Below are 57671 nucleotides of genomic sequence, written 5' to 3'. Positions count from 1 at the left end.
CATCAACGAACCGACCGCCGCGGCCCTGGCCTACGGCATGGACAAGGCCAAGGGCGACCACACCGTGATCGTCTATGACCTCGGTGGTGGTACCTTCGACGTCTCGGTCATCGAAATCGCCGAAGTCGACGGTGAGCACCAGTTCGAAGTACTGGCCACCAACGGCGACACCTTCCTGGGTGGCGAAGACTTCGACATGCGCCTGATCGACTACCTCGTCGACGAGTTCAAGAAAGAGTCCGGCATGGACCTGAAGAACGATCCACTGGCCCTGCAGCGTCTGAAAGAAGCTGCTGAAAAAGCCAAGATCGAGCTGTCCTCGGCCCAGTCGACCGACGTCAACCTGCCGTACATCACCGCTGATGCGACCGGTCCGAAGCACTTGAACGTCAAGATCTCCCGCGCCAAGCTGGAATCGCTGGTCGAAGACCTGGTCAAGCGTACCATCGAGCCTTGCCGCATCGCCCTGAAGGACGCCGGCATCGACGCCAGCAAGATCGACGACGTGATCCTGGTCGGTGGCCAGACCCGTATGCCGATGGTGCAGAAGGCCGTGGCCGACTTCTTCGGCAAGGAAGCGCGCAAGGACGTCAACCCCGACGAAGCCGTCGCCATGGGTGCTGCCATCCAGGGCGCCGTACTGGCCGGTGACGTGAAGGACGTGCTGCTGCTGGACGTCAGCCCGCTGACCCTGGGTATCGAAACCATGGGTGGCGTGATGACCGCGCTGATCGAGAAGAACACCACCATCCCGACCAAGAAGTCGCAGGTGTTCTCGACCGCCGACGACAACCAGAACGCCGTGACCATTCACGTGCTGCAGGGCGAGCGCAAGCAGGCGTCGCAGAACAAGTCCCTGGGCAAGTTCGACCTGGCCGACATCCCGCCAGCACCACGCGGCGTGCCACAGATCGAAGTGACCTTCGATATCGACGCCAACGGCATCCTGCACGTCGGTGCCAAGGACAAGGCCACCGGCAAGCAGCAGTCGATCGTCATCAAGGCCAACTCCGGTCTGTCGGACGACGAGATCGAGCGCATGGTGCGTGACGCCGAGGCCAACGCCGAGGAAGACCGCAAGTTCGAAGAGCTGGTCGCTGCCCGCAACCAGGGTGACGCGCTGGTCCACTCGACCCGCAAGATGGTCACCGACGCCGGCGACAAGGTGACGGCCGACGAGAAGTCCGCGATCGAAGCCGCCGTGGTTGCCCTGGAAGCCGCCCTGAAAGGCGACGACAAGGCTGCCATCGACGCCAAGGTCGAGGAGCTGTCCAAGGTCTCCGCGCCGGTCGCGCAGAAGATGTACGCCGAGCAAGGCGAGCAGGCGCAAGGCGGTGCCCAGCAGCAGGCTGAGCCCGAAGCGCGCAAGGACGACGTGGTCGACGCCGAGTTCGAAGAAGTGAAAGACAACAACAAGCAGTAATCCCTGCAAGTTGTCGGCCGGTTGATCGCCATGAGGCGATCAGCTGGTAGGATGTCGCCGCGCGGGGGCTTGCTCCCGCGTTGGCGTGTCTGGAACACGAGAATTTTTACGGCATCTGTCTGGGCGCTTCCGAGTGTGGCGGCAGGTGCTGTCGGCACGGCGCATGATGCGCAGAGGTTTGCCGAACGCCCTCAAGAGTGCAAATGACCTATGGCAAAGCGTGATTATTATGAGGTGCTGGGTGTCGAGCGCGGCGCCAGTGAAGCTGACCTCAAGAAGGCCTATCGCCGCCTGGCGATGAAGTACCACCCGGACCGTAACCCGGGTGACAAGGAGTCCGAGGACCAGTTCAAGGAGGCCAACGAGGCCTACGAGGTCCTGTCCGACGCCAGCAAACGTGCCGCTTACGACCAGTATGGCCACGCCGGCGTCGACCCGAGCATGGGTGGCGGCGGCGCCGGTTTCGGCGGCGCGAACTTCTCGGACATCTTCGGCGATGTCTTCAGCGACTTCTTCGGCGGTGGCCGGGGCGGCGGTCGCGGTGGCGCCCAGCGTGGCAGCGACCTGCGCTACACCCTCGAACTGAACCTGGAAGAAGCGGTGCGCGGCACCACGGTCAGCATCCGTGTGCCGACCCTGGTCAACTGCACCCCCTGCGATGGCACCGGGGCCAAGAAGGGCTCTTCGCCGATTTCCTGCCCGACCTGTGGCGGCATCGGTCAGGTGCGCATGCAGCAGGGGTTCTTCTCGGTGCAGCAGACCTGCCCGCGTTGCCACGGCCAGGGCAAGATCATCAGCGATCCGTGCACGGCCTGCCAGGGCGAAGGGCGCGTCGAAGAGTACAAGACGCTGTCGGTGAAAGTGCCGCCAGGGGTCGACACGGGCGATCGCATCCGTCTGTCCGGAGAAGGCGAAGCCGGTGCCCAGGGTGGCCCGACGGGCGACCTGTACGTGGTCATCAGCGTGCGTGAGCACTCGATCTTCCAGCGTGACGGCAAGCACCTGTACTGCGAAGTGCCGATCAGCTTCATCGAAGCGGCCCTGGGCGGTGAGCTTGAAGTGCCGACGCTCGATGGCCGGGTCAAGTTGAAGATCCCGGAAGGCACCCAGACCGGCAAGCAATTCCGTCTGCGCGGCAAGGGCGTGGCCCCCGTGCGTGGCGGTGCGCCGGGCGACCTGTTGTGCCGTGTGGCCGTGGAGACCCCGGTCAACCTCAGCCGTCGCCAGCGCGAGCTGCTCGAAGAGCTGCGCGATTCGCTGCAGGTCGACAGTTCTCACTCGCCCAAGGCCAGTGGCTGGTTCGACGGCGTGAAGCGCTTCTTCGGCGATCTCTGACAAGGAACACGACATGCGACGTATTGCGGTGATGGGCGCGGCAGGGCGGATGGGCAAGACGCTCATCGAGGCCGTGCAGCAGCAGGCGCCAAGCGCGGGTCTGACGGCAGCGGTCGACAAGCCCGACAGCTCGCTGGTCGGTGCCGATGCCGGCGAGCTCGCAGCACTGGGCCGGATCGGTGTGCCCCTGTGCGGTGACCTGGCCAAGGTGGCGGACGAATTCGATGTGCTCATCGACTTCACGCACCCGTCGGTGACCCTGAAGAACCTGGCGTTCTGCCGCAAGGCAGGCAAGGCCATGGTGATCGGCACCACGGGCTTCACCACCGACGAGAAGGCCTTGCTGGCCGAGGCGGGCAAGGAGATTCCGATCGTCTTCGCCGCCAACTTCAGCATCGGCGTCAACCTCTGCCTCAAGCTGCTGGACACGGCCGCGCGCGTGCTGGGTGACGAGGTGGACATCGAGATCCTCGAGGCGCACCACCGGCACAAGGTCGATGCGCCGTCCGGCACTGCGTTGCGCATGGGTGAAGTCGTGGCCCAGGCGCTGGGCCGTGACCTGGACGAAGTGGCCGTGTACGGTCGCGAAGGCCAGACCGGCGCGCGCGATCGCAAGACCATCGGCTTTGCCACCGTGCGTGCGGGCGATGTGGTCGGCGATCACACCGTGCTGTTCGCCGCCGAGGGCGAGCGCGTGGAGATCACCCACAAGGCCTCCAGCCGCATGACCTTCGCCAAGGGTGCGGTCCGTGCTGCGCTGTGGCTGGATGGGCGCGCGCCTGGGTTGTATGACATGCAGGACGTGCTGGACCTGCGTTGACCGAGGGCGGCAGGTGCCTGGGCCGAGAGGGGTGGGTGCTTGCTGTGTTTTTCGGCAGGGCGGTGCGTGTGTGGGCCATATCGGCGACGGTGTGGCGGGTTTACGGGTCCTGCGGACCCGATCGCGGCGCAGGGGCCGCTCCTACAGAGAGCTGCGATAGCCTGCCTCACCGCGGCGTGGCTACGGGTGTGGGAGCGGCCCCCGCCGGGGCGCCGGACCGGCCGCGATCGGGTCCGCAGGACCCGCAAAAGCCCGCAACTCTTCTCCAGGCCTGCCACACAAACAAGCCCCACGCCCCACCCATGTCGCCATCCCGTGTTTTTCAGGCACATATCCGGTAGACCCAAAACACTCATTCCTGTAAGCTACAGCTTTAGTGTGTCCACTAAAAGCGCGCAGATAATCAGCATATTAAAGCGGAGTGACGTGTCCATACGTCATTCCGCTTTTTTGCAACCTGCGATCGCCCTTTCAGGCTTGATTTACGGGAGGTCTTCTTGACTAAGCCAGCCATACTCGCCCTTGCCGATGGCAGCATTTTTCGCGGTGAAGCCATTGGAGCCGACGGGCAGACCGTTGGTGAGGTGGTGTTCAACACCGCAATGACCGGCTACCAGGAAATTCTCACGGACCCTTCCTACGCCCAGCAGATCGTCACCCTGACCTACCCTCACATCGGCAACACCGGCACCACGGCCGAAGACGCCGAGTCCGACCGCGTCTGGTCCGCCGGCCTGGTCATCCGTGACCTGCCGCTGCTGGCCAGCAACTGGCGCAACACCCAGTCGCTGTCCGATTACCTCAAGGCCAACAACGTCGTCGCCATCGCCGGCATCGACACCCGTCGCCTGACCCGCATCCTGCGTGAGAAGGGCGCCCAGAACGGTTGCATCCTGGCCGGTGACGACATCACCGAGGAAGCGGCGATCGCTGCGGCACGCGGTTTCCCGGGCCTGAAAGGCATGGACCTGGCCAAGGTCGTCAGCACCAAGGAGCGCTACGAGTGGCGCTCCGGTGTCTGGGACCTCAAGACCGACAGCCACCCGACCGTCGATGCCGCCGAACTGCCGCACCACGTCGTCGCCTTCGACTACGGCGTCAAGGTCAACATCCTGCGCATGATGGTCGACCGCGGTTGCCGCCTGACCGTCGTGCCGGCACAGACCCCGGCCAGCGAAGTGCTGGCGCTGAACCCCGACGGCGTGTTCCTCTCCAACGGCCCTGGCGATCCCGAGCCGTGCGATTACGCGATCCAGGCGATCAAGGACATCCTCGAAACCGACATCCCGGTCTTCGGCATCTGCCTGGGTCACCAGCTGCTGGCCCTGGCCTCCGGTGCCAAGACGGTGAAGATGGGCCACGGTCACCACGGCGCCAACCACCCGGTGCAGGACATCGACTCCGGCGTGGTGATGATCACCAGCCAGAACCACGGCTTCGCCGTCGACGAAGCGACCCTGCCGGGCAACGTGCGCGCCATCCACAAGTCGCTGTTCGACGGCACCCTGCAAGGCATCGAGCGTACCGACAAGAGCGCGTTCAGCTTCCAGGGCCACCCTGAGGCGAGCCCAGGGCCGACCGACGTCGCGCCGCTGTTCGACCGCTTCATCGATGCCATGGCCAAGCGCCGCTAAGCATCCTGCTCCAGGGCTCCCGGACCGGCACGCGCCGCGTCCGGACGCGCCCGACCAAGATCGTTCAAGACGGCTTGCCGACTGACCCGCGGATTTGAGTGACAACCATGCCAAAACGTACAGACATCAAAAGCATCCTGATTCTCGGCGCTGGCCCGATCGTGATCGGCCAGGCCTGCGAATTCGACTACTCCGGCGCCCAGGCCTGCAAGGCCCTGCGCGAGGAAGGGTTCCGCGTCATCCTGGTGAACTCCAACCCGGCCACCATCATGACCGACCCGTCGATGGCCGACGCCACCTACATCGAGCCGATCAAGTGGCAGTCGGTGGCCAAGATCATCGAGAAGGAGCGTCCTGACGCGCTGCTGCCGACCATGGGTGGCCAGACCGCCCTCAACTGCGCCCTGGACCTGGAGCGCCACGGCGTGCTCGAGCAGTTCGGCGTGGAAATGATCGGCGCCAACGCCGACACCATCGACAAGGCCGAAGACCGTTCACGCTTCGACAAGGCGATGAAGGACATCGGCCTGGAGTGCCCGCGTTCCGGCATCGCCCACAGCATGGACGAAGCCAACGCGGTGCTCGAGCGCCTGGGCTTCCCGTGCATCATCCGTCCGTCCTTCACCATGGGCGGCACCGGTGGTGGCATCGCCTACAACCGTGAAGAGTTCGAAGAGATCTGCGCCCGTGGTCTGGACCTGTCGCCGACCAAGGAACTGCTGATCGACGAATCGCTGATCGGCTGGAAGGAATACGAGATGGAGGTGGTCCGCGACAAGAAGGACAACTGCATCATCGTCTGCTCGATCGAGAACTTCGACCCGATGGGCGTGCACACCGGTGACTCCATCACCGTCGCCCCGGCCCAGACCTTGACCGACAAGGAATACCAGATCATGCGCAACGCCTCGCTGGCGGTGCTGCGTGAGATCGGTGTCGAGACCGGCGGCTCCAACGTGCAGTTCGGCATCTGCCCGGACACCGGCCGCATGGTCGTCATCGAGATGAACCCGCGCGTGTCGCGTTCGTCGGCGCTGGCCTCCAAGGCCACCGGCTTCCCGATCGCCAAGATCGCCGCCAAGCTGGCCGTCGGCTACACCCTCGACGAGCTGCAGAACGACATCACCGGCGGCCGCACTCCGGCCTCGTTCGAGCCGTCGATCGACTACGTCGTCACCAAGCTGCCACGCTTCGCCTTCGAGAAATTCCCCAAGGCCGACGCCCGCCTGACCACCCAGATGAAGTCCGTGGGTGAAGTCATGGCCATCGGCCGGACCTTCCAGGAGTCCCTGCAGAAAGCACTGCGCGGCCTGGAAGTCGGTGCCTGCGGCCTCGACCCGAAAGTCGACCTGGCCAGCCCGGAAGCTGCCAGCACCCTCAAGCGCGAGCTGACCGTGCCGGGCGCCGAGCGCATCTGGTACGTGGCCGACGCCTTCCGTGCCGGCATGACCCGCGACGAAATCTTCGCCCTGACCAGCATCGATCACTGGTTCCTGGTGCAGATCGAAGACCTGATCAAGGACGAGGACAAGGTCAAGACCCTGGGTCTGGCCGACATCGACGCCCACCTGATGCGTCGCCTCAAGCGCAAGGGCTTCTCCGACCAGCGCCTGGCGAAACTGCTCGGGATCACCGAGAAGAACCTGCGTCGCCATCGTCACAAGCTGGACGTCCTGCCGGTCTACAAGCGCGTCGACACCTGCGCCGCCGAGTTCGCCACCGACACCGCGTACCTGTACTCCACCTACGAGGAAGAGTGCGAGGCCAACCCGTCGACGCGCGACAAGATCATGATCCTCGGCGGTGGCCCCAACCGCATCGGCCAGGGCATCGAGTTCGACTACTGCTGCGTCCACGCGGCCCTGGCGTTGCGTGACGATGGTTACGAAACCATCATGGTCAACTGCAACCCGGAAACCGTGTCGACCGACTACGACACCTCCGACCGCCTGTACTTCGAGCCGTTGACCCTGGAAGACGTGCTGGAAGTCTGCCGCGTCGAAAAACCCAAGGGCGTCATCGTCCACTACGGTGGCCAGACCCCACTGAAACTGGCACGCGCCCTGGAAGAGGCCGGTGTACCGATCATCGGCACCAGCCCGGACGCCATCGACCGCGCCGAAGACCGCGAGCGCTTCCAGCAGATGGTGCAGCGCCTGAACCTGCTGCAGCCGCCGAACGCCACCGTGCGCAGCGAGGACGAAGCCATTCGTGCCGCCGGCGACATCGGCTACCCGCTGGTGGTGCGTCCTTCGTACGTGCTGGGCGGTCGCGCCATGGAGATCGTCTACGAGCTGGACGAGCTCAAGCGCTACCTGCGCGAAGCGGTGCAGGTTTCCAACGACAGCCCGGTCCTGCTCGACCACTTCCTCAACTGCGCCATCGAGATGGACGTGGACGCGGTCTGTGACGGCACCGACGTGGTGATCGGCGCGATCATGCAGCACATCGAACAGGCCGGCGTTCACTCCGGTGACTCGGCCTGCTCGCTGCCACCGTACTCGCTGAGCCAGGAGGTCCAGGACGAAGTCCGCGAGCAGGTGCGCAAGATGGCCCTGGAGCTGGGCGTGGTCGGCCTGATGAACGTGCAGCTGGCCCTGCAGGGCGACAAGATCTACGTGATCGAAGTCAACCCGCGCGCCTCGCGTACCGTGCCGTTCGTCTCCAAGTGCATCGGCACTTCGCTGGCGATGATCGCCGCGCGGGTCATGGCCGGCAAGACGCTCAAGGAGCTGGGCTTCACCGAAGAGATCATCCCGAACTTCTACAGCGTCAAGGAAGCCGTCTTCCCGTTCGCCAAGTTCCCGGGCGTGGACCCGATCCTCGGCCCAGAGATGAAATCCACCGGTGAAGTGATGGGCGTCGGCGACAGCTTCGGCGAAGCCTTCGCCAAGGCCCAGATGGGCGCCAGCGAAGTGCTGCCGACCGGTGGCACCGCCTTCATCAGCGTGCGTGACGACGACAAGCCGCAAGTCGCCGGCGTGGCCCGTGACCTGATCGGCCTGGGCTTCGAGATCGTGGCCACCGCCGGCACCGCCAAGGTGATCGAGCAGGCCGGTCTGAAGGTGCGCCGTGTCAACAAAGTGACCGAGGGTCGCCCGCACGTGGTCGACATGATCAAGAACGACGAAGTATCGTTGATCATCAACACTACCGAAGGCCGTCAGTCGATCGCTGACTCCTACTCGATCCGCCGCAACGCGCTGCAGCACAAGATCTACTGCACCACGACCATTGCCGCGGGTGAAGCCATCTGCGAAGCGTTGAAGTTCGGTCCGGAAAAGACCGTGCGTCGCTTGCAGGATCTGCACGCAGGACTCAAACCATGAGCATGACCAAGTACCCCATGACCGTTCAGGGCGCCCGCGCCCTGGAAGAGGAGCTGACCTTCCTGAGCAAGACCGAGCGCCCGCGCTTGAGTCAGGCGATCGGCGAAGCGCGCGAGCTGGGCGACCTGAAAGAAAACGCCGAATACCACGCCGCGCGTGAAGAGCAGGGCATGGTCGAGGCGCGTATCCGTGACATCGAAGGCCGCCTGCAGAACGCGGTGGTGATCGATGTCACCACCATCGCCCACACCGGCAAGGTCATCTTCGGCACCACCGTGGTGCTCGAGAACACCGAGACCGGCGATCAGGTGACCTACCAGATCGTCGGCGAGGACGAGGCCGACGTGAAGAAGGGCAAACTGTCCAGCAGCGCACCGATCGCCCGCGCCATCATTGGCAAGAGCGAAGGGGACGCAGCCGTCGTCAAGACGCCCAACGGCACGGTCGAGTACGAGATTGTCGAAGTCAAGCACATCTGACCGACGCCTGCGGGCGCCGTCCCTCGAGGGCATCCTCTGGCAGCTGGCCCAGGTTTTCTGGGTCGGCGGCCTGTGGGTGTTCCACGTCGGGCTGGTGCCGGCGCTGAAGGTCAGCGGCCTGGCGCCGTTGCTGGTGCAGGACGTCGCCGCGCAGATCGACCGCTGGCTGGTCGGCGTGGCGTGGCTCGGGCTGATGATCCAGCTGGCGGTGCTGGCGCGGGTCGACGGACTGCCGGCCTGGTGGCGTCAGTTCCGGGGGCAGATGCTGTTGCTGGGCTTCACTGCCTGCGTGGCGTACTACACGCTGCGCTACGGCATTGCCGTCGGTGAACGGTGGCAGATGATCTGCTTCCTGGCGCTGGGCTTTGCCGGCATCGTGCTGGTGGCCCAGCCCGTCCCCGTCAGGACGCGTACGCCGCGTCGCTGACGGGTGCCGCCGCTTACTTGTAGCGGTGGACGTTCGACAGCTGCTTGTTCGGCTGCGGGTTCTTGCGGTAGATCAGGGCTTTCTTGCCGATGGTCTGCACCAGCTCGGCGCGGCCGACCTTGCACAGTTCGGCGATGGCTGCGGCACGCTCTTCACGATCTTCCGAGCGGATCTCCACCTTGATCAGCTCGTGATCGGCCAGGGCGCGCTCCAATTCGGCCGCCACACCTTCGTTCACCCCATTGCCGGCGACGATCAGGACAGGCTTGAGGTCATGACCAATGGACTTGTACTGCTTCTTCTGCTCGTTATTGAGCGGCATAATCTGACCCTTTTCGTCTGATTCTGTAAAATTGACGGGCATTTTACCCGAGGGCCCGTGGCTCCGCCCAGTCAATCACGACGCATATCATCGAGGTGCCCCGTGGCGCAACGTTCCAAAAGCAGCCATAACTGGCTGAGAGAGCATTTCAACGACCCCTTCGTCAAACAGGCGCAGAAGGACGGCTACCGTTCGCGCGCCAGCTACAAGCTGCTGGAGATCCAGGAAAAGGACCGGCTAATCCGCCCTGGCATGAGCGTGATCGACCTGGGCGCCGCCCCGGGCGGGTGGTCGCAAGTGACCAGTCGTCTGATCGGTGGGCAGGGGCGTCTGATCGCGTCCGACATCCTCGAGATGGACAGCATCCCCGACGTGACCTTCATCCAGGGCGACTTCACCCAGGACGAGGTGCTCGAACGCATCCTGCAGGCGGTCGGCGATTCCCACGTGGACCTTGTGATTTCCGACATGGCCCCCAATATGAGTGGTACCCCCGAGGTCGACATGCCACGGGCGATGTTCCTGTGCGAGCTGGCGCTGGACCTGGCCAGCCGCGTGTTGAAACCTGGCGGCGATTTCCTGATCAAGATATTCCAGGGAGAGGGCTTCGATCAGTACCTCAAGGACGTGCGTGGCAGGTTCGACAAGGTGCAGATGCGCAAGCCGTCCTCGTCGCGGGACCGTTCCCGCGAGCAGTACCTGCTCGCCAGAGGTTGGAAGGGGTAGGGCGTGCCGCAGGGCAGGCGCTGCCAGGTCAAGTGATAGTTAATTCCAATCGGCGTTTTCTGACGGGCTTGTCGGATCTTCGTGTAGGCTAAGTTTCACAAAGGGTTACAGACGGCGCCTGCGGATGCGTAGGTAATGTAGTAAGTTACGCCGATGAATATCATGCGAGGCACGGCCGCGTCGTGCGCCGGACCTCAGAGGGTAGCTAATTGAACGACATGGCAAAGAACCTGATCCTGTGGTTGATCATCGCGGCGGTCCTCGTGACGGTGATGAACAACTTCTCCAGCCCGAACGAGCCGCAGACCCTCAACTACTCCGACTTCATCCAGCAAGTGAAGGAAGGCAAGGTCGAGCGCGTGACCGTCGACGGCGCCGTCATCACGGGCAAGCGCACCGATGGCGACAACTTCAAGACCGTTCGCCCGGCCATCGCCGACAACGGCCTGATCGGCGACCTGGTCGACAACCGTGTGGTGGTCGAAGGCAAGCAGCCCGAGCAGCAGAGCATCTGGACCCAGTTGCTGGTGGCCAGCTTCCCGATCCTGGTGATCATCGCGGTCTTCATGTTCTTCATGCGCCAGATGCAGGGCGGCGCTGGCGGCAAGGGTGGCCCGATGAGCTTCGGCAAGAGCAAGGCGCGCCTGCTCTCCGAAGATCAGGTCAAGACCACGTTGGCTGACGTCGCCGGTTGCGACGAGGCCAAGGAAGAAGTGGGCGAGCTGGTGGAGTTCCTGCGCGACCCGGGCAAGTTCCAGCGTCTGGGCGGTCGCATCCCCCGCGGTGTGCTGATGGTCGGCCCGCCCGGTACCGGCAAGACCTTGCTGGCCAAGGCCATCGCCGGTGAGGCGAAAGTGCCGTTCTTCACCATTTCCGGTTCCGACTTCGTCGAGATGTTCGTCGGTGTCGGCGCCAGCCGCGTGCGCGACATGTTCGAGCAGGCCAAGAAGCACGCACCGTGCATCATCTTCATCGACGAGATCGACGCTGTCGGCCGCCACCGTGGCGCCGGCATGGGTGGCGGTCACGACGAGCGCGAGCAGACCCTCAACCAGTTGCTGGTGGAGATGGACGGCTTTGAGATGAACGACGGCATCATCGTCATCGCCGCGACCAACCGCCCCGACGTGCTGGACCCTGCACTGCTGCGTCCCGGTCGCTTCGACCGTCAGGTCGTGGTCGGGCTGCCGGACATCCGTGGCCGCGAGCAGATCCTCAAGGTCCACATGCGCAAGGCGCCGATCGGCGACAACGTCAATGCGGCGGTCATCGCCCGTGGCACCCCCGGCTTCTCCGGTGCCGACCTTGCCAACCTGGTCAACGAGGCCGCCCTGTTCGCTGCCCGTTCCGGCAAGCGCACGATCGAGATGAAGGAATTCGAGCTGGCCAAGGACAAGATCATGATGGGCGCCGAGCGCAAGACCATGGTCATGTCCGAGAAGGAAAAGCAGAACACCGCCTACCACGAAGCCGGCCATGCCATCGTCGGCCGTGTGGTGCCCGAGCACGACCCGGTCTACAAGGTCTCCATCATTCCCCGTGGCCGTGCCCTGGGCGTGACCATGTTCCTGCCCGAGGAAGACCGCTACAGCCTGTCCAAGCGTGCCCTGATCAGCCAGATCTGCTCGCTGTACGGCGGCCGGATCGCCGAGGAAATGACCCTGGGCTTCGACGGTGTCACCACCGGCGCCTCCAACGACATCATGCGGGCCAGCCAGATCGCCCGGAACATGGTCACCAAGTGGGGTCTGTCCGAGAAGCTGGGCCCGCTGATGTACGCCGAGGAAGAAGGCGAAGTGTTCCTGGGTCGTGGTTCGTCGGGTCAGAACACCAGCGTCTCGGGTGAGACCGCCAAGCTGATCGACTCGGAAGTGCGCAGTATCATCGATCACTGCTACGACACAGCTCGCCAGATCCTCACGGAAAACCGCGACAAGCTCGATGCCATGGCCGAAGCGCTGATGAAGTACGAAACCATCGATGCCGACCAGATCGATGACATCATGGCCGGCCGTACCCCGCGCGAGCCGCGTGACTGGGACAACAACGGTGCCGGGCCGTCCGGTACGCCGGCCGCGCCGCAAGGCGACCGTCCCGAGTCCCCGATCGGTGGCCCCGCCGCTCAACACTAAGGGCGCCTATGAGCTCTCAGCAGTACCCCACCCGGTTGCCTTGCGGCAACCGGGTTCTTGATCTGTCCCAGACCCATGTCATGGGCATCCTCAACGTCACCCCTGATTCCTTTTCCGACGGTGGTCAGTTCGCGCGCCGCGACGCTGCGTTGCGCCATGCCGAAGCCATGGTGGCAGCCGGTGCGACGCTGATCGACGTGGGGGGCGAATCCACCCGGCCGGGTGCGCGTGCCGTGTCGGTGACCGAAGAGCTCGAGCGCGTGGCGCCGATGGTCGAAGCCATCGCGGCCCACCTGGACGTGATCGTCTCGGTCGATACCTCCACGCCTGCGGTCATGCGCGAAGCGGCACGCCTGGGCGCCGGCCTGATCAACGACGTGCGTGCGCTCGAGCGCGACGGCGCGCTGGATGCCGCCGCCGCCACCGGGCTGCCCGTGTGCCTGATGCACATGCGCGGCGAGCCCGGCACCATGCAGGACGACCCGCACTACGATGATGTGACCCAGGACGTGGCACGCTACCTTGAGTCGCGCATGGCCGCCTGTGCGGTGGCCGGTATCGACGCCAGCCGCATCGTGCTCGACCCGGGGTTCGGCTTCGCCAAGACCCTGGCCCACAACCTGAGCCTGTTCAAGCACCTCGAGGCGTTGCATCGCCTGGGGCGTCCGCTGCTGGTCGGCGTCTCGCGCAAGAGCATGATCGGCCTGACCCTGGAACGATCGGTCGATGAACGACTCTATGGCAGCCTGGCGTTGGCTGCCTTGGCGATGGCCAAGGGCGCGCGTATCCTTCGTGTCCATGATGTGCACGAGACCGTCGATGTGGTGCGCATGATCGCTGCAGTGCAGAACGCCGAATAAGAGAACCCTGGAGCCTCGTCATGAGCAGAAAATACTTTGGTACCGACGGCATCCGTGGCCGTGTCGGTGAATACCCGATCACCCCCGACTTCATGCTCAAGCTCGGCTGGGCGGCAGGCATGGCCTTCCGCAAGCAGGGCAACTGCCGCGTGCTGGTCGGCAAGGACACGCGCATCTCCGGCTACATGTTCGAGTCGGCCCTCGAGGCCGGGCTTTCCGCGGCCGGCGCGGACGTGATGCTGCTGGGGCCGATGCCCACGCCGGCCATCGCCTACCTGACGCGCACCTTCCACGCCGAAGCCGGCATCGTCATCAGTGCCTCGCACAACCCGCACGACGACAATGGCATCAAGTTCTTCTCGGGCCAGGGCGTCAAGCTGCCCGACGACATCGAGCTGATGATCGAGGAGTTGCTCGACCAGCCGATGACCGTGGTCGAGTCGAGCAAGCTGGGCAAGGTCTCGCGGATCAACGACGCGGCCGGCCGCTACATCGAGTTCTGCAAGAGCAGCGTGCCGAGCAGCACCGATTTCGCCGGGCTCAAGCTGGTGGTCGACTGCGCCCATGGCGCGACCTACAAGGTGGCACCGAGCGTGTTCCGCGAGCTGGGTGCCGATGTCACCGTGCTGCATGCCCAGCCCGATGGGCTGAACATCAACGAAGGCTGTGGCTCGACGCACATCGAATCGCTGCAGGCCGCCGTGCTGGTCGGGCATGCCGACCTGGGCATCGCGTTCGACGGTGACGGCGACCGCGTGCTGATGGTCGACCACACCGGTGCGATCGTCGATGGCGACGAACTGCTGTTCATCATCGCCCGCGACCTGCAGGAGCGCGGCAAGCTGCAAGGCGGCGTGGTCGGGACCTTGATGAGCAACCTCGGGCTGGAGCTGGCCCTGGGCGAGCTGGGCATTCCCTTCGCACGGGCCAAGGTCGGCGACCGTTACGTGATGGCCGAGCTGCAAGAGCGCGACTGGCAGCTCGGCGGCGAGAACTCCGGGCACGTGGTGTGCTGCAACCACACCACCACGGGGGATGCGATCATCGCCGCCCTGCAGGTGCTGATGGCGCTCAAGCGCCGCGGCGAAACGCTGGCCCAGGCCCGCCAGGCACTGCGCAAGTGCCCGCAGGTGCTGATCAACGTGCGCTTCTCCGGCAGCGACGTCGATCCCCTGGAGCACCCGGAGGTCAAGCAGGCCAGCGCCCAGGCGACCGAGGCCATGGCCGGCCGTGGTCGCGTGCTGCTGCGCAAGTCGGGTACCGAGCCGCTGGTGCGGGTGATGGTCGAGGGCGACGACGAAGGTCAGGTCCGCAAGCACGCCGAATCGTTGGCCAGACTGGTCACCGAGGTATGTGCGTGAAAGAGGCATGAAAGAGGCTTGCCAGCGCGGATTCGTTTGGATAAGATCTGCGCCCACTTTGATCGACGAGGTAAAGCATGCGTCGCCCCATGGTAGCTGGTAACTGGAAAATGCACGGTACCCGCGCCAGCGTCGCTGAGCTTGTCTCCGGCCTAAGCAGGCTGGTCCTTCCGGGCAACATCGAAGTGGCGGTATTCCCCCCTGAGCTGTTCATCCATCGCGTTGTCGAAGGTATGAAGGATACGGGGATACGCGTAGGGTCACAGAATTCTGCGGTACAACCTGGGCAAGGCGCGTTGACGGGTGAAATATCACCGGCTCAACTGGTCGATGCAGGTTGCACGCTTGTCCTGATCGGGCATTCCGAGCGACGCCAGTTGATAGGCGAAGATGACGAAGTGCTCAATCGCAAGTTTGCAGCCGCCCAGGAAAGTGGTTTGAAGCCAGTGCTGTGTATTGGGGAAACCCTTGAGGAGCGCGAGGCAGGCCAGACGCTGGAAGTGGTCGGGCGTCAGTTGAGCAGCATCATCGATGCATTGGGTGTGACGGCCTTTGCCAATGCGGTCATTGCCTACGAGCCTGTTTGGGCCATCGGTACAGGGCTGACGGCGACGCCTCAGCAGGCCCAGGATGTGCACGCCGCGATCCGAAGCCAGCTGGCGGCAAAGGATGCCGAGGTAGCCGCCAACGTACAGATCCTGTACGGCGGCAGCGTCAAGGCAGCCAATGCGGTTGAGTTGTTCGGCATGCCGGATATCGATGGGGGGCTCATTGGTGGAGCGTCCCTGAACGCAGACGAATTCGGTGCAATTTGTCGCGCCGCAGGAAACTGAACAAATGCTGGAAACAGTCGTAGTCGTTTTTCATCTGTTGGGTGCCATCGGGGTTATTGCGCTGGTGTTGCTGCAACAGGGTAAAGGTGCGGAAGCCGGTGCCTCGTTTGGTGCAGGTGCTTCGAATACCGTCTTCGGTAGTCAGGGCTCCGCAACGTTCCTGAGTAAGATCACTGCTATACTTGCTGCCTCTTTCTTTTTGACGGCACTTGGGTTAGGATACTTCGCAAAGCAGAAAGCACATGAGCTTTCTCAAGCCGGTCTCCCAGATCCAGCGGTCATGGAAGTCCAGCAGCAACAAAAACCGGTATTGAATGATGATGTACCGGTGCTCCAAGAACAGAAGAGCGCAACAACCCCTCAAGCGGGTGATGTACCTCCTCCGGCTGAAGAGCAGAAGTAACAGGTTTCATGTAGTATTGCCGAGGTGGTGGAATTGGTAGACACGCAACCTTGAGGTGGTTGTGCCCATAGGGTGTAGGGGTTCGAGTCCCCTTCTCGGTACCAATTGAAGCATGAGAGCCCGCTGTTGCGGGCTTTCTTGCAGGTGGAGGTCAGATTGACCCCTTCGCGGGTTCGGTCTTATACTTTCGCTCCAGCGTTGACGCGGGGTGGAGCAGTCTGGTAGCTCGTCGGGCTCATAACCCGAAGGTCGTTGGTTCAAATCCAGCCCCCGCAACCAATGTCAGCGGAGCCCCTTCACAGGGGCTTTTTGTTAGCTGAACAGTCTTAGCGCCGTTGTCCGACGGCGTATCAGGGATGGGCGCTTCGCCCATTTTTTATTTGCACAGCATGCACGAGGGGGTTCAGGTGTCGAGCAAGCTAGAACAGTTGCAGGCCTTGTTGGCCCCGGTTGTCGAGGGTCTGGGCTACCAATGCTGGGGGATCGAATTCATCTCCCAAGGCAAGCATTCGGTCCTGCGTATCTACATCGACAAAGAGGGCGGCATCCTGGTGGACGACTGCGAAGCGGTCAGCCGTCAGGCCAGTGGCGTACTGGATGTAGAAGATCCAATCAGCTCCGAATATACCCTCGAAGTGTCTTCTCCCGGCATGGATCGACCATTGTTCACGCTTGAACAGTTCGCACTGCATGCCGGCGAACAAGTGAAGATCAAACTGCGTACGCCGTTCGAAGGGCGGCGTAACTTCCAAGGCCTTCTCCGCGGTGTGGAGGAGCAGGACGTGGTGGTTCAGGTAGACACCCACGAGTTCCTGTTGCCGATCGATTCGATCGACAAGGCCAATATCATTCCCAGTTTTGACTGAGACGTGCCTGGCCCGGCGGAGATTCCGGGTCTGAAGGCTTGCGCAAGGCGAGGCGTACGATGAGCAAAGAAGTACTGCTGGTTGTTGAATCGGTATCCAACGAAAAGGGCGTTCCGCCCGGCGTCATTTTCGAGGCGCTGGAAGTGGCCCTGGCCACCGCGACCAAGAAGCGTTTTGAAGACGAAGTCGACCTGCGTGTGGAAATCAACCGCCACACCGGTAGCTACGAAACCTTCCGTCGCTGGACCGTGGTCGAGGAAGACGACCTGGACGATCCGGCCATTGAAGTCTGGCCGAGCAAGATTCAGGAGAGTCATCCCGAAGCCAAGGTCGGTGACGTGATCGAAGAAAAGATCGAGTCCATCGAGTTCGGTCGCATCGCCGCCCAGACCGCCAAGCAGGTCATCGTACAGAAGGTCCGTGAGGCCGAGCGTGCGCAGATCGTCGACGCCTACCGCGAGCGCGTCGGTGAAATCATCTCGGGTACGGTCAAGAAAGTCACCCGCGACAACGTCATCGTCGACCTGGGCAACAATGCCGAGGCGCTGCTGGCGCGCGAAGACATCATCGCTCGCGAAACCTTCCGGGTCGGCGTGCGCCTGCGTGCGCTGCTCAAGGAAATCCGTACCGAAAACCGTGGTCCGCAGCTGATCCTGTCGCGTACCGCCCCACAGATGCTGATCGAGCTGTTCCGGATCGAAGTCCCGGAAATCGCCGAGGGTCTGATCGAAGTGATGGCTGCGTCCCGTGATCCGGGTTCGCGCGCCAAGATCGCAGTGCGCTCGAAGGATAAGCGCATCGACCCGCAAGGTGCCTGCATCGGCATGCGTGGCTCGCGCGTCCAGGCCGTTTCCGGCGAACTGGGTGGCGAGCGCGTGGATATCGTCCTCTGGGACGAGAACCCGGCACAATTCGTCATCAACGCCATGTCGCCCGCTGAAGTCGCAGCCATCATCGTCGACGAGGATGCCCATGCCATGGACATCGCCGTGGCCGAGGACAACCTCGCTCAGGCGATCGGTCGTGGCGGTCAGAACGTTCGCCTGGCCAGCCAGCTGAGCGGCTGGACCTTGAACGTGATGACCGAGAAGGACATCCAGGCCAAGCAGCAAGCCGAGACCGGCGACATCCTGCGCAACTTCATCGAAGAGCTGGAAGTCGATGAAGAGTTGGCGCAGGTGTTGGTCGACGAAGGCTTCACCAGCCTGGAAGAAATTGCCTACGTACCGTTGGAAGAAATGCTCAACATCGACGGCTTTGACGAAGACATCGTCAACGAGCTTCGCGCTCGTGCCAAGGATCGTTTGTTGACCAAGGCCATCGCTACCGAGGAAAAACTGGCAGACGCTCACCCGGCCGAAGACTTGCTCTCCCTCGAGGGCATGGACGACGACCTGGCAGCGGAACTGGCGGTGCGCGGCGTGGTTAACCGCGAAGACCTGGCCGAGCAGTCGATTGACGACCTGCTCGACATCGACGGCATCGACCAAGAGCGTGCCGGCAAGTTGATCATGGCCGCCCGAGCCCACTGGTTCGAGTAATTAGGCGCGGCCTGAGGAGAGAAGTGCATGACGCAAGTCACGGTGAAAGAACTGGCCCGAGAGGTCGAAGCACCGGTAGAGCGCCTGCTGCAGCAGATGCGTGAGGCAGGTCTGCCGCACACCGACGCCGGTCAGGTAGTGACCGACAATGAAAAGCAGGTTCTGCTGAACCACCTGAAAAGTGGCCACAAGGCCAAGGCGGAAGAGCCGCGCAAGATCACCTTGCAGCGCAAGACCACCAGCACCCTGCGTGTCGCCGGTAGCAAGAGCATCAGCGTAGAAGTACGCAAGAAGAAAGTATTCGTCCAGCGCAGCCAGGAAGAGATCCAGGCGGAGCAGAAGCGCGAGCTCGAAGAGCGTCGTGCCGCCGAAGAAGCCGCGCGCACCAAGGCCAACGCCGATTCCCGTCAGCGCATCGAGGAGCAATCCCGTCGCGACCCGGCTGCAGCGCCCAAGGCTGCGCCAGCGGCTGCACCGGCACCGGCTCCGGCCGCTGCTGCTGCCCCCGTGGCGAACGCGCCGACGTCCGAAGACGCCGCTGCGCGCGCTGCCGAGCGCAAGAAGGACGACGCCCGTCGTGGCGAGCGTGCCCGTGAGGACGATCGTCGTGGCGAGCGCCGCAACGAAGCGCCGCGCGTGTCGGTGAAGGTCAAGGTCAAAGAGAAAGAGAAGGCTCCGACGCCGCGCGCTGCGCCGCGCACCACCGAAGAAGAGAGCGATGGTTTCCGTCGCGGTCGCGGTGGCAAGGGCAAGCTCAAGAAGCGCAACCAGCACGGCTTCCAGAGCCCGACCGGTCCGATCGTCCGCGACGTCACCCTCGGCGAGACCATCACCGTCTCCGAGCTGGCACAGCAGATGGCGGTCAAGGGCGCTGAAGTCGTCAAGTTCATGTTCAAACTGGGCACGCCCGTCACCATCAACCAGGTGCTGGACCGTGAAACCGCGCAGCTGGTCGCCGAAGAGCTGGGCCACAAGGTCAAGCTGGTCAGCGACACCGCGCTGGAAGACTCCCTGGCCGAATCGCTGAAGTTCGAAGGCGAGACCGAATCGCGTGCACCGGTGGTGACCGTGATGGGTCACGTCGACCACGGCAAGACCTCGCTGCTCGACTACATCCGTCGTGCCAAGGTTGCCGCAGGCGAGGCCGGTGGCATCACCCAGCACATCGGTGCCTACCACGTGGAAACCGACCGCGGCATGGTCACCTTCCTCGATACCCCAGGCCACGCCGCGTTCACCGCGATGCGTGCCCGGGGTGCCAAGGCCACCGACATCGTCATCCTGGTGGTGGCAGCGGACGACGGCGTCATGCCGCAGACCCGCGAAGCCGTCCAGCATGCCAAGGCAGCGGGCGTCCCGCTGGTCGTGGCGGTGAACAAGATCGACAAGCCAGGTGCGGACCTCGACCGTATCCGCAACGAGCTGTCCGTCGAAGGCGTGACGTCCGAGGACTGGGGTGGTGACACGCCGTTCGTGAAGGTCTCGGCGAAGATGGGTACCGGTGTCGACGAACTGCTCGAAGCCGTCCTGCTGCAGGCCGAGATTCTCGAGCTGAGCGCCACGCCGACTGCGCCAGGTCGTGGCGTCGTGGTCGAATCGCGCCTCGACAAGGGCCGCGGTCCGGTGGCGACCATCCTGGTCCAGGACGGTACGCTGCGTCAGGGCGACATGGTCCTGTGCGGCTCCAACTACGGCCGCGTTCGCGCCATGCTCGACGAGAACGGCAAGCCTGTGAAGGAAGCCGGCCCGTCGATCCCGGTCGAGATCCTCGGCCTGGACGGCACGCCGGAAGCCGGTGACGAGCTGTCCGTGGTCGCCGACGAGAAGAAAGCCCGTGAAGTGGCGATGTTCCGTCAAGGCAAGTACCGCGAGGTCAAGCTGGCCCGTGCTCACGCCGGCAAGCTGGAAAACATCTTCGAGACCATGGGTCAGGAAGAGAAGAAGACCCTCAACATCGTGCTCAAGACCGATGTGCGCGGCTCTCTGGAAGCGCTGCAAGGCTCGCTCGGCGGGTTGGGCAACGACGAAGTCCAGGTGCGTGTGGTCGGTGGCGGTGTCGGTGGTATCACCGAGAGCGACGCCAACCTGGCGCTGGCGTCCAACGCGGTGCTGTTCGGCTTCAACGTGCGTGCCGATGCCGGTGCGCGCAAGATCGTCGAGCAGGAAGGTCTGGATATGCGTTACTACAACGTGATCTACGACATCATCGAAGACGTCAAGAAGGCCCTGACCGGCATGCTCGGCAGCGATGTTCGCGAGAACATCCTGGGTGTCGCCGAAGTGCGTGACGTGTTCCGTTCGCCGAAGTTCGGCGCCATCGCTGGCTGCATGGTCATCGAAGGCACCGTCTACCGCAACCGTCCGATCCGCGTACTGCGCGAGGACGTGGTGATCTTCGAAGGCGAGCTGGAATCGCTGCGTCGCTTCAAGGACGACGCTGCCGAAGTCCGTTCGGGCATGGAGTGCGGCATCGGCGTCAAGAGCTACAACGACGTCAAGGTCGGCGACAAGATCGAAGTCTTCGAGAAGGTCCAGGTGGCACGTACGCTCTAAGCGAAGTGCCAGGGAATGCGAGCGGTCATCCTGCGGGGTGGTCCGATCGCGTTCTGAAACAGCGCCCGGTCAGGCATTTGCCTGGTCGGGCGTTTGCCGCTTTAGTGACAGGTAACAACGATGGCAAAAGAATACAGCCGTACCCAACGTATCGGCGATCAGATGCAGCGCGAACTGGCTGACCTGATTCGTCGCGAGGTCAAGGATCCCCGTGTCGGCCTGGTGACCATCACCGCCGTCGACGTCAGCCGTGACCTGGGCCATGCCAAGGTGTTCATCACCGTCATGGGTGCCGACGGTTCCGATACCGTGGCACAGACCCTCAAGGCGCTCAACAGCGCCGCCAGCTTCCTGCGCCTGCACCTGGGCCGCGCGATGAACCTGCGCAGTGTCCCGCAGTTGCACTTCCACTTCGACGAGAGCATCGGCCGGGGTGCCCACCTGTCGGCGCTGATCGAGCGCGCGGTGGCCGAAGACCGTCAGCACCAGGATGCCGACAAGCCGGACGCCGAGGAGTAAGCGGTGGCCCAGGTCAAACGTATCCGCCGCAACGTCAGCGGCATCATCCTGCTCGACAAGCCACTGGGCTTCACGTCCAATGCGGCCTTGCAGAAGGTGCGCTGGTTGCTCAACGCCGAGAAGGCCGGCCACACCGGCAGCCTCGATCCGCTGGCCACCGGCGTGTTGCCGCTGTGCTTTGGTGAAGCGACCAAGTTCTCCCAGTACCTGCTCGATTCCGACAAGGGCTACGAGACGGTCATGCAACTGGGCCAGACCACCAACACCGCCGATGCCGAAGGCGAGGTGCTGCGCACCCGCGAGGTGACCGCCGGTCGGCCCGAGATCGAAGCGGCCCTGCCGCAGTTTCGTGGCCCGATCAGCCAGATCCCGCCGATGTACTCGGCGCTCAAGCGCGATGGCCAGCCGTTGTATAAACTGGCACGTGCAGGAGAGGTAGTGGAGCGCGAGGCGCGTTCTGTTACTATTAACCACCTGGAACTGCTCGACGTCGACGGCACACGTGCCAGACTGTCGGTCGGCTGCAGCAAAGGCACCTACATCCGCACACTGGTCGAGGACATCGGCGAAGTGCTCGGTTGCGGCGCCTACGTCGCCGAGTTGCGGCGTACGCAGGCCGGTCCGTTCGACCTGGCCCGTACGGTGACGCTCGAGGCACTCGAACAGGCCCATGCCGAAGGTGGACACGAAGCGCTCGATCGCTTCCTGCTCCCTGCCGACAGCGGTTTGCTCGACTGGCCGCTGGTGCAGTTGTCGGAGCACAGTGCGTTCTACTGGCTGCACGGTCAGCCCGTGAGGGCACCGGAAGCACCGGCCTTTGGCATGGTGCGCGTACAGGATCACGATGGTCGCTTCATCGGTATCGGTGAAGTGAGCGAAGACGGGCGCATCGCGCCACGTCGCTTGATTCGATCGGAATGATCGAAGCCACAGGCAGCGGCTCAGGCCAACGCCCGTGGATCGAGGATGGCTGTCAATAGGCACGGTCACGCCTCTTACATTAATACAGGGCTCCGTCCCTGGCCTATTGGACCCCGCGTGCGGGATCCGTTTATCAGGAGAAGCCACATGGCCCTCAGCGTCGAAGAAAAAGCTCAGATCGTTGCAGACTATCAGCAAGCCGCCGGCGACACCGGTAGCCCGGAAGTTCAGGTTGCCCTGCTGACCTTCAACATCAACAAGCTTCAAGGCCACTTCAAGGCCAACGAGAAAGACCACCACTCGCGTCGTGGCCTGATCCGCATGGTTAACCAGCGTCGCAAGCTGCTGGACTACCTGAAGGGCAAGGACACCACCCGTTACAGCGCCCTGATCGGTCGCCTGGGCCTGCGTCGCTAATAGCGGCTCGGCCACGTGGTGTACATGGCGTGTTGCGGTCTTGAGCATCGCTGCCTGGCAGCGGTGCACGAGAACAGGTCATGTTCGTCGAAGAGGTTGGCGGTCTGGTCTGGCCGAGCGATGTTTCGCTCGGTTGGCCAGGCTTCCAACCTTTTGTTTTATCTGGACGGTCGACGGGGCCGATTCCCTGCACTGCCCAAGCATTCGCAAGACACCAGTTTCCCCCAGAGCCATTGAAGAAGGTAGAAACCGTGAACCCGGTCATCAAGACATTCCAGTTCGGTCAATCGACCGTTACGCTCGAAACGGGCCGTATCGCCCGCCAGGCCTCCGGCGCCGTGCTGGTCACCGTCGATAACGACGTGACCGTGCTGGTTACCGTGGTCGGTGCCAAGCAGGCCGACCCGAGCAAGAGCTTCTTCCCGCTGTCCGTGCACTACCAGGAAAAGACCTACGCCGCCGGCAAGATCCCAGGTGGTTTCTTCAAGCGTGAAGGCCGTCCTTCCGAGAAAGAGACCCTGACCTCGCGCCTGATCGACCGTCCGATCCGTCCGCTGTTCCCCGAAGGGTTCATGAACGAAGTGCAGGTCGTCTGCACCGTGGTCTCCACCAGCAAGAAGACCGATCCGGACATCGCCGCGATGATCGGTACGTCCGCTGCCCTGGCCATCTCCGGCATTCCGTTCGAAGGCCCGATCGGCGCTGCCCGCGTCGCCTTCCACGAGAGCACCGGCTACCTGCTGAACCCGACCTACGAGCAACTGGCCGCCTCCAGCCTCGACATGGTCGTTGCCGGTACCGAGTCTGCCGTGCTGATGGTCGAATCCGAAGCCAAGGAACTGACCGAAGACCAGATGCTGGGCGCCGTGCTGTTCGCCCACGACGAACTCCAGGCCGTCATCAAGGCCGTCAAGGAGCTGGCTGCCGAAGCCGCCAAGCCAACCTGGGAATGGCAGCCTGCCGCCGCCAACACCGCGCTGCTCGATGCCGTGCGTGGCGAGTTCGGCGCAGCCATCTCCGAGGCCTACACCATTACCCTGAAAGCCGATCGCTACGCCCGTCTGGGCGAGCTGCGCGACCAGGTCGTGGCCCGCTTCACCAACGAAGAGACCGGCCCGAGCGCAGGCGCGGTCAAGGACATCTTCGGCGAGCTGGAATACCGTACCGTCCGCGAGAACATCGTCAACGGCAAGCCGCGTATCGACGGCCGTGACACCCGCACCGTGCGTCCGCTGAACATCGAGGTCGGGGTCCTGCCCAAGACCCACGGTTCGGCCCTGTTCACCCGTGGCGAAACCCAGGCCCTGGTCGTCGCGACCCTGGGTACTGCCCGTGACGCCCAGTTGCTGGACACCCTCGAAGGCGAGAAGCGCGATGCCTTCATGCTGCACTACAACTTCCCGCCGTTCTCGGTCGGTGAGTGCGGTCGCATGGGCGGCGCCGGTCGTCGTGAAATCGGCCACGGCCGTCTGGCCCGTCGTGGCGTTCAGGCCATGCTGCCGAGCGACAGCGAATTCCCGTACACCATCCGTGTGGTGTCGGAAATCACCGAGTCCAACGGCTCCAGCTCCATGGCGTCGGTCTGCGGTGCTTCGCTGGCCCTGATGGATGCGGGCGTACCGATGAAGGCGCCGGTGGCCGGCATCGCCATGGGCCTGGTCAAGGAAGGCGACAAGTTCGCGGTCCTGACCGACATCCTGGGTGACGAAGACCACCTGGGCGACATGGACTTCAAGGTCGCCGGTACCGCCAAGGGCGTCACCGCGCTGCAGATGGACATCAAGATCAACGGCATCACCGAAGAGATCATGGAGATCGCCCTGGGCCAGGCCTTGGAAGCGCGCCTGAACATCCTCGGCCAGATGAACCAGATCATCGCCCAGTCGCGTACCGAGCTGTCGGCCAACGCACCGACCATGATCGCGATGAAGATCGACACCGACAAGATCCGTGACGTCATCGGCAAGGGCGGCGCGACCATCCGCGCCATCTGTGAAGAGACCAAGGCGTCGATCGATATCGAAGACGACGGCTCGATCAAGATCTTCGGCGAAAGCAAGGAAGCGGCCGAGGCCGCGCGTCAGCGCGTGCTGAGCATCACCGCCGAAGCCGAGATCGGCAAGATCTACGTCGGCAAGGTCGAGCGCATCGTCGACTTCGGCGCCTTCGTCAACATCCTGCCGGGCAAGGACGGTCTGGTGCACATCTCCATGCTCAGCAACGAGCGCGTGGAGAAGGTCACCGACATCCTCAAGGAAGGTCAGGAAGTCGAAGTGCTGGTACTGGACGTGGACAACCGCGGCCGTATCAAGCTGTCGATCAAGGACGTCGCAGCTGCCAAGGCATCGGGCGTCTAAGCACGACACCGCTTCAGAAAAGGGCCCTTCGGGGCCCTTTTTCATGTCGGAGGGTGCACGGGCTTGCGGCGAGCTTGCATCTTGCCTGCAAAAAAACGCCGCAGTATGCATTTTGCACGACGTTATAAGGCTGTCCTTTATTTAACCTATTGATTCATAAGAAGTTTATTGTCGATTGAACCTGGCATCGCTTGTGCACTCTGATAAGTACTGAAGCCGTAAAGACTGGCTCAGCCCTATCGAAGACCAGGAGTGTTCCGTATGAAGAAGTTCGCCATTGCTGCCGCTACTGCTACCGCTCTGACGCTGACCATGGCCAACGCCGCTTTCGCTCAGCAGTCTGCACAGGCACCTATGACGCTGGCGGCCAACACGACTACCCAAGAAGTCAAACAAGACACCTCTGACACCTGGATCACCACCAAGGTCAAAGCTGACCTGCTGACCGAGAAAGGCATTCCAGGCAGCGACATCAAAGTCGAAACCAACAAAGGCGTGGTTTCCCTGTCCTCCGACGTGAAAGTCAGCGAGTCGCAGAAAGAAGTCGCCGTCTCGATCGCCAAGAAGATCAAAGGCGTCCAAGCCGTTTCGGCTGACGGCCTGAAAGCCGAATAAGCGCCCAGCGAGTGGCCAGACGGATCTGGCCAACGTTGATCAAGACCCCCGGCAGCGATGCCGGGGGTTTTTCGTTTGCGCTGTCACTCGGCGTCGAGGTGCAGCGGCGTGACGATCCGGCCATCGGGGCGTGCACTGCCCAGGGTCGTGTCGATGAAATACACGCGTTCGTCCCCGACCTTGCCATGCCCGACCAGGTAATCCTTGATGCTGCTTGCGCGGTCCTGCCCGAGCAGCCTCAGCAAGGTCGTGCTCTGCGTCCACGACGCGAGGAGGGCATCGCGCAACCTGGCCGCACGTTGCGCGGGAGCGAGGCGCTCCCATTCGGCAGGCGGCGGCTGCTTGAGGCGGGTGCGATAGATGCCCTCGAGCAGGGCAGGCTTGTCTTCGTCGCTGACCTGCAGCTGGGAGGCATCCGCGGGCACCTTGTCGCCGCGCCGCTGGAGAACCTTGTACCACGCGTTCTGGTACTCGCGCTCCAGGCGCTGCTGGGCGATCAGCGGGCCGTCGCTGGCCTGTGCGCTGGTGCCTTCGATTTCCAGGCGCAGCGTGGGCCGTTTGGCCAGGGCCTGGGCGAGGGTGTCCAGGGCAGCCCGTGCCGCATCGTCCAGGTCGCTCGACCCTGGCGTGAAGCTCACCGTGCTCAAGTCCTCGGCATCGCCGCCGGCGACCAGGCCACCGATGAAGCGGAACGGTGATTGAACGGCGCGCAGGGCCAGGTTGCGCAGGGTCTGCCAGACGATCGGCATGACCTGGAACTGTGGGTTGCGCAGGTCGCCCGAGACCGGCAAGGACAACGAGATGGTGCCCTTGCTGTCCTTGAGCAACGCCACCGCCAGGCGGATCGGCAGGTCGAGCGCATCGGGGCTGTCGACCCGCTCGCCCAATTGCAGTTGTTCGACGACCACTTCGTTCTCGGCCACGAGCCGACCCTGGGTGATCACGTAGTGCAGGTCCAGGTTGAGCCGGCCTTTGCGGATACGGTAACCGGCGAACTTGCCGGCATACGGCGTCAGGGTGGTCAGCTCGACGCGTCTGAAGCCGGCGGCGATGTCCAGGCTGGCCATGGGGTCGAACGGGTTGAGCTTGCCGTTGATGGCCACCGGCGCGTAGCGGTCGACCTTGCCCTCGATGTCGATCCTGGCCGGCTCGGCGCGGCGGTTGTCGATCGTGCCGATGGTGCCGTGAAGCTGCTGCACGGCCGTGGCGAAGAACGGCGTGAGGGTGAAGTCGGCGAAGTTCGCCGCACCGTCCTTGATCAGCGTCCGGCCGATATGAATGCCCAGGGCTGGTTCGGACGGCGCGCTGGCACGCGCCTGCTGACGCTGGGCCTTTTCGGACGGCGTCTCGATGAGCAGGTCATCGATGTTGGTGCTGCGGTCTTCGTTGATCATGAAGCGCGCATAGGGCTGGTCCAGTGTTGCCGTGTCGATCGTCAACGCATCGCCATGCACGTACGACAACCCCTGGAGGGTCAGGCGCTGCCATTTCAGCAGGTCGCGGTCCTTGAGGGTGTCGAGGGTGTGCAGCTGGTTCACCTGGGCCTTGCCGGTCACGGTGAACGCCAGGGGCTCCACGCGCTCGAGATTCACCTTCAGGTCGCTGTCGAGCCTGCCACTGCGCAGTTCGAGGCGGATGTGCGGCGTGATGTAGGCCTGGGCGATGCGCAGGTCGAGGTCGCGGGTGACCACGTCGAGCTGGGCGCTGACCGGCGCGAGATTGACCTGTCCTTTTGCCTGAAGCCGACCCTCTTTGCCCACGCCCGTGTCGAGCATGAGGGTGAAGGGGGTCTTGTTCAGGCTGTCGAAGCGCTTCACGTCCAGGTTCAGCGGACCGACGTCCAACAGGACGGGCTCTGCCGGACGACGGTCCGCGAGATGCAACTGATACCCTCGCAGGCGGGCATCATTGACCCGTATCTGCCAGGGGGTGCTGCCGGTCTTTGACGACCGCCGTGTCGCCTTGCCGCTGGCGGGGCGGGCGGTGCGAGCCGACGTGTCTGCGGGCGGCGCCAGCAGCGCCTGCCAGTCGAGTCGACCATCCGTTTCGAGCGCGACCCAGGTCTCCAGGTTGTCGCTGCGCAACGTGCCGATGTCGACCGTCTGCCGTACCAGGTCGACCGACGCATCGCGGGCGCGCAGGTTGGCGACGCGCAGCAGTTTCGAGCCGTCGCGGGTCTTGAGGGCGAAGGGCGCGATGGTCAGCGAGGTGTTGTCCAGCACCAGTTCGGTCGTTCGAGTCAGGTCCAGGCGGTACCGGGTCTCGAGGCTGAAGCGTCCGTCTTCCAGTACCAGGGGCACTTGGTCGCGGACGTACGGCCACCAGAGCTTCATCTGGCCATCGGTGATCTTCAACGTGCCCTGGGAGCGAAACGGCAGCAGGCCGAACGTGCCGGTCCAGTCGATCTGTCCACCGTCGGGCCCCTTGGCTAACAGGGTCATTTCGGCGTCGTCGCCCGGTAGCGTGCTCAGGTGCTTCAACTCGAGGTTCAGCGAGTCGTACAGCAGCACGATCGGCTCGCTCGGGCGAGCGTCACGGACACGCAGGTAGCCGTCATTGATTCGTACGCGGTCGATGCGCACAAGCAATGGTCTGGCCGCAGGTTCGTCCGCCGCTGCCGAGGGCGTGGGTAACGTGAACAGCTGGGCAAGGTTGAGCGTGCCGTCCTTGGCGAACGCCACCTGGGTACGCGGCCTGTCCAGCTCGACTTCCGTCAGGTGCAGGACCCCGCGCCAGGCGCTGTCCAGCCGCAGGTGCCCGTACAGCCGCTCGAACCCCAGGGTCGGCTCGCCTGGCGCGCCGATCCTCAGGCCCCACAGCGTCAGCTCGAGGCTGAAAGGGTTGAATTCCAGGCGTTGCAGCTCGGCCGGTGCGGTCGTGTACTGCTGCAGCTGCTGATTGGCAAGGCGCAGGGCAATGCCCGGCACAATGAAGAAACCGATCAGGCCGTACAGGGCCACGAGGGCCACCAAGGCCGCAGCAACGCGGCTCACTCCTTTGATCATGTCAGCGGTCGTCTGTCGCGAGCGGGGAGGGTTGGAGTCTGGCAGGGCGCTTGGGTTCCGGGCGCCCCTGGGCCGGCACCCGTCAGGTGATGCCCATGCGTCGTCGTGCCCGATACAGCGAACTGTCGCGCACGGCCCAGCGCAGTACCGGGGCGATGCCATGCACGCCCGCACGCGTGAAGCGACGCTCGAGCGGGCCGAGCTGCAGACCGAGCAGGCGCTGGCCCCATTCTGGCACCAGGTCGATGCCGGCCTTGAGCATCAGCTTGCCGACCGGCACTGCCAGGCGGCTCGGTGCGGGGGCGTCGAGCAGCACCTGCACCACCTCAAGGCTGTGGGCGTCGCAGCGCAATTGCGGCCGGACCGCCTCCAGGTACGCAGCGATCTCAGCCCGGTTGCGCGGCACGCCGCGTGCACCCAGACGCTCGGCCGTCAGGGCGACCTCATCGTAATAGCGGTCCTGGTCGGCAAGCGTCATGTGTGGATCGTGGTAGCGCAGGTGCGCGGCCAGGAAGCTGCTGACCTCGGCCACATGCACCCAGGTCAGCAGGTCCGGGTCGCTGGCGGCATAGGGCCTGCCATCAGGCGCGACCCCCACGACGTGCAGGTGCACCTTGCGGACTTTCTCGATCAGCCACTCGGTGTCCCGGGTCGAGCCGAACGTGGTGCCGGCCACGAATTGCCCGGTACGCCGCAGCCGCCCGATCAAGTCCTTGCGGAAATTGGAGTGATCCCAGACCCCGGCCAGGGCCAGAGGGTGCAGCAACTGCAGCAGCAGCGCGCCGATGCCGCCGATCAGCATGCTGGTGAAGTCGCCGTGCACGCGCCAGCACACGCTCTGCGGGCCGAACAGGCCTGGGTCGCCCTTGGGGTTTTCCAGGTCGAGCTGGCCGAGGGCCAGGCCGGTCATGCTGAGCACTTGGGTTTCGATACGTCGACGGATGGCTTCCATGGCGACCTGCAGCTAGGCCTTTCGAAGCGATCGGCCGTGGGTGAGGGGACGGCTGTACCGTGTTCGAGCGGCTCGCGGGTCGGCCTGGCTGGAGGCCGACCCGCGAGCGACGGGCGGGGTGCGATCAGCCGCGGTGACGGCCGCGGAAGTAGTTGATCAGACCTTGGGTCGAACCGTCATCGGCGGCGTGCGCTTCGCTGCCGACCAGGCGTTGGTAGACGCCCTTGCCCAGTTCCTTGCCCAGTTCCACGCCCCACTGGTCGAAGGCGTTGATCCCCCAGATGACGCTCTGCACGAACACCTTGTGCTCGTACATGGCCACCAAGGCGCCCAGGCGACGCGGGCTGATGCGCTCGACCACCAGGGTGTTGCTCGGCCGGTTGCCCGGGATGACCTTGTGCGGCGCGACACGCTGGACTTCCGCTTCGGGCAGGCCTTTTTCCCGCAGTTCGGCTTCGGCCTCCTCGCGCGTCTTGCCCAGCATCAGCGCCTGGCTCTGGGACAGGCAGTTGGCGTACAGCCACTGATGGTGGTCGGCGACCGGGTTGAAGCTCACCACCGGCACGATGAAGTCGGCCGGGATCAGCTGGGTGCCCTGGTGCAGCAGCTGGTGGTAGGCATGCTGGCCGTTGCAGCCCACGCCGCCCCAGATCACCGGCCCGGTATCGATCTTCACCGGGGTGCCGTCCTGCAGCACGCTCTTGCCATTGGACTCCATGTCCAGCTGCTGCAAGTGCTTGGTGATGTTGCGCAGGTAGTGGTCGTACGGCAGGATCGCGTGGCTCTGCGCGCCCCAGAAGTTGCCGTACCAGACGCCCAGTAGGCCCAGCAGGACCGGCATGTTCTGCTCGAACGGCGCGTTCTGGAAGTGCTGGTCCATGGTGTAGGCGCCCGACAGCAGCTCCTTGAAGTTGGCGGTGCCGATGGCCAGGGCGATCGGCAGGCCGATGGCCGACCACAGCGAGTAACGACCCCCTACCCAGTCCCACATGGGGAAGATGTTCTCTTCACGGATGCCGAAGGCCACGGCAGCGGTCTTGTTGCTCGAGACCGCGATGAAGTGGCGGTACAGCTCGGCTTCCGAGCCGCCCTGCGCCAGGTACCAGGCCCGGGCTGCGGTGGCGTTTTTCAGCGTCTCGAGGGTGTTGAAGGATTTCGACGAGACGATGAACAGCGTGGTCTCGGCACGCAGGCGGGCCGAGAGCTCGTGGAACTCGCTGCCATCGATGTTGGCCAGGTAGTGGCAGCGGACGCCGCGCTGGGCGTAGGGCGTCAGCGCCTCGGACACCAGTTCCGGGCCCAGGAAGGAGCCGCCGATGCCGATGTTCACCACGTCGGTGATCGGCTTTTCGCTGTAGCCGCGCCACAGGCCGTCGTGGATGCGCCCGACCAGTTCGGTGATCTGGTTGAGCACCTTGTGCACGTCCGGCATCACGTCGGTGCCGTTGACCTCCAGCTTGTCGCCGATCGGGCGACGCAGCGCGGTGTGCAGGACCGGACGGCCTTCGGAGGCGTTGATGATCTCGCCGGAGAACATCGAGGCGATCGCGTCCTTGAGCCCCACGTCCTGGGCCAGCTTCACCAGCAGGTCACGGGTTTCTTCGTTGATCAGGTTCTTCGAGTAGTCGAGAAACAAACCACAGCTGCTGAGGGAGAAATGCTCGAAACGCTGGGCGTCCTGGGCGAATGCCTCGCGCATGCTGAATCCTTGCATGGCGTCGCGGTGCCGCTGGAGCGCATGCCAGGCAGGCAGCGCCGTCACATCATGTGGGGTACGGTAATACGCCATTGCGAATGGTTCCCTAGGTGCGTTGACTTGCCTTGGACACTGGCCGACGCGGCCAGTTGCAGGCATGCGAGCATTATAGACACACGTCAGGAACGGATGGACAGGGCGCCGAGTGGGCGAAAGGGCAGGGGGTCAGGCCTTTCAATGTCTTTGCCTGACATGATGTGGACCACATCGCTGATCTGGCAGGGCGGCTCATCTTCTCTGTGGGAGCGGGCTTGCCCGCGATGCAAGCGGTGACGGGCCGGACGCTATCGCGGGCAAGCCCGCTCCCACAGGAGGACTGCGCTTGCCTGTATCAGGCCGGTGAACTTGTGGGTGAAGACCTGGGGCAGGGGTGATCGAGGGCAGCGCTGCGAAGACGAGTCGGCTTCACGGCGGTCAGGCAGGGGGCCGTCGTCGGCAGAGGACGGCCAGCTGTCGTCAGGCGTCAGGCGTCGGGCGACGAGCGCTGGAGCTTGACGTGCACGTTGTCGATCAGCCGCGTGGTGCCCAGGTAGGCTGCGGCGATGATGACCACGTCGTCGTCCTCGGCCTTGGCCGGCTGCAGGGTGGTCGCGTGGCGGATCTCCAGGTAGTCCGGCCGCAATCCGGCCGACAGCAGCCTGGTCTGGCTTTCGACGATCCGCTGGGCGTAATCGCGCTCGCCCCGGCGCAGCGCCTCGGCGATATCGCTCAGGACCTGGTACAGCACCGGCGCGACGGCGCGTTGCGCCTCGTCGAGGTAACCGTTGCGCGAGGACAGGGCCAGCCCATCGGCCGCGCGCACGGTCGGCTCGCCGATGATCTGCACGGGCAGGTTCAGGTCACGCACCATGGCGCGGATCACCGCCAGCTGCTGGAAGTCCTTTTCGCCGAACACGGCCAGGTCCGGTTGGACCATGTTGAACAGCTTGCTGACCACCGTCGCCACGCCTTCGAAATGCCCGGGACGACTGGCGCCACACAGGCCTTCGGACAGATAGGGGACGCTGACGCGGGTCTGCACGGCCATGCCGTCGGGGTACATGTCCTCGACTCCAGGTGCGAACAACAGGTTGCAGCCGGCATCGAACAGCTTCTCCTGGTCGGCCGCCAGGGTACGGGGATAATTGCCCAGGTCCTCGTTGGCGCCGAACTGCAGCGGGTTGACGAAAATGCTGGCGACCACGAAATCGGCACGCTGCGCGGCCTTGGTCACCAGAGCCACATGGCCGCTGTGCAGGTTGCCCATGGTCGGCACGAAGCCGATCCGCTTGCCTTCGCCACGCGCGCGGGCGACGGCGGCGCGCAGTTCTCGGACGGTCTTGACGGTATTCATGCGCTGAACCCATGTTCGCTGGCAGGGAAGGTCACGTGCTTGACGGCGTCGACATAGGCGGCCAGGGCACTGGGGATGTCCGGCTGGCCAGCCATGAAGTTCTTCACGAACCGTGGCGAGCGGCCGCTCAGCGACAGGCCGAGCATGTCGTGCAGGACCAGGACCTGGCCGTCGGTGGCGCTGCCGGCACCGATGCCGATCACCGGCACACTGGCCGCCTGGCTGATCTGCGCGGCCAGTTCGCTGGGCACGCATTCGAGCAGCAGCATGGCCGCCCCTGCGCGTTCCAGGGCCAGGGCGTCCTCGCGCAGCTGCTGCGCCTGGCTTTCCTGACGGCCCTGCACCTTGTAGCCACCCATCACGTTCACCGTCTGCGGGGTCAGGCCCAGGTGCGCGCACACCGGCACGCCACGTTCGCCCAGGCGCGTGATGGTCTCGGCCAACCAGGCCGCGCCCTCGATCTTGATCATGTGCGCGCCCGCCTGCATCAGCGTGGCACTGTTGGCGAAGGCCTGCTCGGGCGTGGCATGGGCCATGAAGGGCAGGTCGGCCAGGATCAGCGAACGGGGGGCGGCGCGTTTGACGCAGGCGGTGTGGTAGGCCATGTCGGCGACACTGACGGGCAAGGTGCTGTCATGCCCTTGCAGGACCATGCCCAGTGAGTCACCGATCAGCAGGACATCCACACCCGCATCGCTGGCGGCCTTGGCGAAGGTCGCGTCATAGCAGGTGAGCATGGTGATCTTTTCCCCCCTGGCCTTCAGGCCATGCAGGGTGGTCAGGGTGACGTCAGGCATGTGGCTTCCTCAGTGGCCGGGGCACGGCAGACCGGTTCGCTCCGGCTGCCGTGACGTCGGCACATCATCGTACGTGATGTTCATGGTCTACGGCCGGGACCGCAGGGGCCACGGGCCGCCTATAGTCGTGAGCGAGACAGGGGAAGTCAATGCTCCTGTTACCGCAACGTTACCGCGCGCGAAGCGGTGTTACCGGCACGCGCGGAGCACGGGTTACAGGCGTTCCAGCCCGATGAGCGGGCAGGCTTGCAGCAGGTCCGCCAGGCGCCGCCCGTCCGCCAGCTGGAAGTCGGCCGGGACCAGTTCGGCCAGCGGGTAGAGCACGAACGCGCGCGCATGCAGGTGGTAGTGCGGCACCTTCAGGCGCGGTTCATCGATGACAGCGTCGCCGAACAGGATGATGTCCAGGTCCAGGGTCCGTGGGCCCCAGCGCTCGAGCCGCTCACGGCCGTGGGCGTGCTCGATGGCCTGCAACGCATCGAGCAGCGTCAGCGGCGACAGCGTGGTGTCCAGCGCCGCGACCGCGTTGGTGTAGCGTGGCTGGCCGGGCAGCAGCGAATCGCTGGTATAGAACGACGACACGCCTGCCAGGGTCGACCCTGCAAGTACCTGCAGGGCCTGCACGGCGCTGTTCAACTGGGCCGTCGGCGCGGACAGGTTGCTGCCCAGGCCGATGTAGGCGCGTACGCGCCCCTCAGTCCCAGCCGTCATCGCCGCCCTGCTTGCGCTTGCTGGTGCTGCGCTTGCGTTTGCGCGGCGCGGTGCCTTCGTCGCGGCTGCCCAGGTCACGGATCATGCTGCGCCGGCCGCCTTCGTTGGCATCCTGGTAGTCGGTCCACCACTGGCCCAGCCCGTCGGTCTGCTCGCCGGCGCTTTCGCGCAGCAGCAGGAAGTCGTACCCGGCGCGGAAGCGGGGGTTGTCCAGCAACAGGTCGGCCCGCTTGCCGCTGCGACGTGGCAGGCGCTCTTGCATGTCCCAGATCTCGCGGATCGGCAAGGTGAAGCGCTTGGGGATGGCGATGCGTTGGCACTGGTCGGCGATCAGGTCGTTGGCCGCTGCGTTCATCGCCGGGATCGGCGGTACGCCCTGGCTCTGCAGGTACAGCACACGGCCTGGCAGGGCTGGCCACAGCAGCGCGGCGAACAGGAACGCAGGGGTGACCGGTTTGCCCTGGCTGACGCGCAGGTCGGTGTTGGTCAGGGCCTGGCTGATCAGGGTGTGGGTATAGGTAGGACGCTCGTCCAGCGCATGGGCGCTGTCCGGGAACAGCGCCTGGAACAGCTGCAGGTCGACCAGCATTTCGAACGCCAGCGCGCCATGGCCGGACAGGAACAGCTTGAGCACTTCTTCGAACAGACGGGCAGGCGGGATTTCCCGCAGCAGCGACGACAGCTCGCGAATGGGCTGGAAGCTGTGCTTCTCGATACCGAAGTCGAGCTTGGCGGCGAAACGCACGGCCCGCAGCATGCGCACCGGGTCTTCCTGGTAGCGCTGGGTCGGGTCACCGATCAGGCGTATCAGACGGTTGCGGATGTCGTGCACGCCATTGGCGTAGTCGAGAATGCGCTCGCTGACCGGATCGTAGTACAGCGCATTGATCGTGAAATCGCGTCGCTGTGCATCGTCTTCGAGGGTGCCGTAAACGTTGTCGCGCAGGATGCGACCACTGGCGTTGTGCGACGAACGGTGCGTATCGGACTGATCGTCGTCCGAGTGATGGGCGCGGAAGGTGGCGACTTCGATGATGTCGCGGCCGAACTGCACGTGCACGAGCTTGAAACGACGACCGATGATCCGCGCGTTGCGGAATTCGGCCCGTACCTGCTCGGGCGTGGCGCTGGTGGCGACGTCGAAGTCCTTGGGCTGGATGCCCAGCAGCAGGTCGCGCACGCAGCCGCCGACCAGGTAGGCCTGGTAGCCTGCGGCTTGCAGACGTTCGACGATGCCGACGGCATGGCGGCTGAACTGGCCGCGCTGCAGCGAATGTTGGCTACTGTTGATCACCTCGGGCGTGGTGCGCCGGTGGTGCTGGCCCCCGACGGGAGGGCGGAATGACTGGAACAGCTTCTTCAGCATGGGAGGCACTGTTTGAAGGAATGTTCGGCCAAGAATGAGTGAATGGCCGCATGATGGGCGGGGATTCTAGCATTTACTCGAGGAATGGTGTAGGCGGGACGAGCAGGGTGCTGGAGGCCGGAAACGACATGGGGAGCCGAAGCTCCCCAGGAAAGTCGTTGCGTGCTCTTGTTGTTTTTCTAGCGGGCTTTTTGTTTTTGTTGAGTGCCCTACCCAGGGACCTTCCCGTGGGTCACTCCCAACCTGGGAGTGAAGAGCAAACGGATTGCTTTGGACGCCGAGTCATGCTGATCAACCGATCCAATCTGTTCAGGCGCTGCTTTTCAGTGCAGTTTTTGTTGTTCTCTGCCAGATCGTGGGGCAAGCCCCAAACACCATTCCTCTCCAAAAGAATCAGTTAGCTGCGCCTCCGCCGTCTTGTTCTTATTGTGCGTGAGCCGATTCGTCTTGTTCTTATTCTGTTTTGCCATGCTTGTTATTGTTTTTGTACTAAGCATATAGCAGATGCCGTGCCAACTTTGCGAAAGCCCCGGAAACCGGGGGTTCGAGAGGAGGCAGGCCTGCGACGGGCTGTCGCAGCGGAAGGATTTCGTTACCGTACGCCTCGGACTGTTACGCTCAGCGCTGGTGAGGTAACAGTTTCCTGGGCGTCTGGCGTTCGTGAAGGTGTCAGGGCCGGGCAGGCTCGAGGGGGCGCCGAGAGGCTGGCACGTGCAGGGCCAGGGCCGCGCGGGTCGTGAAGCGCGGCGTCGCCCTGGCGGGGAAGGAAAGCGAGCGGCGTGATAAACGCGAAAAGGCGGCCAGCGCCGCCTTCATGGTGTCAGCCTTCGCTGGCCACGTTGCTTTTGCGCCGCGGAATGCCCAGGCGCTGGCGGCGTTCCCACAGGCATTTGCGGCTCACGCCCAGCTTGCGCGCCAGTTCGGTCTCGGTCATGTGGTCCTGGTGCTCGAGCACGAAATGGTGGAAGTAGTCCTCGAGCGACAGGTCTTCGGTCGGCTCGTGGTTGCTCGTGCCGGTGCCATTGACGTTCGAGTCCTCGAACAGGCCGTCGTCCTCGAGGTCGCCCAGCTCGATGTCGATGCCCAGCAGTTCGGCCGAGATCTCCGCGCTCTCGCTCAGGATGACGGCACGCTCCACGGCGTTTTCGAGTTCGCGCACGTTGCCCGGCCAGCTGTAATGACGGATGGCCTGCTCGGCCTCGTGCGAAAAGCGCAGGTCATCGCGCCCCAGCCGCGTGCCGTGCCGAGCCAGGAACGCCTTGGCGATCTCGTTGACGTCGCTGCCGCGCTCGCGCAGAGCCGGCAGCTTCAGCGCGATCACGTGCAGGCGGTAATACAGGTCTTCGCGGAACTGGCCGACCTTGGCCAGGCTTTTCAGGTCGCGGTGGGTCGCCGCGATCAGGCGGACATCGACTTTCTGCGACTGCACCGAACCGACCCGGCGGATTTCCCCTTCCTGCAGCACGCGCAGCAGGCGGGCCTGCGCTTCCAGCGGCAGTTCGCCGATCTCGTCGAGGAACAGGGTGCCGCCGTCCGCGGCTTCCACCAGCCCCGCACGCCCGGCGCTGGCACCGGTGAACGCGCCTTTCTCGTGGCCGAACAGTTCCGACTCGATCAGGGTTTCCGGGATGGCGGCGCAGTTGACCGAGATCATCGGGGCCTTGGCGCGCCGCGACAGGTTGTGCAGCGCCCGGGCCACCAGCTCCTTGCCGGTCCCCGATTCGCCTTGTACCAGCACGTTGGAGTCGGTGGGCGCCACCTTGCGGATCTTGACGAACAAGTCCTGCATCGGTGCGCAGGCGCCGATGATGCCGATGTCGCCATTGCCAGGCGGCACTGGCGCGGCTGCCTTGTCGCTGCCGGCCGGCTTGCTCGCAGGGCGCGGCTCGCCAGCGGCCGCCGGCGTGCGCTGGTGATCGCGCAGGATGCGTGACACGGCCTGGAGCATTTCGTCGTGGTCGAACGGCTTGGCGATGTAGTCCACCGCGCCCATCTTCATCGAGTCCACCGCCGAGCGCAGGCTGGCGTAGCTGGTCATGATCAGCACCGGCGTGCCTTCGCCCAGCTTGATCAGCTCGGTCCCCGGTGCGCCGGGCAGGCGCAGGTCACTGACGATCATGTCGAAACTGGGAATGCTGAAGCGATCCTGGGCCTCTTGCACCGAGCCGGCTTCGCTGACCTGGTACTGGTTGCGCTCCAGCAGGCGGCGCAGGGCCGAGCGGATGATGGTTTCGTCTTCGACGATCAGAATGTGCGGCATTGATTCAATTCTCTCGACGGTCTCGATTCTCGGGGGACGTCGCCGTGACATGCCGGGGCAGGGTCACGCGAATCCGGGTACCTCGTTGCCGTTCGATATCGGCCGGGCTGTCGATCGTGATGTGTCCATAATGCTCTTCCACGATGGAATAGACCAGTGCGAGCCCGAGCCCGGTTCCCTCGCCAGGGTCCTTGGTGGTGAAGAACGGTTCGAACAGACGGTCCATGATCGCCTTGGGTATGCCGGTGCCTTCGTCCTCGACGATCAGGTCGACGGTGTGCTCGCACGCCGTGCTGCGCACGCGCACGGCACTTCCGGGCGGCGACGCGTCGCGGGCGTTGGACAGCAGGTTGATCAGCACCTGGGCCAGGCGCTGCGGATCACCCACGGCCCAGTGGTCCGGGTCGCACAAGTTGAAGAACTGCACCTCGAAATTGCGCCGGTTGAGCGCCAGCAGGCCGATCGCATCCTGCGCCACTTCGGCCAGTGACACCGGCTCTTCGGTGTTCTGGTGGCTGCCGCCGGCATGGGCGAAGCTCATCAGCGACTGCACGATCCGCGACACCCGCTTGGTCTGCTCGAGGATCTGCCCCGACAGCTCGGTGATCTCGCCGTCGTCCTCGCGCTCTTCGCGCAGGTTCTGCGCCAGGCAGGCGATGCCGGTGATCGGGTTGCCGATCTCGTGCGCCACACCCGCGGCCAGGCGCCCGATGCTGGCCAGGCGCTCGGAGTGCACCAGCTTGTCTTCCAGGGCCTGGGTGACGGTCAAGTCCTCGACCAGCAGCACCAGGCCGCTGTTGCCAGGGGCCAGGGGTTCGGCGATGGCGGCCTTGTGCAGGTTAAACCAACGGCTCTGGCCGTCCGGTGCCAGGCGCTGCTTGTGCAGGTGCTCGTCGGGCACGTTGATGAAGTCCAGCAGCAAGGCGCGCCAGGGTTCGTCGATGGTGGTCAGGCGGGAGCCGACCACGTGCTTGGCCGCAATGCCGGTGAGTTCTTCCATGGCCTTGTTCCACATCAGGATCTCCTGATCCTTGGCCAGCGAGCACACGCCCATCGGCAGTTCTTGCAGGGTCTGGCGGTGATAGCGGCGCAGCGCATCGAGTTCGGCGGCCAGGCCGGTCAGGCGCGAGTGATAGTCCTCAAGCCGGCTCTCGATGAAGTGGATGTCTTCGGTGACGTAGTTCTCGCTGCCGGACTTGTAGGGCAGGAAGGTCTCGACCATGTCCTGCGCCACGCTCGGCCCCATCAGGCCGGAGAGGTTCGCCTCGATCCGATCGCGCAGCCGACGCAGGGCATAGGGGCGTCGTTCGTCGAAGGGCAGGTAGAGGTCACGCAGGGCCTGTTCGACCTCCTTCTGTGCAGCCTTGGCGCCCAGCGGCTTGGCCAGCTGGGTGGCGAACTCCTGGGGCGAGGCGGCATGCAGTTCGCGCCGTTGGGGCCGGCGTACGTTGTCCACCGCGCAGGCCTCGGCGGCACTGACTTCCTCGGCGCTGGCGTTGGTGAACAGCGAGATCAGGGTGAAGAGCAGGACGTTGGCGGCCAGCGAGGCGATCGCCGCCATGTGCCAGCTGGTGTCGTCCAGCACGTAGATCATGTCCAGCGACGGGATGTAGAAGCCCTGCAGGTTGCCAAGCATCGGCAGCAGCATGGTGACCATCCAGACCAGGAAGCCCGCCAGCAGCCCGGCGATGAACCCCCGCCGATTGGCCGTCGGCCAATACAGCACCGACAGCACGCCGGGGAGGAACTGCAAGGTGGCGACGAAGGCGACGATGCCGAGGTTGGCCAGGCTCTGGTGGTTGCTCTGGGTCAGGTAGACCACGAAGCCGGCGGCGATGATCGCCACGATCAGTGCGCGTCGGGTCCACTTCAGCCAACGGTAGATGTTGCCCTCGGCCGGGGGCTGGTAGAGCGGCAGGACCAGGTGATTCAGCGCCATGCCCGAGAGGGCCAGCGTGGTGACGATGATCAGCCCGCTGGAGGCCGACAGGCCGCCGACATAGGCCAGCAGCGCCAGCGCCGGGCTGTCGGCGGCGATGCCCAGGCCCAGGGTGAAGTACTCCGGGTTGGTGCTGGCGCCCAGGCGCAGGCCGGCCCACAGGATCAGCGGCACCGCCAGGCTCATCAGCAGCAGGAACAGCGGCAGCCCCCAGCTGGCGCTCACCAGCGAGCGAGGGTTGAGGTTCTCGGTGAAGGCCATGTGGTACATCTGCGGCATGACGATGGCCGAGGCGAAGAACACCAGCAGCAAGGTACGCCATGGGCCTTCCTGAAGCGGCGTGTGCAGGGCCGCCAGCGCGGTCTGGTTCTGCAGCAGCCAGACTTCCAGCTGGTGCGGCCCGCCGAACACGCCGTACAGCGCGTACAGCCCGATCCCGCCCAGGGCCAGCAGCTTGATCACCGACTCGAAGGCGATGGCGAAGACCAGGCCCTCGTGCTTTTCGCGCGTGGCGATGTGGCGTGAGCCGAAGAAGATCGTGAACAGGGTGATCATCGCGCAGAAGGCCAGGGCCACGCGCGCCTTGATCGGCTCGCCGGTGAGGATGTTGATCGAGTCGGCCACCGCCTGGATCTGCAGCGCCAGCAGGGGCAGCACGCCGATCAGCATGAACAGGGTGGTCAGCGCCCCGACCCAGGTGCTGCGAAAGCGAAACGCCAGCAGATCCGCCAGCGACGAGAGCTGGTAGGTGCGGGTGATCTTCAGGATCGGGTAGAGCAGCACCGGCGCCAGCAGAAAGGCCCCGGACACGCCCAGGTATACCGCCAGGAAGCCGTACCCGTACTGATAGGCCAGGCCCACCGAGCCATAGAATGCCCAGGCGCTGGCGTAGACGCCGAGCGACAGGGTGTAGGTCAGGGGGTGGCGGATCACGGCGCGCGGGATCAGCCCGCGTTCACTGACCCAGGCCACGCCGAACAGGACCAGCAGGTAGGCGGCGCTGATCAGGATCAGCTGGGTCAGGCTAAAGCTCATCGGCATCTCGTTGGCTCTGCAGAATGAAGGTGACGACGATGAGGATCAGCCAGAGCAGGTAGGGGCGGTACCAGGCGCCGGTCGGCTCGATCCACCAATCCATGATGGCGGGCGAGAACAGGTAGATCCCCACCACCAGAAGCAGGACCAAACGATAGATGTACATGCTGGCCTCGAGGGTTGGGCGCTGCGGGCGTGGACGCTTTATCGGCGCAAGTGACCGGCGATGCTAGCGGGAATCGTCGGCGTTAGCCAAGGGGTTGATCCAGGCTATCGCGCCCCTGGGGAAGCGGCCCCAGTGCCGCCATCGGGACCGCAGCGCCCATAAGGTCAGCCACTTCTGTGTCATGTCGACCTGCGCCGACGCTCAGCGCAAGGCGGCTTCAGGCATCATGGTCGTCCGTGCGATCGACTCTGGCCGCCACCGTGTGCGGGCCACGGCCAGGACTTCAGCCGGTGTCGCCTGCAATTGCTGCGGTTCGGTGTCCTGCCCCAGTGCGCGCAGCGCCCGTAGCAACAGGGGCGTCGCCTGATCCCCCTGCAACGGTGGCGAACGGTACGACTTGCCCAACTTGTGCCCGTCTGGTTGCACGAGCAGTGGAATGTGCAGGTAGCGCGGCTGCGAATACCCCAGCAGCTCTTGCAGGTACAGCTGGCGCGGGGTGTTGTCGAGCAGGTCGGCACCGCGCACGATGTCGGTCACGCCCTGCCAGGCATCGTCCAGCACCACCGCCAGTTGGTAGGCATACAACCCGTCGCGGCGCTGAATGACGAAATCACCCACCTCACGGCCCAGGTGTTGCGCGTACTCGCCCTGCACCCGGTCGGTGAAGCGGTAGAGCAGTTCGGGCACCCGCAGGCGGATGGCCGCGCCTTCGCGGGCATGCCCGGCGTCGCGGCAAAAGCCGGGGTAGAAGCCGTTGTAACCTTCCAGCTGCTTGCGCGAACAGGTGCAGGCATAGGCCAGACCCAGGCTGAACAGGCGGTCGACCACGGCGGCATAGGCGTCGTGGCGCTGACTCTGGCAGACCACCTCGCCGTCCCAGTGCAGGCCGTAGGACTCGAGGGTCCGCAGGATCGCATCGCGGGCGCCGGGCATCTCGCGGGGCGGGTCGGTGTCCTCGATGCGCAATAGCCAGCGGCCGTCGACCGCGCGCGCATCCAGCCAGGACGCCAGGGCGGCGACCAGGGAGCCGAAATGCAGAAAGCCGCTGGGGGTAGGGGCGAAGCGCCCGATGTAACGGGAATCGGTCATGGGCAGGTCGGGTCTGCAAACGAAACGGGGCGCACGAAGCGCCCCGTTCAGGTGGAAAAACGATCAGCCTTTGCCGACCGTCTTTTCCTTCTTCTCGGCGATTTCCTTGCAGTCGAAGCACAGGTCGGCGGTCGGACGGGCTTCCAGGCGACGCAGGCCGATCTCGATGCCACAGCTGTTGCACCAGCCATAGTCGTCGTCGATGATCAACTGCAGGGTCTTGTCGATCTTCTTGATCAGCTTGCGCTCGCGGTCGCGGTTGCGCAATTCCAGGGCGAACTCTTCTTCCTGGCTGGCGCGGTCGGCCGGGTCCGGGAAGTTGGCGGCTTCGTCTTTCATGTGGTCGACCGTGCGATCCACGCTCTGCATCAGATCTTGCTTCCAGGCATTGAGCAGCTTGGTGAAGTGAGCCTTCATGGGCTCGCCCATGTACTCCTCACCTTCGGCGACCTGGTAAGGTCCTACTTCATCGTAAAGTTGACTGCTTTTATGCTTTTCTTGGGTGGACATGAATAGACCGCCTCTCACTCATCTGATCCAATGCACAGGCTTGCTCCATCTCCGGCACCTGCCGGCCCTGCGACTGTGAGCCGCCGAACTTACCAGATAGAGGGTGCGGTATGCTACCCCGCCTGCATCGTGCTAATGGACAGCGGCGTGCAGTACACGTTCGCCGCCTCCTGGCAGAATTGTCAGTTCCGTTCGGATTGGAAGAAAACCATGCCTCGACCCTATAGCCAGCGTAGTCGCGCCATCGAACCTTTTCACGTCATGGCCCTGCTGGCGCGGGCCAATGAGCTGCAGGCAGCCGGGCATGATGTGATCCATCTGGAGATCGGCGAGCCTGACTTCACCACTGCCGCGCCCATCGTGCAGGCCGGCCAGGCGGCCCTGTCCGCCGGGCATACCCGCTACACGGCCGCGCGCGGGCTGCCCGCCTTGCGTGAGGCCATCGCGCGCTTCTATGGCGAGCGCTACGGGGTGGATGTCGATCCCCAGCGGATCCTGATCACCCCGGGCGGCTCCGGCGCACTGCTGCTGGCCAGCAGCCTGCTGGTCGACCCTGACCGGCACTGGCTGCTGGCCGACCCCGGCTACCCCTGCAATCGGCATTTCCTGCGCCTGGTCGAGGGCGGCGCGCAGTTGGTGCCGGTCGGGCCGGACGACAATTACCAGCTGACGCCCGCGCACGTGCAGCGCTGCTGGAACGCGCAGACCGTCGGCGCCCTGGTGGCGTCGCCCGCCAACCCGACCGGCACGGTGCTCGACCGCGATGCGTTGGCGAATCTGTCGCAGGCCGTGCGCGCCCAGGACGGTCACCTGGTGGTGGACGAGATCTACCATGGCCTGACCTATGGCATGGACGCGCCCAGTGTGCTGGAAGTGGACCAGGACGCCTTCGTGCTCAACAGCTTCTCCAAGTACTTCGGCATGACCGGCTGGCGACTGGGGTGGCTGGTCGCACCACCTGCCGCGGTGGCCGACCTGGAGAAACTGGCGCAGAACCTCTACATCAGTGCGCCGAGCATGGCCCAGCACGCTGCGCTGGCCTGCTTCGAGCCGGACACGCTGGCGATCTTCGAGGCACGCCGCGCCGAGTTCGCCCGACGTCGCGATTTCCTCCTGCCGGCGCTGCGTGAGCTGGGCTTTCGCATCGAAGTGGAGCCGCAAGGCGCGTTCTACCTGTACGCCGACATCAGTGCGTTCGGCGGCGATGCGTTCGCCTTCTGCCAGCACTTCCTGGAAACCCAGCACGTGGCCTTCACACCTGGGCTGGATTTCGGTCGCCACCTGGCCGGCCACCACGTACGGTTCGCCTACACCCAGAACCTGGAGCGCCTCGAAGAGGCGGTGCAGCGCATCGCCCGTGGCTTGCAGGGGTGGCAGGGCTGATGCGGTTCGAGCCTGCGCTCGAACAAGGGCGATTGCTGCGCCGCTACAAGCGCTTTCTGGCCGACATCGAGCTGGCCAGCGGCGAGCAGTTGACCATTCACTGCCCCAACACGGGGTCGATGCTCAACTGCATGCAGGAGGGCGGCCACGTGTGGTTCACGCGCTCCAACGACCCCAGGCGCAAGCTGCCAGGCACCTGGGAGTTGAGCGAGACGCCCCAGGGCCGGATTGCCTGCATCAACACCGGGCGCGCCAATGCGTTGGTGGAGGAGGCGCTGCGGGCCGGTGTCATCACCGAACTGGCCGGGTTCCATGCGTTGCGCCGTGAGGTGGCCTACGGCGAAGAGCGCAGCCGGGTGGATTTCTACCTGGAGTACCCCGAGGGGCCGGCGTACGTCGAGGTCAAGAGCGTGACCCTGGGCTATGCCGACAGCCCCGTGGCGGCGTTCCCCGACGCGGTGACGCAACGCGGCGCCAAGCACTTGCGCGAACTGGCCGGCCTGGCTCGACAAGGGATACGGGCCGTGCAGCTGTATTGTGTGAACCTCAGCGGGATCGACGCAGTGCGCCCGGCCCAGGAGATCGACGATGCCTATGCCCAGGCCTTGCGCACGGCGGTGCGCGACGGCGTCGAGGTGCTGGCCTACGGCACCCGGGTGGAGACCACGGGCATCGTCATCGACCGTCCCTTGCCGGTGAGGGTGTAGGCGCGGCCCACAGACCCTCCGCGTCTTCCCGGCAACTGACCGCTTGCAGGCGCTGACCTTCGCACGGGCCCGTGACGCACTCGCCGTCCTCGATGAGAAACAGTGCGCCATGCCGGGCGCAGCGGATCAAGCTGGCGCTGTCGTCGAGAAAGCCACCGTCTTGCCAGTGCAGCGGCACGTCGCGGTGTGGGCAGCGATTGACGTACAGGTAGGCGCGGCCTTGGTGGCGTATGGCGAACAGGGTCGTGTCCTGCACCTCGAAAACGCGGCTTTGCCCCTCGGCGAGGGCGTCGGAGTGGCACAGCAGGGTCGCACCCTGTGCGGGTGAGGGCGCGTTGGCGGGGGCAGTGCGAGGTGTGGGCGACATCGAGGCGGCTCCAGGCGGGGCGAGGCGGGGCGAGGCGCCCATGGTGCAAAGTCTCATGCTGCTCGACAAGCCTGCCTTGCTCAAGTGATGGATACGGACGTCTCGAGGTCGGCTCGGCGGCGACCGTAGCGGCTCATCATGCCAGGGGTGCCAGGAGGCTCAGGCATCGAGCAGGCAAAAAAAGACCCGGCAAAGTGCCGGGTCAATAACCGTGATTAGCCTGATGAGGAGATAATCTGAACGTCCGAACCAAGGTCTTCCAGATTACCCAACCAGTCTCGCGACCAGTTGTGATAATCATAACGATTCTCATTTCACAGTCAATGGCTTTGTGAACTTTATTTTGCGATCGTCTGGGAAGGCGGATGAAGCAACAGTCGCTGCTCGAGCGCACGCTTGTGGTCGAAAGACAGCTCGTTCCAGTGAACGTCGAGCAAGGCGCCTTCTATGGCATAGAGCAGCACCTTGGAGACCCTGAAGCCGCGTGTCTTGACGGCCTGGTAGGCACCTATCGCGCCCAGCCGACGCAGGTCTGATTCAGTGTGGATGCCAACGGCATGCAGCCACTACGCGGAGGTCTTGCCAAGGTTCTTCAGACCTTGCAACTCGTCGTTCATCCAGGCTCCTTGCTGCTGCAGGCGGCGGATCGGGGGATGCAGGCGAATCACAGCAGTGTAGCGGGGCAGGGGCACTTGTGTAGGCACAGGCCTTGATGGCCGACGGGGTGCCTGTTGCAGGCGCCGTCGGCCCGGCACAGGGTTACAAGCCTGGCAGGTAGTGGCGGATCTGGTCGATCAGGCCGTCCATGCTGGCGCAGGCCTGGGTGTCGACGCGTTTGCTGCAGGCCTGTTCTTCGGCATCCAGTGGTTCGCGTTCGGCCTGTTGCGCCTTGATCACCTCGAGCGTGGCGTCGGACGGATCACGTTGTTCGGCCTGGCGTTGTTGCAGCCAGCTGGCGATCACCGCATCCGGGGCGTGGCAGTCGAGGATCACGAAGGGCACGCCGGTGTCGCTGGCGATCGCCGCTGCGGCCTGGCGCTGTTCGCGCTTGAGGTAGGTGGCATCGAGCACCACCGGGAACCCGGCGCGCAGGACGGTCGCGGCCAGGTGATGCAGGCGCTGGTAGGTCTTCTGGCTGGCCTGGGGGTCGTACAGGCCCGCATGCAGCGCCTGCCCGCCATCGGCCTGCTCGGGGAACAGACGCTTGCGCTCCACGTCCGAGCGCACGCGAATCGTGCCCAGGGCCTCGACCAGGCGCATCGACACGTGGCTCTTGCCCACCGCCGAGACGCCATGGGTGATGGCCAGCAGTCGCGAAGGGATGGCGCTGTAGCTTTCCGCCAGGTTGGCGTAGTTGCGGTAGGTGCGCAGCGTGGTGGCGCGTTGCACGCCGGTGCTGTCGGGCGCCAGGCTGAACAGGGCGACCTTGGCCCGTACCAGGGCACGGTAGGCCTTGTAGAAGTTCAGCAGCTCCAGCCCCTCGTAGTCGCCGGTCAGTTCCAGGTACTGGCTGACGAAGCGCCGCGACAGGCTCTTCAGGCCGCGGTCTTCCAGGTCCATGGCCAGGAAGGCGATGTCGGCGTACACGTCGGTCAGGCGGAACGGCTCGTTGAACTCGATGCAGTCGAAGATCACGACCTGCCCGTCGATCAGCGTGGCATTACCCAGGTGGATGTCGCCATGGCACTCGCGGATGAAGCCATTGGCCTTGCGCGCTTCGAGCAGCGGGCGCAGGCGCTCGAAGCTGCTCTGGGCCCAGGCCTGCAGGCCGTCGAGTTGCTGCAGGTCGGCCGCGTCGGTGAGGAACGGGCGGATCTGCTCGAAGTTCTGCTCCACCGGCTGCATCACGCTCTCCGGGGTGCCGAGCGGATGCTCGACGGGCACGACCGGGGCATGAAGGTGGAAGTCGGCGATCTGCGCGGCCATCTGGTCGATGTGCGCGGCGGTCAGTTCGCCATTGGCTTGCAGGGTGTTGAGCATGTGCTCCTGGGGGAACTGGCGCATCTTCAGGGCGTATTCGATCGCTTCGCCCTGGCCGTCCAGCTGCGGCGCGTTCGCAGAGCCTGTGATCGGCAGGACGTCGAGGTAGACGCCTTCGGTCAGGCGCTGATTGAGGCGACGCTCTTCCTGGCAGAAGTGCTCGCGCTGGCTCAGTTCGGTGAAGTCGAGAAAGCCGAAGTTCATCGGCTTCTTGATCTTGTAGGCGTAGTCACCGGTCAGCAGGACCCAGGAAATGTGCGTCTCGATCAGCTGGAAGCCGTCGACGGGGTGAGGGTAGAGCGCGGGGTTCTGCAGCGCGTTGATCAGAGCTTGGCTCACGGGCGATCCTTCTGGGTCAGGGAATTCGAATCCGTCATTATGGTCAATGGTGCCGCCCCTGCAAACCGCCAGAGGGCGCCTGCCCAGCCTCAGCAAAGTGCGTATAATCCGCCGCCATGACTCGTACCAAGACCTCCCGCACCCCCAAAAAACGCCCGACCGGACGCGCTCGCGCCTGGCTGGGCTGGGCTCTCAAGCTCAGCCTGGTCGGCCTGGTGATACTCGCCGGCTTCGCGGTCTATCTCGACGCCGTCGTCCAGGACAAGTTCGCCGGCAAACGCTGGTCGATCCCGGCCAAGGTCTACGCCCGACCCCTGGAGCTGTTCAGCGGCCAGAAGCTCAGCCGTGACGACTTCCTGACCGAACTCGATGCCCTCGGCTATCGACGCGAAAGCTCGGCCAACGGCCCGGGCGCCGCCTCGGTCAACGGCAACACGGTCGACATCAACACCCGTGGCTTCCAGTTCTACGAAGGGCTGGAGCCCGCGCAGTTCGTGCGGGTCCGCTTCTCCGGCGACTACGTGGCCGGGCTCAGTGGGGCCAATGGCGCCAAGCTCGACGTGGTGCGCCTGGAGCCGCTGATGATCGGCGGCATCTACCCCAAGAATCTCGAGGACCGCATCCTGATCAAGATCGACCAGGTGCCGCCTTACCTGCTCGAGACCCTGGTCGCGGTCGAAGACCGTGATTTCTACAGCCACATGGGGGTGTCGCCCAAGTCGATCGCCCGGGCGATCTGGGTCAACACCTCGTCCGGCGCCATGCGCCAGGGCGGCAGCACCCTGACCCAGCAGCTGGTCAAGAACTTCTACCTCACCAACGAGCGCAGCCTGAGCCGCAAGCTGACCGAGGCCATGATGGCCGTGCTGCTGGAGCTGCACTACGACAAGCGCGAGATCCTCGAGGCCTACCTCAACGAAGTGTTCGTCGGCCAGGACGGCCAGCGCGCCGTGCACGGCTTCGGCCTGGCCAGCCAGTTCTTCTTCAGCCAGCCGCTGTCGGAACTCAAGCTGCACCAGGTGGCCTTGCTGGTGGGCATGGTCAAGGGGCCGTCCTACTACAACCCGCGCCGCTCGCCTGAACGTGCCCTGAACCGCCGCAACCTGGTGCTCGACCTGCTCGCCGAGCAGGGCGTGGCGACCCAGGAAGCGGTCGATGCGGCGAAGAAGATGCCCTTGGGCGTGACCAAGCGCGGCAGCCTGGCCGACAGCTCGTTCCCGGCCTTCCTCGACCTGGTCAAGCGTCAGCTGCGCCAGGACTACCGCGACGAAGACTTGACCGAAGAAGGCTTGCGCATCTTCACCAGCTTCGACCCGATCCTGCAGATGAAGGCCGAGTCGGCCATGACCGAGACCTTCAAGCGTCTGGCCGGACGCAAGGGCGCCGACGAGGTCGAGTCGGCGATGGTCGTGACCAACCCGGAAACCGGCGAGGTGCAAGCGCTGATCGGCAGCCGTCAGGCCGGTTTCGCCGGCTTCAACCGAGCCATCGATGCCGTCCGGCCGATCGGCTCGCTGGTCAAGCCGGCGGTCTACCTGACGGCGCTGGAGAAGCCCAGCCAGTACACCTTGACCAGTTGGGTGCAGGACGAGCCGTTCTCGGTCAAGGGCGCCGACGGTCAGGTCTGGCGACCGCAAAACTACGAGCGCAAGCCCCATGGGACCATCTACCTCTATCAAGGGCTGGCGCACTCCTACAACCTGTCCACCGCCAAGATCGGCCTGGAAGTCGGCGTGCCCAACGTGATCAAGACCATCGGGCGCCTGGGCGTCAACGTCGACTGGCAGCCGTTCCCGGCGATGCTGCTGGGCGCTGGCGGCATGTCGCCGGTGCAGGTGGCGACCATGTACCAGACCCTGGCCAACGGTGGATTCAACACGCCCATGCGCGGTATCCGCAGTGTGCTGACCGCCGAGGGCGAACCGCTCAAGCGCTACCCCTTCCAGATCCAGCAGACCTTCGACCCGGGCGCCATCTTCCTGGTGCAGAACGCCATGCAACGGGTCATGCGCGAAGGCACCGGTCGTTCGGTCTACAACACCCTGCCCAGCTCCCTGACCCTGGCGGGCAAGACCGGCACCAGCAACGACTCGCGCGACAGCTGGTTCTCCGGCTTCAGCCAGGACCTGCTGGCCGTGGTCTGGCTGGGTCGCGACGACAATGGCAAGACGCCGTTCACCGGGGCGACCGGTGCACTGCAGGTGTGGACCAGCTTCATGCGCAAGGCCGACCCGCTGCCACTGGACATGCCGCAGCCGGACAACATCGTCCAGGCCTGGATCGACCCGTATTCGGGCAAGGGGTCCGATGCCAGCTGTCCGGGGGCCGTGCAGATGCCGTATATTCGCGGCAGCGAACCGCCTGCCGGCGCCGCCTGCAATGCCCAGCCCGAGGCCGAAGATTCGGTCATGGACTGGGTCAAGGGCTGGATGAACTGAATGCGTGGCCCGCCATCAGGGCGGGCCATCCGATGCATGAGAGGGTGTGACGTGAACAAGTGGTGGTTTCCTGCCTTGACGGCGCTGGCCATGCTGCATGGCTGCGCCAGCGTTCCACGTGGTTCGATCCCGGTGGTGGATTCGAGCACGCGGGTGTCCAACAGCGAGCGTGTCCAGGCCACTCGTGCCCCGGCGGCTTCGGCCAACCGGGGTACCGTACAGGCTCAGTCGATGCCGGCCGACAGTGGGGTGACGGTGATGGTGCCTCAGGGCGCCGGTGCCGCGCCGATCCAGACGTTCCCGGCGTCCACCGCTGCGGCGCCGATCAGCACGGCGCCGATCACGCCAGCGCCTGCTGGCGACGACGAGCCTTTCGACATCGCTGCCATGGACGCTGCAGCCGCCCGCAACGCGGCAGCCGCCCGCACGCCGACCGGCATCCCACGGAGCAACCCGGCTGCCAGCGGCGGTCTGTCGGCCGACGAGCAGCTCGATGGTCCGGTGCTGGCGTTGTTGACCACGGCCCAGCAACAGCAGGGGGGTGGGGACTTCAACGGCGCCTCGTCGAGCCTCGAGCGGGCCCAGCGCATCGCGCCGCGTGAACCCCAGGTGCTGTTCCGCCTGGCGCAGGTCCGTCTGGCCCAGGGCGATGCCGCCCAGGCCGAACAACTGGCACGCCGGGCGCTGACCTACGCCAACGGGCGGCCGAACCTGCAGGCCGAGCTGTGGAACGTGATCGCCCAGGCGCGCGAAAAACAGGGCGACAGCGCCGGTGCGGCCTTGGCCCGCCAGAAAGCCAAGGTGGCGTCGTGATGGAGCCACGTATCCTGGACATCGCCGATCAGCTGCTGCTGATCGAGCGCGAACTGCAGGTACAGGGGTGGTGGGACCGCACGCCGCCCAGCGACCAGGCACTGGCCAGCACCGTGCCTTTCGCGCTCGACAGCCTGCGCTTCGAGCAGTGGCTGCAATGGATCTTCCTGCCGCGCATGACGCAGATCCTCGAGCAAGGTCTGCCGCTGCCCCAGGCCTCGGGCATCCTGGTGATGGCCGAAACGGTCTATGTCGACCGGCCTGAGCAAAGTCGCGAGCTACGGCGCTTGCTGGCGGCATTCGACCAATTGATCGCACCATCCGCCTGATTTTTTCGGTTTTACCTCTCAGGGCCGCAGATTGTGGCCCTTTTTCATGAGAATCTTTATTTTCCTGCTGCAAGCCTTCTCGTTTGTGGTGGCTGTAATTGAAGTCTTGGAAATATTGGCAATAATTTTTCTTGACTTGTCGCCGCCGAATCACAAGAATCCAGTTTCCGCTGTAGGGGGACTGCCAGAAGCAGACCCGCCAAGCCGAACATGAGGCGCACACCCGCGCCGACCTGTGTCACCCCGCAACGCGTTACCTCGCGCTGGGTGGGAAGGTCCCGCAACACTAGGGACGCTCCCAATACTTGCTCAGTCAGTGCTGAACGTTCGCTCATGCTCTGCTTGGCAGTAAACCTATCAAGACCCCGCCCCTCGGGCGGTACTCTGGCGTTTTAGAGGTGAACAACGTGGAGCTTTTATCTGGCGGCGAGATGCTTGTCCGCTTCTTGCGTGACGAGGGCATCAAGCACATCTACGGGTACCCTGGTGGTGCTCTCCTTCATGTCTACGATGCCTTGTTCAAGGAACCAGAGATCGAGCACATCCTGGTGCGCCATGAACAGGCCGCGACCCACATGGCCGACGGCTATGCACGCGCCACCGGCAAGGCCGGCGTCGTGCTGGTGACTTCCGGCCCGGGCGCCACCAACGCCATCACCGGTATCGCCACGGCGTACATGGACTCCATCCCGATGGTCATCCTGTCAGGCCAGGTGCCCAGCACCATGGTCGGCACCGATGCCTTCCAGGAAACCGACATGATCGGCATTTCCCGGCCCATCGTGAAACACAGCTTCATGATCAAGCACGCCTCGGAAATCCCGGAAGTCCTGAAGAAGGCCTTCTACCTGGCCGAATCCGGGCGTCCGGGCCCGGTCGTGGTCGACATTCCGAAGGACATGACCAACCCGGCCGAGAAGTTCGAGTACGTCTATCCGAAGAAGGTCAAGCTGCGCTCCTACAGCCCGGCCGTGCGTGGCCACTCCGGCCAGATCCGCAAGGCCGCCGAGATGCTGCTGGCGGCCAAGCGCCCGATCCTCTACTCCGGTGGCGGCGTCATCCTCGGCGGTGGCTCCGAGACCCTGACCGAGATCGCCCGTGCGCTGAACCTGCCGGTCACCAACACCCTGATGGGCCTGGGCGGCTATCCCGGCACCGATCGCCAGTTCCTCGGCATGCTCGGCATGCACGGCAGCTACCCGGCCAACATGGCGATGCACCACGCCGATGTGATCTTCGCTGTCGGCGCGCGTTTCGATGACCGTGTGATCAACGGCCCGGCCAAGTTCTGCCCGAACGCCAAGATCATCCACATCGACATCGACCCGGCGTCGATCTCCAAGATGATCAAGGCCGACGTGCCGATCGTGGGCCCGGTCGACAGCGTGCTCACCGACATGCAGGCCATCCTCAAGGAAATCGGGGGCACCCCTGACCAGGCGGCCATGGACACCTGGTGGAAGCAGATCGACGAATGGCGCGGCAACCGCGGGTTGTTCCCGTACGACCAGGGCGACGGCGAAGTGATCAAGCCACAGAAGGTCATCGAGACCCTGTGCGAAGTCACCCGGGGCGACGCCTTCGTCACCTCCGACGTCGGCCAGCACCAGATGTTCGCGGCGCAGTACTACCGCTTCAACAAGCCCAACCGCTGGATCAACTCCGGTGGCCTGGGCACCATGGGCTTCGGTTTCCCGGCGGCCATGGGCGTGAAGCTGAACTTCCCGGACGACGACGTGGCCTGCGTCACCGGCGAAGGCAGCATCCAGATGAACATCCAGGAGCTGTCGACCTGCCTGCAGTACGGCCTGCCGGTGAAGATCGTCAACCTGAACAACGGCGTACTGGGCATGGTTCGCCAGTGGCAGGACATGTCCTACAACAGCCGCCACTCGCACTCCTACATGGAGTCGTTGCCCGACTTCATCAAGCTGGTCGAGGCCTACGGCCATGTCGGTATTCGCATCACCAGCCTGAAGGACCTCAAGCCCAAGCTCGAGGAAGCCTTCGCCCTGAAGAATCGCCTGGTCTTCATCGACATCCAGGTCGACAGGAGCGAGCACGTCTATCCGATGCAGATCAAGGACGGCTCGATGCGTGACATGTGGCTGAGCAAGACGGAGCGTACCTGATATGCGGCACATCATTTCCCTGCTGCTGGAAAACGAACCCGGTGCCCTGTCTCGCGTGGTCGGGCTGTTTTCCCAGCGCAACTACAACATCGAGAGCCTGACCGTGGCACCGACCGAAGACTCGAGCGTATCGCGTCTGACGTTGACCACCATCGGCCACGATGAGGTGATCGAGCAGATCACCAAGAACCTGAACAAGCTCGTCGAAGTGGTCAAGCTGGTCGACCTGTCGGAAAGCGCGCACATCGAGCGCGAAATGATGCTGGTCAAGGTCAAGGCCACCGGCGCCCAGCGTGCCGAGATCAAGCGCACCACCGACATCTTCCGTGGGCAGATCGTCGACGTCACCGCCAGCGTGTACACCGTGCAGCTGAGCGGCACCAGCGACAAGCTCGACAGCTTCATCCAGGCGATCGGCACCACGTCGATCCTTGAAACCGTTCGCAGTGGCGTCACCGGCATCGCCCGGGGCGACAAAGTGCTCAGCATCTAACTTCAACAATTAGCGTTGGCTCCCGCGAGCCAGGATATAACAGGGGTAGTTCATGAAAGTCTTCTACGATAAAGATTGCGACCTTTCCATCATCCAGGGCAAGAAAGTCGCCATCATCGGTTACGGCTCCCAGGGTCACGCCCAGGCGTGCAACCTGAAGGACTCGGGCGTCGACGTCACCGTCGGCCTGCGCAAAGGCTCGGCCACCGTCGCCAAGGCAGAAGCCCACGGCCTGAAAGTCGCTGACGTGGCCTCTGCCGTCGCCGCGGCCGACCTGGTCATGATCCTGACCCCGGACGAATTCCAGGGCACGCTGTACAAGAACGAGATCGAGCCGAACATCAAGCAGGGCGCGACCCTGGCCTTCTCCCACGGCTTCTCGATCCACTACAACCAGGTCGTGCCACGCGCCGACCTGGACGTGATCATGATCGCGCCGAAGGCCCCGGGCCACACCGTGCGTTCCGAGTTCGTCAAGGGCGGTGGCATCCCTGACCTGATCGCCATCTACCAGGATGCGTCGGGCAACGCCAAGAACGTCGCACTGTCCTACGCCGCAGGCGTCGGCGGTGGCCGTACCGGCATCATCGAAACCACCTTCAAGGACGAGACCGAAACCGACCTGTTCGGTGAGCAGGCCGTGCTGTGCGGCGGTACCGTCGAGCTGGTCAAGGCCGGCTTCGAAACCCTGGTCGACGCTGGCTACGCGCCGGAAATGGCCTACTTCGAGTGCCTGCACGAGCTGAAGCTGATCGTCGACCTCATGTACGAAGGCGGCATCGCCAACATGAACTACTCGATCTCCAACAACGCCGAGTACGGCGAGTACGTGACCGGTCCTGAAGTCATCAACGAAGAATCCCGCAAGGCCATGCGCAATGCACTCAAGCGCATCCAGGACGGCGAGTACGCGAAGATGTTCATCAGCGAAGGCGCCACCAACTACCCGTCGATGACCGCCAAGCGCCGCAACAACGCCGCCCACGGCATCGAAATCATCGGCGAGCAGCTGCGTTCGATGATGCCGTGGATTTCGGCCAACAAGATCGTCGACAAGAGCAAGAACTGATCCTGTCCTGACGTGACGAAGAACGCGGCCTCGGCCGCGTTTTTTCGTTCAGGCGCCCGCATCTGGTATAAAGCGACCAGGGGCAGGCGTCGAACCTCCGTCGCCTGCCTGCGTCGAATACTTTCCATCCTGTTGCAAGGTAATCTCCATGAGCGAACGTCCCGAAGAGCCGTACACGCCCTCCGACGCCGAAAGCCTGCTACCTGTCGATGAGCACATTGAAGAGGGGCATGACGCCGAAGGGCGCAAGGTTCGGCACCGTGGCATCTACCTGTTGCCCAATCTGTTCACCACCGCCAACCTGTTTGCCGGGTTCTACTCGATCATCAGCGCCATCAGCGCGCATGGCTATTTCAGCGCCGGTGACCCCCACGAGGGCAGCAAGTACCTGGCGTTCGCCGCCATCGCGATCTTCGTGGCCATGGTGCTCGACAGTCTCGATGGCCGTGTGGCGCGCATGACCAATACCCAGAGCGCCTTCGGTGCCGAGTACGACTCGCTGTCGGACATGGTCGCCTTCGGGGTGGCACCGGCGTTGCTGGCCTTCGTCTGGGCCCTGGGGGACATGGGTAAGGTCGGCTGGATGGTGGCCTTCATCTATGTCGCCGGTGCGGCGCTGCGCCTGGCGCGCTTCAATACCCAGGTCGGCACGGCCGACAAGCGTTACTTCATCGGGCTGGCCAGTCCGGCGGCGGCCGGTGTGGTCGCCGGCACCGTGTGGGCCTTCAGCGACTACGGCATCCAGGGCTCCAAGCTGTCGTTCCTGGTGGCCCTGCTGGTCGCGGCGGCCGGCATGCTGATGGTCAGCAACGTCAAGTACAACAGCTTCAAGGAACTGGACCTCAAAGGGCGTGTGCCTTTCGTCGCCATCCTGGCGGTGGTGCTGGTCTTCGCCGTGGTGTTCAGCGACCCACCGCGCATCCTGCTGCTGATCTTCCTCGCCTATGCAGCCTCGGGCCCGGTGCAGTACCTGCTGCGCAAGCGCCGGCGTAAAGCGTGAAATCGATTTAATGCCGGAATAACCCTGCGGCCCTACAGTCTACTGGTACATCCTTGTCCAGTGCTGTGGGGTCGACATGCTCATCCAGGTTCCCAAGTCGTCCGACTGCAAGTTGTCGGACGTCACGCCCGAATCCCTCTACCTCTCTCGTCGTCGCGTGCTCGGTGGCGCCATGGCCGGGTTGACGCTCGGTACGTTGCCCGCTGTCGGCCGTGCGGCCGATGCCGCGCGCTACCCGGATGTCGAACCCGGCAAGCCGGCAGGCTGGTTCACCGACAAGCTCGCTGAGACGCGCTGGCAGGCGGTGACCGTGAAAGACGAAGCCATCACGCCGTTTCGCGACGCTACCCACTACAACAACTTCTACGAGTTCGGGCCTGGCAAAGGCGATCCGGCCGCAAACGCCGGCAGCTTGCCCACCGAGCCCTGGCAGCTCGTGGTCGATGGCGAAGTCGACAAGCCGGGAAGCTATGCGCTGGAAGACTTCGTCAAACCCTACCAACTGGAAGAACGCATCTACCGGCTGCGCTGCGTCGAGGCCTGGTCGATGGTGATCCCGTGGCTGGGCTTTCCCCTGGCAGACATCCTCAAGCGCGTCCAGCCGACCTCGAAGGCCCGGTATGTACGCTTCGAGACCCTGCGCGATCCCGCGCACATGCCTGGACAGCGCTCGGGCTTCGCCCTGATCGACTGGCCGTATGTGGAGGGTTTGCGCCTGGACGAGGCGATGAATCCGCTGACCCTCATGGCCGTCGGCATGTACGGTCGCGAATTGCCCAATCAGAACGGAGCGCCGCTGCGGCTGGTGGTGCCCTGGAAGTATGGCTTCAAGAGCATCAAGTCGATCGTGCGCATGAGCCTGGTCGCCGAGCAGCCCACGACCACCTGGCAAGGCCTGGCGCCCGACGAGTATGGTTTCTATGCCAACGTCAACCCGCAGGTCGATCACCCACGCTGGACACAGGCACGTGAGCGACGGCTGCCCAGTGGGCTGTTCAGCCCGAACGTGCGCGACACGCAGATGTTCAACGGCTATGCCGAACAGGTCGGCGGCCTGTACACGGGGCTGGATCTGCGGAAGTACTACTGATGCGCTATCCAAGACTGCGACTGGCGCTGTTTCTGTTCGGCTGCGTGCTGCCGGCCTGGTGGCTCTATGAAGCGGTAGGCAACCAGTTGGGTCCCGACCCTGGCAAGGTGCTGGTCACCCGTCTGGGGCTGGGCGGCCTGATCTACCTGCTCATCAGTCTGTGCATGAGTCCGTTGCACCGCATGACGGGGTGGGCCGGCTGGATCGTGGTGCGCAGGCAACTGGGGCTGTGGAGCTTCGCCTACATTCTACTGCACCTGCTCGGCTACCTGGTGTTCATGCTCGGCCTGGATCTCGGGCAGTTGGGTGTCGAGTTGAGTCGGCGGCCCTACATCATCGTCGGTGCAGTGGGGTTCCTTGGCTTGCTGGTGCTGGCGGTGACGTCGAACAAGGCCAGTCAACGGCGGCTGGGTGCGCGATGGCGGTCCCTGCACAGGCTCGTCTATGGCGTGTTGGCACTGGGGCTGCTGCATTTCTTGTGGGTCGTGCGCTCGGATCTGGGGGAGTGGACACTCTATGCAGGGGCGGGGGCCATGCTGATGGCGGTGCGGATACCTGTCATCTGGAAGCGCTTGCCGCGGTTCAACCGGAAAAAGCGAAATGAATCGAAATAAAGGGTTGACGGACTTTCAGATCCCCTTATAATGCGCACCACTTCCAACGCAGACGGAACGATAAACGCCTTGTTAATCAACAGGTTGCGTGAATCAGGACGAAGCGGGAAGTGCTCCGGTCTCGA

General features: G+C 64.2%; 48 protein-coding genes and 2 tRNA genes (1 of these 50 running past the window's edge). 34 read left to right on the top strand and 16 right to left on the bottom strand.

The features are described 5' to 3' along the window. From dnaK to G7Z99_RS16545, 7 genes are all read left to right on the top strand, one after another. Window positions 1–1423 carry the 3' portion of a molecular chaperone DnaK gene (gene dnaK, locus G7Z99_RS16575; protein ID WP_181095686.1) on the top strand. The gene continues 503 nt to the left of window position 1, outside the view, so only the last 1423 of its 1926 coding nucleotides appear in the window; its start codon lies off the left edge, out of view; it ends in the stop codon at window positions 1421–1423. 210 nt (window positions 1424–1633) lie between these two features. Further along, the gene (gene dnaJ, locus G7Z99_RS16570; protein ID WP_181095684.1) at window positions 1634–2758 is read left to right on the top strand and encodes a molecular chaperone DnaJ; all 1125 of its coding nucleotides are present in this window, start codon (window positions 1634–1636) and stop codon (window positions 2756–2758) included. Window positions 2759–2771: 13 nt separating this feature from the next. Further along, window positions 2772–3578 (top strand): 4-hydroxy-tetrahydrodipicolinate reductase, encoded by an 807-nt coding sequence (gene dapB, locus G7Z99_RS16565; protein ID WP_060392471.1) that lies wholly within the window; start codon window positions 2772–2774, stop codon window positions 3576–3578. 497 nt (window positions 3579–4075) lie between these two features. After that, complete coding sequence (gene carA / locus G7Z99_RS16560) at window positions 4076–5212, top strand: glutamine-hydrolyzing carbamoyl-phosphate synthase small subunit (protein ID WP_181095682.1); 1137 nt, start codon at window positions 4076–4078, stop codon at window positions 5210–5212. Between the two features lie 107 nt (window positions 5213–5319). Then, complete coding sequence (gene carB, locus G7Z99_RS16555) at window positions 5320–8541, top strand: carbamoyl-phosphate synthase large subunit (protein WP_181095679.1); 3222 nt, start codon at window positions 5320–5322, stop codon at window positions 8539–8541. Then, a complete protein-coding gene (gene greA, locus G7Z99_RS16550; protein WP_181095677.1) occupies window positions 8538–9020 on the top strand; it encodes a transcription elongation factor GreA in 483 nt (160 codons plus the stop codon). Before carB ends, greA begins: the two co-directional genes overlap by 4 nt. Beyond that, window positions 8998–9447 carry an MFS transporter gene (locus G7Z99_RS16545; protein WP_181095675.1) on the top strand — a complete coding sequence of 150 codons (450 nt, stop codon included), beginning with the start codon at window positions 8998–9000 and terminating at the stop codon, window positions 9445–9447. The genes greA and G7Z99_RS16545 overlap by 23 nt, the downstream gene beginning before the upstream one ends. A gap of 13 nt (window positions 9448–9460) precedes the next feature. Here the strand turns inward: G7Z99_RS16545 and G7Z99_RS16540 are convergent, their stop codons facing one another. Further along, the gene (locus tag G7Z99_RS16540; protein ID WP_181095673.1) at window positions 9461–9769 is read right to left on the bottom strand and encodes a YhbY family RNA-binding protein; all 309 of its coding nucleotides are present in this window, start codon (window positions 9767–9769) and stop codon (window positions 9461–9463) included. Window positions 9770–9871: 102 nt separating this feature from the next. On the opposite strand from G7Z99_RS16540, the gene rlmE reads away from it, so the two are divergent. The 16 genes from rlmE to G7Z99_RS16460 all read left to right on the top strand — a co-directional run bounded on the left by rlmE (window position 9872) and on the right by G7Z99_RS16460 (window position 25873). Further along, complete coding sequence (rlmE, locus tag G7Z99_RS16535) at window positions 9872–10495, top strand: 23S rRNA (uridine(2552)-2'-O)-methyltransferase RlmE (protein ID WP_181095671.1); 624 nt, start codon at window positions 9872–9874, stop codon at window positions 10493–10495. Window positions 10496–10713: 218 nt separating this feature from the next. Beyond that, window positions 10714–12627, top strand: a complete 1914-nt coding sequence (ftsH, locus tag G7Z99_RS16530) for an ATP-dependent zinc metalloprotease FtsH (protein ID WP_181095669.1) — start codon at window positions 10714–10716, stop codon at window positions 12625–12627. A gap of 8 nt (window positions 12628–12635) precedes the next feature. Continuing rightward, complete coding sequence (gene folP / locus G7Z99_RS16525; protein ID WP_181095667.1) at window positions 12636–13487, top strand: dihydropteroate synthase; 852 nt, start codon at window positions 12636–12638, stop codon at window positions 13485–13487. Between the two features lie 20 nt (window positions 13488–13507). Further along, window positions 13508–14848, top strand: a complete 1341-nt coding sequence (gene glmM, locus G7Z99_RS16520) for a phosphoglucosamine mutase (protein ID WP_181095665.1) — start codon at window positions 13508–13510, stop codon at window positions 14846–14848. A gap of 77 nt (window positions 14849–14925) precedes the next feature. Next, window positions 14926–15681, top strand: coding sequence for a triose-phosphate isomerase (gene tpiA / locus G7Z99_RS16515; RefSeq protein WP_181095663.1), 756 nt, complete (start codon window positions 14926–14928; stop codon window positions 15679–15681). Window positions 15682–15685: 4 nt separating this feature from the next. After that, window positions 15686–16084: a preprotein translocase subunit SecG gene (gene secG / locus G7Z99_RS16510; protein ID WP_181095661.1), complete on the top strand. Its 399-nt coding sequence runs from the start codon at window positions 15686–15688 to the stop codon at window positions 16082–16084. Window positions 16085–16102: 18 nt separating this feature from the next. Further along, window positions 16103–16188: transfer RNA gene (locus tag G7Z99_RS16505), tRNA-Leu, on the top strand. Window positions 16189–16286: 98 nt separating this feature from the next. Then, a tRNA-Met gene (locus tag G7Z99_RS16500) sits at window positions 16287–16363 on the top strand. A gap of 128 nt (window positions 16364–16491) precedes the next feature. Next, on the top strand, window positions 16492–16950 hold the full coding sequence (gene rimP / locus G7Z99_RS16495) for a ribosome maturation factor RimP (RefSeq protein ID WP_060392482.1): 459 nt from the start codon (window positions 16492–16494) through the stop codon (window positions 16948–16950). Between the two features lie 59 nt (window positions 16951–17009). Beyond that, a complete protein-coding gene (gene nusA / locus G7Z99_RS16490; RefSeq protein WP_181095659.1) occupies window positions 17010–18491 on the top strand; it encodes a transcription termination factor NusA in 1482 nt (493 codons plus the stop codon). Between the two features lie 27 nt (window positions 18492–18518). Beyond that, entirely contained in the window at window positions 18519–21044 is a 2526-nt protein-coding gene (gene infB, locus G7Z99_RS16485; protein ID WP_181095657.1) for a translation initiation factor IF-2, read from the top strand. A 120-nt stretch (window positions 21045–21164) separates the two neighbouring features. Further along, window positions 21165–21563 carry a 30S ribosome-binding factor RbfA gene (gene rbfA / locus G7Z99_RS16480; protein ID WP_181095655.1) on the top strand — a complete coding sequence of 133 codons (399 nt, stop codon included), beginning with the start codon at window positions 21165–21167 and terminating at the stop codon, window positions 21561–21563. Between the two features lie 3 nt (window positions 21564–21566). Next, the gene (gene truB / locus G7Z99_RS16475) at window positions 21567–22484 is read left to right on the top strand and encodes a tRNA pseudouridine(55) synthase TruB (RefSeq protein WP_181095653.1); all 918 of its coding nucleotides are present in this window, start codon (window positions 21567–21569) and stop codon (window positions 22482–22484) included. 147 nt (window positions 22485–22631) lie between these two features. Next, window positions 22632–22901, top strand: coding sequence for a 30S ribosomal protein S15 (gene rpsO, locus G7Z99_RS16470; protein ID WP_023629335.1), 270 nt, complete (start codon window positions 22632–22634; stop codon window positions 22899–22901). A 251-nt stretch (window positions 22902–23152) separates the two neighbouring features. Next, a complete protein-coding gene (pnp, locus tag G7Z99_RS16465) occupies window positions 23153–25258 on the top strand; it encodes a polyribonucleotide nucleotidyltransferase (protein WP_181095651.1) in 2106 nt (701 codons plus the stop codon). A gap of 261 nt (window positions 25259–25519) precedes the next feature. After that, on the top strand, window positions 25520–25873 hold the full coding sequence (locus G7Z99_RS16460; protein WP_060392487.1) for a BON domain-containing protein: 354 nt from the start codon (window positions 25520–25522) through the stop codon (window positions 25871–25873). A gap of 83 nt (window positions 25874–25956) precedes the next feature. Here the strand turns inward: G7Z99_RS16460 and G7Z99_RS16455 are convergent, their stop codons facing one another. The 12 genes from G7Z99_RS16455 to dksA form a co-directional block, all read right to left on the bottom strand. Further along, window positions 25957–28878, bottom strand: coding sequence for a DUF748 domain-containing protein (locus G7Z99_RS16455; RefSeq protein WP_181095649.1), 2922 nt, complete (start codon window positions 28876–28878; stop codon window positions 25957–25959). 82 nt (window positions 28879–28960) lie between these two features. Then, entirely contained in the window at window positions 28961–29830 is an 870-nt protein-coding gene (locus G7Z99_RS16450; RefSeq protein ID WP_181095647.1) for an oxygenase MpaB family protein, read from the bottom strand. A 124-nt stretch (window positions 29831–29954) separates the two neighbouring features. Further along, entirely contained in the window at window positions 29955–31619 is a 1665-nt protein-coding gene (pgi, locus tag G7Z99_RS16445; protein ID WP_181095645.1) for a glucose-6-phosphate isomerase, read from the bottom strand. A gap of 430 nt (window positions 31620–32049) precedes the next feature. Beyond that, a complete protein-coding gene (gene panC / locus G7Z99_RS16440) occupies window positions 32050–32919 on the bottom strand; it encodes a pantoate--beta-alanine ligase (RefSeq protein ID WP_181095642.1) in 870 nt (289 codons plus the stop codon). After that, a complete protein-coding gene (gene panB, locus G7Z99_RS16435; protein WP_181095640.1) occupies window positions 32916–33716 on the bottom strand; it encodes a 3-methyl-2-oxobutanoate hydroxymethyltransferase in 801 nt (266 codons plus the stop codon). The genes panC and panB overlap by 4 nt, the downstream gene beginning before the upstream one ends. A gap of 213 nt (window positions 33717–33929) precedes the next feature. Continuing rightward, complete coding sequence (gene folK, locus G7Z99_RS16430) at window positions 33930–34427, bottom strand: 2-amino-4-hydroxy-6-hydroxymethyldihydropteridine diphosphokinase (RefSeq protein ID WP_181095638.1); 498 nt, start codon at window positions 34425–34427, stop codon at window positions 33930–33932. Further along, window positions 34411–35793: a polynucleotide adenylyltransferase PcnB gene (locus G7Z99_RS16425; protein ID WP_181095636.1), complete on the bottom strand. Its 1383-nt coding sequence runs from the start codon at window positions 35791–35793 to the stop codon at window positions 34411–34413. The genes folK and G7Z99_RS16425 overlap by 17 nt, the downstream gene beginning before the upstream one ends. 820 nt (window positions 35794–36613) lie before the next feature. After that, the gene (locus G7Z99_RS16420) at window positions 36614–38053 is read right to left on the bottom strand and encodes a sigma-54-dependent transcriptional regulator (RefSeq protein WP_181095634.1); all 1440 of its coding nucleotides are present in this window, start codon (window positions 38051–38053) and stop codon (window positions 36614–36616) included. Between the two features lie 4 nt (window positions 38054–38057). Beyond that, a complete protein-coding gene (locus tag G7Z99_RS16415) occupies window positions 38058–41033 on the bottom strand; it encodes a sensor histidine kinase (protein ID WP_181095632.1) in 2976 nt (991 codons plus the stop codon). Further along, complete coding sequence (locus G7Z99_RS16410) at window positions 41017–41193, bottom strand: hypothetical protein (protein WP_003250005.1); 177 nt, start codon at window positions 41191–41193, stop codon at window positions 41017–41019. Before G7Z99_RS16410 ends, G7Z99_RS16415 begins: the two co-directional genes overlap by 17 nt. 201 nt (window positions 41194–41394) lie before the next feature. After that, entirely contained in the window at window positions 41395–42282 is an 888-nt protein-coding gene (gene gluQRS / locus G7Z99_RS16405; protein WP_181095630.1) for a tRNA glutamyl-Q(34) synthetase GluQRS, read from the bottom strand. A 63-nt stretch (window positions 42283–42345) separates the two neighbouring features. Continuing rightward, window positions 42346–42792 (bottom strand): RNA polymerase-binding protein DksA, encoded by a 447-nt coding sequence (gene dksA, locus G7Z99_RS16400; protein WP_181095628.1) that lies wholly within the window; start codon window positions 42790–42792, stop codon window positions 42346–42348. A gap of 210 nt (window positions 42793–43002) precedes the next feature. On the opposite strand from dksA, the gene G7Z99_RS16395 reads away from it, so the two are divergent. Further along, window positions 43003–44175: a pyridoxal phosphate-dependent aminotransferase gene (locus G7Z99_RS16395; RefSeq protein WP_181095620.1), complete on the top strand. Its 1173-nt coding sequence runs from the start codon at window positions 43003–43005 to the stop codon at window positions 44173–44175. After that, on the top strand, window positions 44175–44882 hold the full coding sequence (gene sfsA / locus G7Z99_RS16390; protein WP_181095618.1) for a DNA/RNA nuclease SfsA: 708 nt from the start codon (window positions 44175–44177) through the stop codon (window positions 44880–44882). The genes G7Z99_RS16395 and sfsA overlap by 1 nt, the downstream gene beginning before the upstream one ends. Here the strand turns inward: sfsA and G7Z99_RS16385 are convergent. The 3 genes from G7Z99_RS16385 to G7Z99_RS16375 all read right to left on the bottom strand — a co-directional run bounded on the left by G7Z99_RS16385 (window position 44851) and on the right by G7Z99_RS16375 (window position 47568). Then, complete coding sequence (locus G7Z99_RS16385; RefSeq protein WP_181095616.1) at window positions 44851–45249, bottom strand: Rieske (2Fe-2S) protein; 399 nt, start codon at window positions 45247–45249, stop codon at window positions 44851–44853. The two genes, sfsA and G7Z99_RS16385, sit on opposite strands and share 32 nt — an antisense overlap. 338 nt (window positions 45250–45587) lie before the next feature. Next, window positions 45588–45812, bottom strand: a complete 225-nt coding sequence (locus G7Z99_RS16380; protein ID WP_258197060.1) for a TfoX/Sxy family protein — start codon at window positions 45810–45812, stop codon at window positions 45588–45590. Between the two features lie 196 nt (window positions 45813–46008). Next, complete coding sequence (locus G7Z99_RS16375) at window positions 46009–47568, bottom strand: bifunctional aminoglycoside phosphotransferase/ATP-binding protein (protein ID WP_181095606.1); 1560 nt, start codon at window positions 47566–47568, stop codon at window positions 46009–46011. A gap of 116 nt (window positions 47569–47684) precedes the next feature. On the opposite strand from G7Z99_RS16375, the gene mrcB reads away from it, so the two are divergent. From mrcB to msrQ, 9 genes are all read left to right on the top strand, one after another. Next, window positions 47685–50006, top strand: coding sequence for a penicillin-binding protein 1B (gene mrcB / locus G7Z99_RS16370; RefSeq protein ID WP_181095604.1), 2322 nt, complete (start codon window positions 47685–47687; stop codon window positions 50004–50006). Between the two features lie 36 nt (window positions 50007–50042). Further along, window positions 50043–50819: a tetratricopeptide repeat protein gene (locus tag G7Z99_RS16365; protein WP_181095602.1), complete on the top strand. Its 777-nt coding sequence runs from the start codon at window positions 50043–50045 to the stop codon at window positions 50817–50819. Beyond that, a complete protein-coding gene (locus tag G7Z99_RS16360) occupies window positions 50816–51148 on the top strand; it encodes a YqcC family protein (RefSeq protein ID WP_181095600.1) in 333 nt (110 codons plus the stop codon). Before G7Z99_RS16365 ends, G7Z99_RS16360 begins: the two co-directional genes overlap by 4 nt. 407 nt (window positions 51149–51555) lie before the next feature. Then, window positions 51556–53280 carry an acetolactate synthase 3 large subunit gene (locus G7Z99_RS16355; protein ID WP_181095598.1) on the top strand — a complete coding sequence of 575 codons (1725 nt, stop codon included), beginning with the start codon at window positions 51556–51558 and terminating at the stop codon, window positions 53278–53280. A 1-nt stretch (window position 53281) separates the two neighbouring features. After that, on the top strand, window positions 53282–53773 hold the full coding sequence (gene ilvN, locus G7Z99_RS16350; protein WP_181095596.1) for an acetolactate synthase small subunit: 492 nt from the start codon (window positions 53282–53284) through the stop codon (window positions 53771–53773). A gap of 52 nt (window positions 53774–53825) precedes the next feature. After that, the gene (gene ilvC / locus G7Z99_RS16345; protein ID WP_181095588.1) at window positions 53826–54842 is read left to right on the top strand and encodes a ketol-acid reductoisomerase; all 1017 of its coding nucleotides are present in this window, start codon (window positions 53826–53828) and stop codon (window positions 54840–54842) included. Between the two features lie 148 nt (window positions 54843–54990). Beyond that, window positions 54991–55842 carry a CDP-diacylglycerol--serine O-phosphatidyltransferase gene (gene pssA / locus G7Z99_RS16340; RefSeq protein WP_181095586.1) on the top strand — a complete coding sequence of 284 codons (852 nt, stop codon included), beginning with the start codon at window positions 54991–54993 and terminating at the stop codon, window positions 55840–55842. A 76-nt stretch (window positions 55843–55918) separates the two neighbouring features. Beyond that, entirely contained in the window at window positions 55919–56932 is a 1014-nt protein-coding gene (gene msrP, locus G7Z99_RS16335; RefSeq protein ID WP_181095584.1) for a protein-methionine-sulfoxide reductase catalytic subunit MsrP, read from the top strand. Then, a complete protein-coding gene (gene msrQ / locus G7Z99_RS16330) occupies window positions 56932–57546 on the top strand; it encodes a protein-methionine-sulfoxide reductase heme-binding subunit MsrQ (protein ID WP_181095582.1) in 615 nt (204 codons plus the stop codon). Before msrP ends, msrQ begins: the two co-directional genes overlap by 1 nt. The last annotated feature ends 125 nt before the right edge of the window (window positions 57547–57671 follow it).

Origin of the sequence: Pseudomonas entomophila (genome assembly GCF_013523165.1) — a bacterium.
In the GTDB taxonomy this organism is placed as follows: Bacteria; Pseudomonadota; Gammaproteobacteria; order Pseudomonadales; family Pseudomonadaceae; genus Aquipseudomonas; species Aquipseudomonas entomophila_A.
The sequence above is the reverse complement of the archived record's forward strand: the minus strand, read 5'-3'. Positions and strand labels throughout refer to the sequence as shown.

Bases quoted from the DNA above. Each gene is read 5' to 3' on its own strand.
- dnaJ (WP_181095684.1), top strand. From the start codon at position 1,634: ATGGCAAAGCGTGATTATTATGAGGTGCTGGGTGTCGAGCGCGGCGCC.
- dapB (WP_060392471.1), top strand. From the start codon at position 2,772: ATGCGACGTATTGCGGTGATGGGCGCGGCAGGGCGGATGGGCAAGACG.
- carB (WP_181095679.1), top strand. From the start codon at position 5,320: ATGCCAAAACGTACAGACATCAAAAGCATCCTGATTCTCGGCGCTGGC.
- greA (WP_181095677.1), top strand. From the start codon at position 8,538: ATGAGCATGACCAAGTACCCCATGACCGTTCAGGGCGCCCGCGCCCTG.
- G7Z99_RS16540 (WP_181095673.1), bottom strand. From the start codon at position 9,769: ATGCCGCTCAATAACGAGCAGAAGAAGCAGTACAAGTCCATTGGTCAT.
- ftsH (WP_181095669.1), top strand. From the start codon at position 10,714: ATGGCAAAGAACCTGATCCTGTGGTTGATCATCGCGGCGGTCCTCGTG.
- folP (WP_181095667.1), top strand. From the start codon at position 12,636: ATGAGCTCTCAGCAGTACCCCACCCGGTTGCCTTGCGGCAACCGGGTT.
- glmM (WP_181095665.1), top strand. From the start codon at position 13,508: ATGAGCAGAAAATACTTTGGTACCGACGGCATCCGTGGCCGTGTCGGT.
- tpiA (WP_181095663.1), top strand. From the start codon at position 14,926: ATGCGTCGCCCCATGGTAGCTGGTAACTGGAAAATGCACGGTACCCGC.
- secG (WP_181095661.1), top strand. From the start codon at position 15,686: ATGCTGGAAACAGTCGTAGTCGTTTTTCATCTGTTGGGTGCCATCGGG.
- nusA (WP_181095659.1), top strand. From the start codon at position 17,010: ATGAGCAAAGAAGTACTGCTGGTTGTTGAATCGGTATCCAACGAAAAG.
- infB (WP_181095657.1), top strand. From the start codon at position 18,519: ATGACGCAAGTCACGGTGAAAGAACTGGCCCGAGAGGTCGAAGCACCG.
- rbfA (WP_181095655.1), top strand. From the start codon at position 21,165: ATGGCAAAAGAATACAGCCGTACCCAACGTATCGGCGATCAGATGCAG.
- rpsO (WP_023629335.1), top strand. From the start codon at position 22,632: ATGGCCCTCAGCGTCGAAGAAAAAGCTCAGATCGTTGCAGACTATCAG.
- G7Z99_RS16460 (WP_060392487.1), top strand. From the start codon at position 25,520: ATGAAGAAGTTCGCCATTGCTGCCGCTACTGCTACCGCTCTGACGCTG.
- G7Z99_RS16455 (WP_181095649.1), bottom strand. From the start codon at position 28,878: ATGATCAAAGGAGTGAGCCGCGTTGCTGCGGCCTTGGTGGCCCTCGTG.
- G7Z99_RS16450 (WP_181095647.1), bottom strand. From the start codon at position 29,830: ATGGAAGCCATCCGTCGACGTATCGAAACCCAAGTGCTCAGCATGACC.
- pgi (WP_181095645.1), bottom strand. From the start codon at position 31,619: ATGGCGTATTACCGTACCCCACATGATGTGACGGCGCTGCCTGCCTGG.
- panC (WP_181095642.1), bottom strand. From the start codon at position 32,919: ATGAATACCGTCAAGACCGTCCGAGAACTGCGCGCCGCCGTCGCCCGC.
- panB (WP_181095640.1), bottom strand. From the start codon at position 33,716: ATGCCTGACGTCACCCTGACCACCCTGCATGGCCTGAAGGCCAGGGGG.
- folK (WP_181095638.1), bottom strand. From the start codon at position 34,427: ATGACGGCTGGGACTGAGGGGCGCGTACGCGCCTACATCGGCCTGGGC.
- G7Z99_RS16425 (WP_181095636.1), bottom strand. From the start codon at position 35,793: ATGCTGAAGAAGCTGTTCCAGTCATTCCGCCCTCCCGTCGGGGGCCAG.
- G7Z99_RS16420 (WP_181095634.1), bottom strand. From the start codon at position 38,053: ATGCCGCACATTCTGATCGTCGAAGACGAAACCATCATCCGCTCGGCC.
- G7Z99_RS16415 (WP_181095632.1), bottom strand. From the start codon at position 41,033: ATGCCGATGAGCTTTAGCCTGACCCAGCTGATCCTGATCAGCGCCGCC.
- G7Z99_RS16410 (WP_003250005.1), bottom strand. From the start codon at position 41,193: ATGTACATCTATCGTTTGGTCCTGCTTCTGGTGGTGGGGATCTACCTG.
- gluQRS (WP_181095630.1), bottom strand. From the start codon at position 42,282: ATGACCGATTCCCGTTACATCGGGCGCTTCGCCCCTACCCCCAGCGGC.
- dksA (WP_181095628.1), bottom strand. From the start codon at position 42,792: ATGTCCACCCAAGAAAAGCATAAAAGCAGTCAACTTTACGATGAAGTA.
- G7Z99_RS16395 (WP_181095620.1), top strand. From the start codon at position 43,003: ATGCCTCGACCCTATAGCCAGCGTAGTCGCGCCATCGAACCTTTTCAC.
- sfsA (WP_181095618.1), top strand. From the start codon at position 44,175: ATGCGGTTCGAGCCTGCGCTCGAACAAGGGCGATTGCTGCGCCGCTAC.
- G7Z99_RS16385 (WP_181095616.1), bottom strand. From the start codon at position 45,249: ATGTCGCCCACACCTCGCACTGCCCCCGCCAACGCGCCCTCACCCGCA.
- mrcB (WP_181095604.1), top strand. From the start codon at position 47,685: ATGACTCGTACCAAGACCTCCCGCACCCCCAAAAAACGCCCGACCGGA.
- G7Z99_RS16365 (WP_181095602.1), top strand. From the start codon at position 50,043: ATGAGAGGGTGTGACGTGAACAAGTGGTGGTTTCCTGCCTTGACGGCG.
- ilvN (WP_181095596.1), top strand. From the start codon at position 53,282: ATGCGGCACATCATTTCCCTGCTGCTGGAAAACGAACCCGGTGCCCTG.
- ilvC (WP_181095588.1), top strand. From the start codon at position 53,826: ATGAAAGTCTTCTACGATAAAGATTGCGACCTTTCCATCATCCAGGGC.
- pssA (WP_181095586.1), top strand. From the start codon at position 54,991: ATGAGCGAACGTCCCGAAGAGCCGTACACGCCCTCCGACGCCGAAAGC.
- msrP (WP_181095584.1), top strand. From the start codon at position 55,919: ATGCTCATCCAGGTTCCCAAGTCGTCCGACTGCAAGTTGTCGGACGTC.
- msrQ (WP_181095582.1), top strand. From the start codon at position 56,932: ATGCGCTATCCAAGACTGCGACTGGCGCTGTTTCTGTTCGGCTGCGTG.